The 57,671-nt window shown below is 46.8% G+C and carries 42 protein-coding genes (2 of these 42 cut by a window edge); 32 read left to right on the top strand and 10 right to left on the bottom strand.

All coding sequences use genetic code 11. The features are described 5' to 3' along the window. The 5 genes in view from AC58PV_RS25410 to AC58PV_RS25390 are tightly spaced (at most 40 nt apart) and all read left to right on the top strand, a layout consistent with a single transcriptional unit that may run on beyond the window. Positions 1-116, top strand: partial view of an ABC transporter permease gene (locus tag AC58PV_RS25410; protein WP_497435491.1) — the 3' portion only. It extends 799 nt beyond the left edge of the window; only the last 116 of its 915 coding nucleotides appear in the window; its start codon lies off the left edge, out of view; its stop codon occupies positions 114-116. A gap of 17 nt (positions 117-133) precedes the next feature. Beyond that, entirely contained in the window at positions 134-1,018 is an 885-nt protein-coding gene (locus AC58PV_RS25405) for an ABC transporter permease (RefSeq protein WP_497435384.1), read from the top strand. Positions 1,019-1,035: 17 nt separating this feature from the next. Continuing rightward, complete coding sequence (locus AC58PV_RS25400; protein ID WP_497435383.1) at positions 1,036-3,060, top strand: ABC transporter ATP-binding protein; 2,025 nt, start codon at positions 1,036-1,038, stop codon at positions 3,058-3,060. 40 nt (positions 3,061-3,100) lie between these two features. Further along, positions 3,101-4,435, top strand: a complete 1,335-nt coding sequence (locus AC58PV_RS25395) for an LLM class flavin-dependent oxidoreductase (protein ID WP_497435381.1) — start codon at positions 3,101-3,103, stop codon at positions 4,433-4,435. Then, entirely contained in the window at positions 4,432-5,640 is a 1,209-nt protein-coding gene (locus AC58PV_RS25390) for a M20 metallopeptidase family protein (RefSeq protein ID WP_497435380.1), read from the top strand. Before AC58PV_RS25395 ends, AC58PV_RS25390 begins: the two co-directional genes overlap by 4 nt. A gap of 61 nt (positions 5,641-5,701) precedes the next feature. Here AC58PV_RS25390 and AC58PV_RS25385 read toward each other — a convergent pair whose 3' ends face one another. Next, a complete protein-coding gene (locus tag AC58PV_RS25385) occupies positions 5,702-6,136 on the bottom strand; it encodes an Lrp/AsnC family transcriptional regulator (protein ID WP_497435379.1) in 435 nt (144 codons plus the stop codon). Positions 6,137-6,300: 164 nt separating this feature from the next. On the opposite strand from AC58PV_RS25385, the gene AC58PV_RS25380 reads away from it, so the two are divergent. The 6 genes from AC58PV_RS25380 (at position 6,301) to AC58PV_RS25355 (ending at position 10,958) form a co-directional block, all read left to right on the top strand. Then, on the top strand, positions 6,301-7,302 hold the full coding sequence (locus AC58PV_RS25380) for an oxidoreductase (protein WP_497435378.1): 1,002 nt from the start codon (positions 6,301-6,303) through the stop codon (positions 7,300-7,302). A 288-nt stretch (positions 7,303-7,590) separates the two neighbouring features. Continuing rightward, a complete protein-coding gene (locus tag AC58PV_RS25375) occupies positions 7,591-8,514 on the top strand; it encodes an NAD(P)/FAD-dependent oxidoreductase (protein ID WP_497435376.1) in 924 nt (307 codons plus the stop codon). A 26-nt stretch (positions 8,515-8,540) separates the two neighbouring features. After that, positions 8,541-8,780, top strand: a complete 240-nt coding sequence (locus AC58PV_RS25370; RefSeq protein WP_497435375.1) for a glutaredoxin family protein — start codon at positions 8,541-8,543, stop codon at positions 8,778-8,780. A gap of 30 nt (positions 8,781-8,810) precedes the next feature. Next, a complete protein-coding gene (locus AC58PV_RS25365) occupies positions 8,811-9,383 on the top strand; it encodes a peroxiredoxin (protein ID WP_497435374.1) in 573 nt (190 codons plus the stop codon). 511 nt (positions 9,384-9,894) lie between these two features. Then, the gene (locus tag AC58PV_RS25360) at positions 9,895-10,569 is read left to right on the top strand and encodes a putative endonuclease domain-containing protein (protein WP_497435373.1); all 675 of its coding nucleotides are present in this window, start codon (positions 9,895-9,897) and stop codon (positions 10,567-10,569) included. 119 nt (positions 10,570-10,688) lie between these two features. Beyond that, complete coding sequence (locus AC58PV_RS25355) at positions 10,689-10,958, top strand: hypothetical protein (RefSeq protein WP_057315318.1); 270 nt, start codon at positions 10,689-10,691, stop codon at positions 10,956-10,958. Between the two features lie 585 nt (positions 10,959-11,543). Here AC58PV_RS25355 and AC58PV_RS25350 read toward each other — a convergent pair. Beyond that, positions 11,544-12,617: a LacI family DNA-binding transcriptional regulator gene (locus AC58PV_RS25350; protein WP_497435371.1), complete on the bottom strand. Its 1,074-nt coding sequence runs from the start codon at positions 12,615-12,617 to the stop codon at positions 11,544-11,546. A gap of 242 nt (positions 12,618-12,859) precedes the next feature. On the opposite strand from AC58PV_RS25350, the gene AC58PV_RS25345 reads away from it, so the two are divergent. Further along, the gene (locus AC58PV_RS25345; RefSeq protein ID WP_497435370.1) at positions 12,860-15,976 is read left to right on the top strand and encodes a beta-galactosidase; all 3,117 of its coding nucleotides are present in this window, start codon (positions 12,860-12,862) and stop codon (positions 15,974-15,976) included. Positions 15,977-16,423: 447 nt separating this feature from the next. On the opposite strand, the gene AC58PV_RS25340 is transcribed toward AC58PV_RS25345, so the two are convergent. Next, the gene (locus AC58PV_RS25340) at positions 16,424-16,660 is read right to left on the bottom strand and encodes an AbrB/MazE/SpoVT family DNA-binding domain-containing protein (protein WP_497435369.1); all 237 of its coding nucleotides are present in this window, start codon (positions 16,658-16,660) and stop codon (positions 16,424-16,426) included. A gap of 257 nt (positions 16,661-16,917) precedes the next feature. Between AC58PV_RS25340 and AC58PV_RS25335 the strand changes: the two genes are divergently transcribed. From AC58PV_RS25335 to AC58PV_RS25300, 8 genes are all read left to right on the top strand, one after another. Further along, positions 16,918-17,772 (top strand): sugar phosphate isomerase/epimerase family protein, encoded by an 855-nt coding sequence (locus AC58PV_RS25335; protein WP_497435367.1) that lies wholly within the window; start codon positions 16,918-16,920, stop codon positions 17,770-17,772. A gap of 2 nt (positions 17,773-17,774) precedes the next feature. Beyond that, positions 17,775-18,791: a Gfo/Idh/MocA family protein gene (locus AC58PV_RS25330; protein ID WP_497435366.1), complete on the top strand. Its 1,017-nt coding sequence runs from the start codon at positions 17,775-17,777 to the stop codon at positions 18,789-18,791. Positions 18,792-18,813: 22 nt separating this feature from the next. Beyond that, positions 18,814-19,596: a glucosamine-6-phosphate deaminase gene (locus AC58PV_RS25325; protein WP_497435365.1), complete on the top strand. Its 783-nt coding sequence runs from the start codon at positions 18,814-18,816 to the stop codon at positions 19,594-19,596. Then, on the top strand, positions 19,586-20,767 hold the full coding sequence (locus AC58PV_RS25320) for an N-acetylglucosamine-6-phosphate deacetylase (protein ID WP_497435364.1): 1,182 nt from the start codon (positions 19,586-19,588) through the stop codon (positions 20,765-20,767). Before AC58PV_RS25325 ends, AC58PV_RS25320 begins: the two co-directional genes overlap by 11 nt. 75 nt (positions 20,768-20,842) lie before the next feature. After that, on the top strand, positions 20,843-21,748 hold the full coding sequence (locus AC58PV_RS25315; RefSeq protein ID WP_497435362.1) for a helix-turn-helix domain-containing protein: 906 nt from the start codon (positions 20,843-20,845) through the stop codon (positions 21,746-21,748). A 26-nt stretch (positions 21,749-21,774) separates the two neighbouring features. Then, positions 21,775-22,860 carry a Gfo/Idh/MocA family protein gene (locus AC58PV_RS25310; RefSeq protein ID WP_497435361.1) on the top strand — a complete coding sequence of 362 codons (1,086 nt, stop codon included), beginning with the start codon at positions 21,775-21,777 and terminating at the stop codon, positions 22,858-22,860. 179 nt (positions 22,861-23,039) lie between these two features. After that, positions 23,040-24,008: a GNAT family N-acetyltransferase gene (locus AC58PV_RS25305; RefSeq protein ID WP_497435360.1), complete on the top strand. Its 969-nt coding sequence runs from the start codon at positions 23,040-23,042 to the stop codon at positions 24,006-24,008. Further along, positions 23,983-24,426 (top strand): hypothetical protein, encoded by a 444-nt coding sequence (locus AC58PV_RS25300; protein WP_497435494.1) that lies wholly within the window; start codon positions 23,983-23,985, stop codon positions 24,424-24,426. Before AC58PV_RS25305 ends, AC58PV_RS25300 begins: the two co-directional genes overlap by 26 nt. A 319-nt stretch (positions 24,427-24,745) precedes the next feature. On the opposite strand, the gene AC58PV_RS25295 is transcribed toward AC58PV_RS25300, so the two are convergent. After that, positions 24,746-27,019: a helix-turn-helix domain-containing protein gene (locus AC58PV_RS25295; protein ID WP_497435358.1), complete on the bottom strand. Its 2,274-nt coding sequence runs from the start codon at positions 27,017-27,019 to the stop codon at positions 24,746-24,748. A gap of 342 nt (positions 27,020-27,361) precedes the next feature. Between AC58PV_RS25295 and AC58PV_RS25290 the strand changes: the two genes are divergently transcribed. From AC58PV_RS25290 to AC58PV_RS25275, 4 genes are all read left to right on the top strand, one after another. Then, positions 27,362-28,267 (top strand): ABC transporter permease, encoded by a 906-nt coding sequence (locus AC58PV_RS25290; RefSeq protein ID WP_497435357.1) that lies wholly within the window; start codon positions 27,362-27,364, stop codon positions 28,265-28,267. A gap of 16 nt (positions 28,268-28,283) precedes the next feature. Next, positions 28,284-29,144 carry a carbohydrate ABC transporter permease gene (locus AC58PV_RS25285; protein WP_497435356.1) on the top strand — a complete coding sequence of 287 codons (861 nt, stop codon included), beginning with the start codon at positions 28,284-28,286 and terminating at the stop codon, positions 29,142-29,144. A gap of 82 nt (positions 29,145-29,226) precedes the next feature. Next, positions 29,227-30,783 carry an extracellular solute-binding protein gene (locus AC58PV_RS25280; RefSeq protein WP_497435354.1) on the top strand — a complete coding sequence of 519 codons (1,557 nt, stop codon included), beginning with the start codon at positions 29,227-29,229 and terminating at the stop codon, positions 30,781-30,783. A gap of 74 nt (positions 30,784-30,857) precedes the next feature. After that, positions 30,858-37,010 (top strand): S-layer homology domain-containing protein, encoded by a 6,153-nt coding sequence (locus tag AC58PV_RS25275; protein ID WP_497435353.1) that lies wholly within the window; start codon positions 30,858-30,860, stop codon positions 37,008-37,010. Between the two features lie 917 nt (positions 37,011-37,927). On the opposite strand, the gene AC58PV_RS25270 is transcribed toward AC58PV_RS25275, so the two are convergent. After that, positions 37,928-39,175 (bottom strand): carbohydrate-binding protein, encoded by a 1,248-nt coding sequence (locus AC58PV_RS25270; RefSeq protein ID WP_497435352.1) that lies wholly within the window; start codon positions 39,173-39,175, stop codon positions 37,928-37,930. Between the two features lie 378 nt (positions 39,176-39,553). On the opposite strand from AC58PV_RS25270, the gene AC58PV_RS25265 reads away from it, so the two are divergent. Further along, on the top strand, positions 39,554-40,747 hold the full coding sequence (locus tag AC58PV_RS25265) for a GNAT family N-acetyltransferase (protein ID WP_497435351.1): 1,194 nt from the start codon (positions 39,554-39,556) through the stop codon (positions 40,745-40,747). Positions 40,748-40,960: 213 nt separating this feature from the next. Here the strand turns inward: AC58PV_RS25265 and AC58PV_RS25260 are convergent, their stop codons facing one another. The 3 genes from AC58PV_RS25260 to AC58PV_RS25250 are packed head-to-tail and all read right to left on the bottom strand — an operon-like array spanning position 40,961 to position 44,275. Next, a complete protein-coding gene (locus AC58PV_RS25260; RefSeq protein ID WP_497435349.1) occupies positions 40,961-41,824 on the bottom strand; it encodes a transglutaminase family protein in 864 nt (287 codons plus the stop codon). After that, positions 41,821-42,780: an alpha-E domain-containing protein gene (locus AC58PV_RS25255; RefSeq protein ID WP_497435348.1), complete on the bottom strand. Its 960-nt coding sequence runs from the start codon at positions 42,778-42,780 to the stop codon at positions 41,821-41,823. Before AC58PV_RS25255 ends, AC58PV_RS25260 begins: the two co-directional genes overlap by 4 nt. A 40-nt stretch (positions 42,781-42,820) precedes the next feature. After that, positions 42,821-44,275, bottom strand: coding sequence for a circularly permuted type 2 ATP-grasp protein (locus tag AC58PV_RS25250; protein WP_497435347.1), 1,455 nt, complete (start codon positions 44,273-44,275; stop codon positions 42,821-42,823). Between the two features lie 349 nt (positions 44,276-44,624). Between AC58PV_RS25250 and AC58PV_RS25245 the strand changes: the two genes are divergently transcribed. Next, complete coding sequence (locus AC58PV_RS25245; protein WP_497435346.1) at positions 44,625-46,835, top strand: methyl-accepting chemotaxis protein; 2,211 nt, start codon at positions 44,625-44,627, stop codon at positions 46,833-46,835. A 243-nt stretch (positions 46,836-47,078) separates the two neighbouring features. Next, positions 47,079-47,621, top strand: a complete 543-nt coding sequence (locus tag AC58PV_RS25240) for a hemerythrin domain-containing protein (RefSeq protein WP_497435344.1) — start codon at positions 47,079-47,081, stop codon at positions 47,619-47,621. Between the two features lie 556 nt (positions 47,622-48,177). Here AC58PV_RS25240 and trhO read toward each other — a convergent pair. Then, positions 48,178-49,083, bottom strand: coding sequence for an oxygen-dependent tRNA uridine(34) hydroxylase TrhO (gene trhO / locus AC58PV_RS25235; protein WP_497435343.1), 906 nt, complete (start codon positions 49,081-49,083; stop codon positions 48,178-48,180). Between the two features lie 84 nt (positions 49,084-49,167). Beyond that, on the bottom strand, positions 49,168-52,959 hold the full coding sequence (locus AC58PV_RS25230; protein ID WP_497435342.1) for a response regulator: 3,792 nt from the start codon (positions 52,957-52,959) through the stop codon (positions 49,168-49,170). Positions 52,960-53,118: 159 nt separating this feature from the next. Here AC58PV_RS25230 and AC58PV_RS25225 point away from each other — a divergent pair, with 159 nt between their 5' ends. The 5 genes from AC58PV_RS25225 to AC58PV_RS25205 form a co-directional block, all read left to right on the top strand. Then, positions 53,119-54,825, top strand: a complete 1,707-nt coding sequence (locus AC58PV_RS25225) for a methyl-accepting chemotaxis protein (RefSeq protein WP_497435341.1) — start codon at positions 53,119-53,121, stop codon at positions 54,823-54,825. A gap of 115 nt (positions 54,826-54,940) precedes the next feature. Beyond that, the gene (locus AC58PV_RS25220) at positions 54,941-56,059 is read left to right on the top strand and encodes a stalk domain-containing protein (protein WP_497435340.1); all 1,119 of its coding nucleotides are present in this window, start codon (positions 54,941-54,943) and stop codon (positions 56,057-56,059) included. Between the two features lie 138 nt (positions 56,060-56,197). Next, the gene (locus tag AC58PV_RS25215; protein ID WP_497435338.1) at positions 56,198-56,518 is read left to right on the top strand and encodes an SPW repeat domain-containing protein; all 321 of its coding nucleotides are present in this window, start codon (positions 56,198-56,200) and stop codon (positions 56,516-56,518) included. Positions 56,519-56,700: 182 nt separating this feature from the next. Further along, the gene (locus AC58PV_RS25210; protein ID WP_497435337.1) at positions 56,701-57,249 is read left to right on the top strand and encodes a cysteine hydrolase family protein; all 549 of its coding nucleotides are present in this window, start codon (positions 56,701-56,703) and stop codon (positions 57,247-57,249) included. 70 nt (positions 57,250-57,319) lie between these two features. Beyond that, a protein-coding gene (locus AC58PV_RS25205; protein ID WP_497435490.1) for a nicotinate phosphoribosyltransferase crosses the window boundary here: on the top strand, positions 57,320-57,671 show its 5' end (the start). 1,094 nt of this gene lie beyond the right edge of the window; only the first 352 of its 1,446 coding nucleotides appear in the window; it begins with the start codon at positions 57,320-57,322; its stop codon lies beyond the right edge, outside the window.

The raw sequence follows: 57,671 nt of genomic DNA, 5'->3' as shown, positions 1-57,671 counted from the left end.
ATCTACCTGTCGTGCAAGGTGTTGTATTCTTCACGGCAATCATCTATGTGGGCGTGAATCTGTTAGTCGACCTTTCATATCTCTTCATAGATCCTCGCCTTAGGCGACTGCAATAAGAAAGGGGAATATAACAATGAGGGCTGGACTCGAAGTCAAGCCGCTGTTGACAATTGAACGTAGACAACCGAAGCGAAGATGGCGTCTTGGAAGTGTTCACCTATTCCTTTTCGCATCAGCACTCATCATTCCGTTCATGTTGCTGTGTGCTATTGCGCCTCAATGGGTAACCGTACATTCACCGACCCAAATTGATCCGTCTAGTGTGATGCGGCCGCCAGGAGGAACCCATTGGCTTGGGACTGACTACTTTGGACGCGATATTTTCAGTCTGATTGTATACGGCAGCCGTGATTCGCTGTGGATCGGGTTTGTCTCCGTCCTGGTTGGTGGAGTTGCAGGCGGAACGTTGGGTACCGTATCTGGTTACATTGGAGGATGGGTGGACCTAATTGTGATGCGGTTCATCGAAACACTGATGACCATTCCTGGAATTTTGCTTGCACTCGCAATTGCTGCAGCAACCGGACCGAGTTTGACCAACGTTGTGTTGGCGATTGGGACTTCAGCGATTCCGCGCTATGCGAGGGTCATGCGCAGCCAAGTACTTAGTGTCAAGAACCAGCAATTTGTGCTCGCCTCACGCTCAATCGGAAGTTCGGGTATCCGAACATTCTTTAAGCATGTGATGCCAGGGTCAACGGCTCCCTTTCTGGTGATGTCCACAATAGGGATTGGAACTTCGATACTGGCGGGTTCCGCACTCAGCTTTCTCGGGCTAGGCGTTGTCAAAGAAATTCCAGATTGGGGAACATTGCTTGCACAGGGAAGAGGTTATCAGACAGTAGCGTGGTGGATTTGCACATTCCCAGGGTTGGCAATTGCGTTATTTGTACTAGCGGTCAACATCATCGGGGATTACATTCAAGACATACTGGACCCTAGGAATAGCAAAAGGTAAGAGCAAGGAGGTTTCTTATGATCAACCCTTTACTGACAGTTGAGAGGATGACGGTGGAATTTGAGACTTCAGGCCGTATCCTCACACCGGTATCCGATATATCCTTTCAAATTGAACGAGGAGAGACGGTTTGTCTAGTCGGGGAATCCGGCAGCGGCAAGACCATCACCTCCAAAGCTATTATGCGCTTGACGGATTTCAATCAGGGTCACATTTCCGCAGGAAGCGTTTCGCTTGATGGGCAAGAGCTGACTATGCTCCCTAATAGTGTGCTTAGAGCAATTCGTGGAAAAAAAATGTCGATGATTTTTCAGGAGCCCATGGCCGCGTTTGATCCTGTCTTCACTATAGGGAGTCAACTGGTCGAGACGATTCGTCGGCATGATAAGCGGTCTACCAAAGAAGCACGTGCTCATGCGGCAGAGCTGCTGCGACGAGTCGGATTTTCTGATCCTAATCTTCGATTGACACAATATCCAAGTGAGTTGTCGGGTGGCATGCTCCAACGGGCGATGATCGCGATGGCACTGGCCTGCGGACCCGAGTTGCTTATTGCCGATGAACCGACCACCGCGCTGGATGTGACGATTCAAGCGCAAATTCTAAGATTGCTTAACGACTTGAAGACTGAATTCGGCATGTCTATTTTGCTCATTACACATGATCTGGGTATCGCTGCCGAAATGGCCGATCGGATGATTGTGATGTATGCCGGGCGAATCGTGGAGCAGGCGACGGTAGGTGACTTGTTCGCACAACCCAAACATCCGTATACCGCAGGCTTGCTGCGCTCTATCACTACGATGGACAGCGCCCGTGGGGCTCCGTTATACACGATTTCTGGCACCCCGCCAAGCGTCAATGAGTTTCCTTCTGGCTGCCGATTTCATCCTCGGTGTCCTTATGTGACTGATCAATGCCGCACCGAGATTCCAAGCCTGATGGGGAAGGGCACTCATAAGATCGCTTGCTGGCATACCGACAAACTGTTGCAGGAAGCCGCACTAACTAAGCAGGAAGCTGGTCCGAGATGGGAGATTCTGTCTGCCTCAGGTTCTCCGCAGGATTCAGCGGACGTAGTGGAGAGTCTTTTTGAAATCAAGGGACTCACTAAGCATTATCCGGTGAAAGGGTCATTTGGACGGACGAAGGCGAAGATTTATGCGGTGGATGATGTGACTTTCTCCATTCATTCTGGAGAAACCTTTGGGTTAGTCGGGGAGTCTGGCAGTGGCAAATCGACCTTGGGCCGTGTTCTGATCCAGCTGGAGAAAGCGACAGCCGGGCAGGTACTTTTTCAGGGGAAAGATCTGGCTGCGATGGACAGTGAAAGTCGCCGATTGGCTCGTCGCGACATGCAAATGATTTTTCAGGACCCTTACGGGTCTGTTAACCCACGTTGGACAATCGGCCAAACGATTGGGGAACCATTCGATGTTCATGACCGTCTCAGCTCGGAAGAGCGTAGAAGTCGGGTAGAAGATCTGCTGCAAATGGTCGGATTAAATCCGAAATGGTCTGATCGGTATCCGCACGAATTCTCTGGCGGACAGCGTCAGCGGATCGGCATAGCCCGAGCAATTGCACTAAATCCGCATTTCGTACTTGCGGATGAGGCAGTTTCTGCACTGGACGTGTCGGTTCAGGCCCAAATTGTGAATCTCATGCAGGAACTGCAGCAGAATCTTGGTATAACCTATATGTTTATCGCCCATGGTCTCAATATTGTCCGTCATATCTCCACGCGAATCGGGGTCATGTATTTGGGCAATCTGGTGGAGATCGCACCAGCTGAGGAGTTGTTCCGACACCCCGCACATCCGTACACGGCTGGGCTGCTAAGCTCCATACCGGTACCTGATCCTTCTCGCAAAAGGAAATACGATACCATTCAAGGAGAAATTCCATCGCCGACATCCCCTCCGATCGGATGCCGCTTTCATACACGCTGCCCTGTAGCTGTAGCCCGATGCCGGGAAGAGGCTCCGAAGATGAACGAGATAGGATCTCAGCATATGGTGGCTTGTCATTACCCACTTTAAATTTAATCATACTGAAATTTCTACTAGGAGCGTGTTGCCAATGTCCATGAAAAAAGAAATCAAATTCGGTGCGATTATACAAGGGGTCGGTGCCCATACAGGTTTATGGAGACATCCAGACCTACCCGTTGACGCAAGTGTCAGCTTGGATTTCTACAAGCGTCAAGCTCAAGTGGCCGAAGCAGGGAAATTCGATCTTGTCTTTATTGCGGATGGGTTGTATATCACGGAGCAGTCGCTTCCTCATTTTCTAAATCGTTTCGAGCCAATCACGATTCTTTCAGCTCTGGCCGCTGTGACAAGTCATATCGGTTTGGTTGGTACACTTTCTACCTCTTACAGTGAGCCTTTCAATGCAGCCAGGCAGTTTGCTTCACTAGATCATATTAGTGCCGGGAGAGCTGGTTGGAATGTCGTTACGTCTCCCCTTGAAGGTTCAGCACGTAACTTCAGCAAGGATGCCCACCCTTCCCATTCTGAACGCTATCGGATGGCGGAGGAGTATATTGAAGTCGTACGAGGGTTGTGGGATTCGTGGGAAGACGATGCATTTATACGCAACAAAAAAACGGGCGTGTTCTTTGACAAGAAGAAGATGCACACCCTCCATCATAAGGGCGAGTTTTTTAACGTCCAGGGGCCGCTTAATATCGCACGCTCAAAGCAAGGCCAGCCTGTAGTCTTCCAGGCAGGCTCGTCTGAATCGGGCAGGGATCTGGCTGCCAAATCAGCAGATGCGGTCTTAACAGAGCATGAAAATATCGAGCAAGCGAAAGCTTTCTATCGAGACGTAAAAAACCGTGTCAAGGCATATGGACGCTCCGAGAATGACCTTGTCATTATGCATGGTATCGGAGTCATTATTGGCCGTTCCGAGGAGGAGGCCAAAGCTAAATATGATGAGATTGCTAATTTGGTTACCATTGAAAGCGCAATTGCGCATCTAGGAAGATTTTATGAGCACCATGATTTCTCGCAATATCCACTGGATGAACCATTCCCTGATCTTGGCGATTTAGGGAGCAACAGCTATAAGAGCAGCACAGATCGTATTAAGCGAATTGCGTTGAAGGAAAATCTAACACTGCGCCAAGTCGCCCTTCGTACCGTCATGCCACCTGGAGAGTTCGTAGGCACACCGGAGCACATTGCAGACCTGATTCAGCTTTGGATCGAGGAAGAAGCGGCGGATGGTTTCTTTATTCAATCTGTTACACCGAGGGCGTTGGAGGAATTCGTTGAACTCGTCATCCCCATTTTACAAGAGAGAGGGCTCTCCCGGACCACATATGAGGAAAATACACTACGCGGGAATCTGAGGCTCCCTATTCCAGCCAATCGCTATGCTGTCAAGACAGCGGAAGCGTTCTCATGAGTCTCTGTCAGAGACTGAAAGCGCATCTAGAAGCGTATGAGGACGAGATGCTAGCGGTGCGCCGTGAGTTGCATCGTTATCCGGAGATCATGTTTGATGTAGAGCGAACCGCAACGATTGTTGCCAGACATTTGGAAACTTGGGGAATTACAGTAAAACGAGGCGTAGGGAAGCGGTTTAAAGCCGGAGTTATTGGCACCCTTCACGGCGGACATCCTGGCCGCACGATTATGCTTCGTGCAGATATGGATGCTTTGCTTATTCATGAACAATCGGTAAAGCCGTATCGCTCGCAACGGGATGGCTTCATGCATGCATGCGGGCATGACGCTCATGTAGCGATGCTGCTAGGGGCTGCCTATGCGCTTAGCAAGGAGAGACATTGTGTGAGAGGCACAGTGCTTTTCGTGTTCCAACCTGCCGAGGAAGGAGCATTGCCCTGTCCCGAAGATGGCAGCCTTATAAGTGGAAGCAGAGATCTTATTGACGATGGTGCGTTGGAAGATGTCGATATTGGCTTCGCCTTGCATGTGTGGCCAGATCTGCCAACAGGGGAAATCGGCTTGCGCGAAGGCTATATCATGGCGGCCTCCTCGCATTTCACCTATGAGTTCAGAGGGGTGACAGGACATCATGCCACTCCTCATCTCGCAGCTGACGCCCTCATGATGACAGCTCAATTCGTAATAGAAGCCAAGACTGCGGTAGCATCGCAGTGGAATCCGTTAGTGCCAGCGGTACTTTCTTTCGGCGTGATGCATGCGGGAGAAGTTCAGAATGTGATCGCAGACCAAGGCATAGTGAAGGGTACTTACCGTACCTTTGGCAAAGATGCCGTTAAAAGCTTACAAGGCTTGCTTGAGCAACGAGCAGAATCCGTCGCCAAATCGTTTGGCGGCACTTATTCCTCTCGCTATAGGCTGGGGAGGGCATTGCTGAATGATGCCAGAATCACACGTATAGCGGCCAAAGCGGCGACAGACAGCGGTGCTGAAGTGCAATGGCTGGAAACGCCAAGTCTTGCGGGGGAGGATTTTGCTCTCTATGCGGAACAGATCCCTTGTGCCTTCGCCTTCCTCGGTATACGGAATGAAGCGTTGGGAATCGTTCATCCGCTTCATCATCCGAGCTTTGAAGTCGACGAAGAGGCGCTCAAGATAGGCGCCGCTTTGCATGTATCTTTTGTGGTGGAAGCGCTTGGTTAGGCGGACGAAAGCTGAACTAGCCGAACAATCGACTTCCACCTACCTACTGACATGGTCATTATTATATTTTACTTGTTACAAGACTTTTATCTTCAAATGCTGTCGAGAGTACAATTAAAGTCGTTGAATATCCGTAAGGGTTGCAAGCGTCAAGAAATTGTGCCAGTGATTCTGTTGTTTCGGTTAACACTTTTAATAAAAAGTTATAATCCCCGCTAATTCTGTATAGATCGACAATCTCAGGAGATGCTTCGCAGAATTTAATGAAGTCCGGACAGCAACTGGTTTTAAACATGACAAAAGCGGAAGTGTGTTTGCCAAGTTTTTGTGGGGATAATTGCGCACGATAACCCGTGACAATTCCTTGATCCTCCAACTTCCGAAGTCTTTCCGTTACAGCGGGCTGTGACATCACAATCAATTTGCTCATTTCAGAGATAGAAATCCTGGCATTTTCATGCATCAATGATAAGATTTTGGAATCAATTTGGTCCACTGTAAATCCACCTCTCATCAACTTAAATATATAAGGTAATAGTAAATAAATTAATTAATAAATAAGAAATTACATGTTATTCACCTTAATCATACTATGTATTTTTCATGTCATCAATAGGATAATGAGGTCGAAATCAACTTGCAAAGGAGAATGAATAGATAATGACATGGACCTTGGATGATCCTATCAATTTAGGTCGACTACGTTTGAGAAATCGATTGATCATGGCACCTTTGCAGCAATATAAAGGTACGCTTGATGCGTTTCCCATCGACCACCACATTGAACATTATGGCCGAAGGGCTAAGCATGTGGGGCTAGTTATTTTGGAATCAACGGCGATCTCCTCCAATGGAAGATTGTGGAGTAATGATATTGGTATTTTTTCAGATCAGCATATAGAGCCATTAAGCAAAATTGCTGATGCCATCCATGCCCAGCACACGCCTGCTTTTATCCAATTGTCTCATGGAGGCAGGAAATCTTCGCCAGAAGTTACAAATGCATTAGTTGCGCCGAGCGCTATTGCGTTCGACGAGCATTACGGCACCCCTAAAACGCTGTCTCTGACAGGTGTTCAAACAATCGTAGAGGAATACCGACTTGCAGCAAAAAGAAGTGTCAAAGCGGGGTTCGATGGCATCGAAGTACACGCCGCCCATGGCTTTCTTATTCATCAATTTCTTTCCCCTCTAACCAATGTGAGGTCGGATAACTATGGTGGCAGTTCGGAGAACAGAGCAAGATTTTTGAAAGAAGTTCTGACAGCCATTAGAGAAGAAGTTGGGCGAGAATATCCAGTTACCCTACGGGTTTCTGCTACTGATTATTGCATAGGGGGGTTAACTCCTGAGATGTTGGTCCAAATGTTAAAGCCGCTTGAGAGTGATTTGGATGCGATCCATGTCTCTACAGGCGGACTTCTCCCTATACAGCCTAGTGACATACACCCCGGGTATCAAGTTCCGCATGCTGCTGCAATCAAGCAACATTTTAGTATCCCGATCATTGCAGTTGGAAAGATTTATACTCGCAGTCTCGCCAACCGGATTCTTGAGGATCAATTAGCCGATTGTATTGCCATCGGGAGCCCGCTCTTGGAAGACCCGGATTATGCGGAAGGCTTATTAATGCAACAAGAGCAAGCGAGAATCCGTGGATAATTTGATTAAGCCCGAAAAGGGAATTCAATCCTAAGAGAGACTTCCTAGATTCAATGTAAATAAGCGATTGTAGAGTAGAAGGTAGTAATTCTTCGACTCTAATGGTCGCTTTGTTTGCATTTGTATCCGGTCCGGTATTATTTGAGCCGCCCCGCACTGGTTGTTTTAATTAGAATCATTATAAATAATCTTGACTTTGTCTCTATTTTATTTATAATAATTATTATCTGATATCCATTATCAATGAAAAACAAGCATAAAGATCCCCATGAAAGGAGTGCATCACCGATGTACGATGTCATTATTGTTGGAGCTGGCCCAGCTGGAGCTTCTGCGGCGATTTATACAGCACGAGGGAATTTGAAGACGTTAGTTATTGATAAAGCACCGAATACTGGCGCACTAGCGATTACCCATAAAATTGCGAATTATCCCGGTGTCATAGGAGAAATGTCAGGTAAAGATCTGTTGGATACGATGCGCGATCAAGCCAAAGGCTTCGGAGCTGAATTCATCCAGACGACGATTACGGATGTGGATGTGGAAGGCGAAACGAAGTATGTGTTTACCGCTGACGGGATGTTTGAAGGCAAGTCAATCATTATTGCAACAGGTTCTAAGGGACGTAACCGCATGCTGCCTGGTGAAGAGAATTTGATGGGACGCGGCGTGAGTACGTGTGCGACGTGTGATGGTGCTTTTTTCGAAGGGAAGTCAGTCGCAGTGATTGGGGATTCGGAAGAAGCGCTTGAAGAAGCACAGGCGTTAAGCAAGTTCACGAAATCCATTCATTTCGTCGTTCCTCGGCCGGAATTACAAGGTGTTCACCATGTTCCAGAGTTGAAAGGCACGAACATTCTCTACAAAACGAAGCCGCTCGAAGTTCTTGGCGATAAGCAGGTTCAAGGTCTTAGAATTCGTACAAGCGCTGGCGGTGAGGAAGTGCTGGATGTGGATGGTGTCTTCGTTTTCCTATCTGGCAGTAAGCCGGGTACAGACTTCTTGCAGGGGCAAGTTCCTCTCGATGAAGATGGTTTTATGATCTTGGACAGCTCGATGCAGTCATCGGTTGCCGGGGTATTCGGAGCTGGTGAAGTTAGACGTACGCCAGTTAAACAAGCGGTTGTTGCCGCTGCGGATGGTGCGATTGCTGCTATGGCCGTCGACAAATTCATTAATAAACGGGCTCAACTGATCCCGCAATACAAATAATCTAACCCTTTAGGAGTTGACCAACTATGTCTAATGTAATCGTATATTCCAGCACCAACTGCCCTTATTGTGTCCAATTGAAAAAATATTTAACAGAGCAGGAAGTCGCTTTCGAAGAAAGAAACATTGATCTGAATGATCAATTCGGACAAGAGCTTCACGATATGGGCTTAATGTCACTGCCCGTCACCGTCATCAGTGAGCACAAAATTCTAGGTCTCAACGTCACCAAACTCAAAAAAGCACTAGCCGAAATCGCTAGCTAATCTAATTCAACCAACAAAGGAGATCACATCATGACACAACAATTAACCGTTCAATCTCAAACTGCTACATTTGCTAAAATAGGGCTGCCAGCACCGAGCTTCTCCCTGCTCTCCACGAAAAATATGGACACACTCGAAGAAAAAATCTCGCTCGAGGACTACCGCGGCAGATGGCTCGTATTCTTCTTCTGGCCTTTCGACTTCACTTTCGTGTGTCCGACGGAAATCACCGCGTTCAGCGACCATTACGAGCAGTTCCTGGACCTCGATTGTGACATCGTAGGCGCATCCGTAGATAGTGTCTACACGCATCGTGCCTGGACCCAAACACCGCGCGATCAAAGCGGCATCGGCCCTGTGAAGTTCCCGCTGGTCAGTGACTTCTCCAAAGAAACAGCACGTGCCTATGGCGTCTTAGATGATGAGACAGGCGCGGCACACCGTGGTTTGTTCATCATTGATCCAGATGGCGTGCTTCGCTACCAAGTGGTCACGGATATGAATGTTGGCCGTTCGGTTGACGAGACGCTTCGTGTGCTTCAGGCATTGCAAGCTGGCGGTCTGTGCCCAGCGAACTGGAAACCAGGCGATCGCACATTGTAAGCTACTCGGCAAGAGCCTCAGCGCAGCCGGTTGCGGGGAGCTAGCGCACAAATAAAGTGCGCAAGAGCCTCAGCGGCGCCGGACGCGGGGAGTTAGCGCACAAAAAAAGTGCGCAAGGGTCTCAGCGGCGCCGGACGCGGGGGAGCTAGCGCACAAAAAAGTTGCGCAAGAGCCTCAGCGCCGCCGGTTGCGGCGGCTAGCGCACAAAAAAAGTGCGCAACAGCCTCAGCGCAGCCGGTTGCGGCAAGCTAGCGCACAAAAAAAGTGCGCAAAGGCTTTGGTGCCCCGGACGCGGCAAGCTAGCGCACAAAAAATGTGCGCAAGAGCCTCGCCCCCCGCCAGTCGCAAGCTAGCGCTAACGGAAGTGCAAATAACTATTGTAATTTTTCGTAACTTGAAGTAAATTATGTATATTAAAATTAGGTCGTGAAGAACACGCCGCTTGCACGGGAACTCGTTTCCGGTGCAAGCGGCTATTTTATTTTCTTGACGTAGATAAGGAGATACGAAAATGAATGATGAGATGAATTTGCAGCTTCGTGAAGCGTATGAAAAGTGGATAGAATTACAAATTAAGTCATCTACAGGAGAGAGACGGCTGCGACTGCAGAAGGGGCTGAGTTTCTCACTAAAAAAATTTATTATCAATGTGCTCTGGTTGGCAGTCGGAAGTTTTGAGGGTTGGTATGCTGAGTACGAAGTGATGGATTATAAAGATGGGTACAGATATCTTGATTTGGCCAAGCCATCGGCTGGTATCAAAATTTGTGTCGAAGTGGACGATAAGGGAACGCATGGTCATAAAGCGGATTCATATAAATTTTCTGATGATCGATTCCGTCAGAATGATCTTATAATCGACGATTGGAAGGTTCTGCGCTTTTCATTGCAAAGCATCCTGGAGCAGCCACGCCGTTGCCAACAACAGTTGATGCATGCGTTAGCAAAGTGGGGGATTGAATGCAATATTGCCCAACCAGCGTTGTCCCCAACGGAACTTGCAATATTAAAATTTATTGAAAATAAGACGAAGCCCTACTCACCTATTTCAATAGCTCAAGCAGTTGGAATCCACAGAAATACGGCTGTAAAATATCTGAAGTCTTTAGTTGAAAAAGGTAAAGTGATACCCGATGTCAAAACTAGTGGTCCAATCAGGAGATATCGCAGCAGCAACATGGGTTAATGACAACAGAATTTTGATTTCTCAAAATGTGAACGTTATCAAGGTGGCGTAGTTCGTATCGCACTCTCATTTGAAGTATAATGGGTACACTACAGGTAGATAGTGAGGTTGAATGCAGCATGGCGTCCATTGCGGACAAGGTATTTATGGGTTCTTTAATTTTGATGATGGTTGCTGTTGTCGTTAGCGGAATTGGCTTTCAATTCGTGAATTGGAAATCACAGGTGAGCAATGAGCTTGAGGAAGAAACGAACACGAGCAGCAATCGTAAGAAATCGGCGATGGATCGACAAGATAAAAGTTTGAAACGCATCGGGCGCTCTTATTTATTTTGGATTGCGCTTGCGGGCATGCTGGTCTCGATCGGGTTGAGTTATTTATCGAAATAAGGAAAAACGTAGAGCTGCTCAACTACATGATGGGTGCGCTGTACGCTTGTTGGGTAATTATCGGGGCGATATGACGAAAAACTACAAATTATGAGATACAAGATTCTCCAACATTCGCAATCGTTGTGCGTTATAAAGAATATATAGATTCTTTATAAAGGAAGTGAATGTTGATTTATGACAACTTATACACAATTGAAAACCGAGATTCAGATGATCTCTAGTGAAATAGCCAAGTTATATAAGAGGCAAGATGAACTAAATAAACAATTACAGGAAATTTGTCTCCATGAAGAAAAACTTACTCTCAACAATGTAGAATATTCAGGAATGTTGCAAACGATTGATTACTGTATGGATTGCAGAAAAACATTATCTCCCGATAGTTATGCAACAAGGTGTTTAGATGAACTTCATTAGTTGTATGCAGAACAGCGAATAAGAACGCCTAACTGGCGTGCTTATTCGCTGTTTTTTTACGGAATGACGTTGGCTTGAAGGAAGAGACGTGTGCGACTTAATTGGCATGATGGTTGAGAGTGTTTTTTCCAGTTATTACAAATATGTAAGGGAGAGATCACTTGATTAGCCAGTATCCCGCGCAATAAACCGAGCCGATAACACCACTTTCTCCACTTGTCGGCCTGGATGCTGGAGGCGGTAGAGGAGTGTTTCGACAGCTCGAATGCCCAAGGATTCCTTGCCGAGCTCAATTGTACTTAATGCAGGAGCTGCATAGGCGGCGGCTTCAATGTTGTCCAGTCCAATAACTTTAACTTGCGTGGGGACATCGAGTCCATGACGTTTCAGGATTGGCAACAGCGCAAGCGCGAGGTGATCATTGGCGCAAACAAAACCATCTGGCATGGTTTCCGGCGTTAATGCCGCTACTTTGCGGTCTATTTGATGGAGCATGTGCGGCTCAGCGTAGGCGACGTGCCATTTCTTCAAATGGTAGTGCTCAGCAGGCCCGGCCATATCTTCGAGTGCCATGCGGCAGCCCCACCATCGCTCTTTGAAACTGACGGCGAATTGATCATCGCCGATGAATATCACACGCTTCGCGCCAGCGGAGAGCAAGCGTTGACAGGCCATTTTGCCAGCATCCAAATTGTTATTAAGCACGCAATCGACTTCGATGAGCGGTTCATGATGGTCGATGAGGACGAGTGGAATCCCGCTCTGCTTCAACGATATGACGGACTGGGCAGGAAAGGTGCCAGCTAACAACTGCCCTATGCAATGCGACGGATCGAGATAGGAAGGCATCTGCAACTGGGGTTGATGATGTGGTGCGATGGGAACGATGAGATGCTCGTAACCGAGCTCTTTGCTGGCAGCGGCAATGCCGGCGAGAACCTTTCCCCAGAAAGGGTTGTCCTCCAAGTAGGAAGACTGAATCCAGACCAGGATATAGGGGGAGATTTCGGTTTTGGCGTGAGGATCCCCATCCGATAGATGACTGGAAGCGGGTTGATTAGTTGACATGCGTTGCGGATTCTTCTGCTGGAGCGTATAGCCCATCGCTTTCGCAGTCTCTTGAATACGAAGACGGTTCTCTTCACTGACGCCTGACTTACCAGATAAGGCTTGAGAAACGGTGAATTTGGACATGCCTAGTCGGTCGGCAATTTGCTGCATAGATACTTTAGGGCTCATGAGTGACATCCTTCTATATACTACATACGTTAATTTTTTAATTAGGCTAACAAAACTATTGTTCATGATTAAAGTGCTAATGTCAATCAGCTTTAAGATATTGGTTATATGTAAAATAAAGATTGACCGCAACTCAGAAAGTGAGTAAATTATGTTCATATTTACGAGTTGTTAGCCTAACAAAAATAACAAAATGAAGTAGCGGGTGATTGAGTCCGCTTACCTATTTGGAGGATGAGAGCATGTGTACAACGATCATATTTTACGATCCCACATTTCCATATGAAGGCATTCGGCCGGGTGAGAAGGCAGTTGCAGAACTTGGAGAAATAGGAGAGGTAGTTGGTGCAGACGGACTAGCGGCGGCACTGGAGCATGGGGCAGATAATTTCATCCATCTTCATGGACGATATTTTCCGAAGTCAGCATGGCAAGCTATCCTAACTCATGCGCAACAGGGCAAAGGATTCGTACACGTTGGCAGCGCTCCTTTCCGGGTACCGGCTTACCAAGGCGCGGAGGGATGGGAGCTGGAAATCGAGCAGACGGCGTACCATCAACAGCTTCAAATTCATGAAATCCTTTCCGTTGACGACGCTCCCATCGCTAGGTATGCTGCGAATGCCGAGTTGCCTTTGCTGGCAGGTAAGGAAGATCTAATCGCGATTCAACCAACGGTAGGATTCGCATTGCATGTAACTAGAACTGATGATCACCCTGGTCAAGTTGGTTCGAGTGGGCCGATGGATGCACATTTCACGCCACTTCTGAAGGGGATTTCCAAAGAGGGACGCGAAGTGGCAGCGCCGATCGTGCTTCTTGAGAATACGAAGGGAGCGTTCGCGGGTGGCCGGTGGATTTTCGCCAATGTAGTCACGGATGAAGGGTTCTGGCATAACGGAGGAGCCGCACTAGTCGGGGAGTTAGCAGCCTATACAAAACGTGGCGTTACGGAAATTTGGTTCAAACCGAACTATGCTTGTTATGACCCGGGCGATCGTGCCGCCTTAACGGTTCAATTGCAGTCGCTTGCGAATCGCACGGGGGCTGTATCGGAGAATGCGACTTGGACATTCCATGTCCAAGTATCCAAAGACGGAGCAACATCACCAGTCTGGACGACCGAATTCGAGATGAATGCGTCACGTGAGCTCTCTTTTAAAAAGGTAAACATCCCTGTTGATATCGTAGCGGGTTACTATACCGCGGTGTGTAAAGCGGTTGCGAATACGGGGGAGACGCGCACGTTTAACCAAGGTTTCTGGGGTTATGATGCTGATTTGCTTCGCGAAGGAACGCCGATGTCCTGTGATCGCGACTACTTCTGGAAGGACGGGCGTCCGCTCCCGATTGTGGGGATGACGTATATGACGAGTGATGTGGCGAGGAAGTTTTTGTTCTTGCCGAATGTTGCGGTGTGGGATCGGGATATTGCGCAAATGGTCAAAGCGGGTATCAACCTGCTGCGTACGGGCGTGTGGTCGGCGTGGCGTCAAATTATGTTCGTAGACGGACATCCGTATGAGGAAGTGCTGCGCAGTATCGATGCTTTTATTTTGACTTGCAAAAGACACGAAATCGAAGTCACGTTCAATTTCTTCTCTTTTACACCAGAGTTGTGGGAGGGCGTCAATCCGTATTTGGATCCTCGCAGCGTGGAGGCGCAGAAGCGGTTTATTTCTTCGGTGGTGTCCAGACATAAGGAAACGACGAATGTGCATTGGGATTTGATCAATGAGCCGTCGATGTTCAATCCGAGCAAACCTTTTGCTGGGCCGCAGTCGGCACATGATGCTTTCGAGCACGAGGCATATGTGGCTTGGCTGGAGGAGCGTCACGGGGATATTCGCAAGCTGCAAGAGCGGTGGAATATGTCTCCGGCGGAGCTGCCAAGCTTTGCTAGCGTGCGTTTGCTCGATCCTTCTGAAGTGAACATGAGCACGACGGAAACGTTGGAGAAGAAGGGATCCCCATGGCTGGATTACACGCTATTCACCATGGACATGCACAATCGGTGGGCGAAGGAGCTCATCGCGACGATTCGCAGTATTAACCCTGCACAGCTGGCGACTGTGGGACAGGATGAGGGATTGGGCGCTCAGCGGCCATCGCCATTCTTTTACGCAGAAGCCGTGGATTATACGACGGTGCATACCTGGTGGTTGATGGATCAGCTGGTGTGGGACGGAATATTCTCCAAGGCACCGACGAAACCGAGTTTGATTCAAGAAACGGGCATTATGTATGTGGAGACGGCGGATGGGCGAGCGAAGCGGTCGGAGGTTGAGTTGCGTAATATTTTGGAGCGCAAATATGCCTATGCTTTCTCAACGGGTGGAGCTGGCGCTGTGCAGTGGATTTGGAATATTAACTTCTATATGAACAACATTAATGAATCGCATATCGGTGCGCTGCGGGCAGATGGTACAGAGAAGCCGGAGGCGGATGTTTCGTACGATTTCGGGGCATTCATGGGCGAGATTCGCGATCTCTTCGTGGGCCGTCAATTAGAGGATGTCGTGGCTGTTTTCCCGTATTCAAATGATTTCTCCACACGCAAACTAGCTGGTGACGCAACGGCGAAGCTGACACGCACGCTTGCTTATGGGATGAATGTACCGTTTCGCGGGTTGGGCGAATATCACCTCGAAGCCTTAGCATCGGATCAGCCGAAGCTGATTATCGTACCGAGTGCACATAACTTCAGCGATGCCGGGCTCGAGAAGTTGACGACGCATATACGTGAGAATGGTGGCACGCTGCTCTTTACAGGGCCGCTTGGCTTGAATGAGTACTGGGCGCCTGTCGCTCGGTTGACGGATATCGTAGGTGAAACGGTGCTGGGCAACATTGTGCGCGAAGAGGCAATGGTGTTGGACGGCGAGATGGTTCCTGTGTCCTTCGGTGGTGCACGGATCGCTCAGTTGAACAAGGAAACCGCGCTCTCCGATGACGGTGGCTGGAACTCGCAACATGGTGTCGTTCGCAGCTATGAGCTGGGTAAAGGCCAGCTCATATGGTGTCCACTCCCAGTGGAACTAGGTGAGCGCAGTGATGTGCTAGAGAAGCTGTACACGTATGCGTTGAATGCAGCTGGTGTTGAGCGGGAACTGACGTGGGTAAAAGGCGGGCAGCTGCCAGGCGTGTATGGGCGGAAGCTCAGCTTCGATAGCGGATCCCTGTTCATCTTCGTCTCGGAGTTCAGCGTGGATACGCCGATTGAAGTGATCGATCCGGCAACGGGCCGGAGCTATGCGTTCGAGCTGGAAGCCGAACGTACGGTGATGTTCGCTGCGAATTCTGCGGGCGAGCTGTTGGCGGTGTATCGACCTGAGCAGGTGCAGGTTGAGGTGAAGTAAGTTAGAGAATGCCCCCGAATGAGAAGTGGTTCTCATTTGGGGGTATTTTTGGTTATGGCGGGTGATGGGAGGAGGCGGATGGCGCAAGGATGGGAAGGTAGAAGTAGGAGGGTCAGTTGGGTAGCTAGATTTAAATAGATGGAAAAAATACAGTTAGATTAGTCATATTTCGTGGTTTTTACAGAATAAATGGAAAATATACAGCTATTATGAACAGGATTGGTGGTTTATGTGATTATGAAGGAAATTAACTGTATGAAATCCATCTATTAGATGGGAATGGAGCAAATCAGCAAAAATAGCTGCATAAAATCCATTTAACTTCGTTTCGAGCGGCGGAGGGGTGGCTGTCGGCCGATTGGCTTTCGAGTGTTTGTGCTCCTTCTCTACAAAAAAGCCCACTCAGGGTGACCCCTGGAAGGGCTTTGTCAAAACTAGCTTTTCCGATCAAGCTATCTCATCAATACAGTTGCTGCAAACGAGCTTCCCTTTGAAATAGGTCATATCCTCGAAGTTACCACAGAACACACAAGCAGGCATATACTTCTTGAGCGTAATTCGCTCAGGGTCCACATAGACCTCGATGGCGTCGCCAATTTCAATATGAAGTGTCCGACGCAATTCAATAGGCAAAACAATCCGTCCCAACTCGTCTACTTTTCTTACAATTCCCGTTGATTTCATACTATGACCTCCCTATTTCGTGAATGAAGGAACTACTTGAACTAGTTACAAAGTCTCATATTCTGTGTATAGATCTATTCCACATATGCACTCAAATTCCTTTTATTTACTGGCTGAGACTTTCAACTAGAAGTAAATGTGCATGCAAGTGCGTGAAAGCGAAAAAAATGTAAACTTACTTCAATAGAAACGTCAACTTTCCACCAGACAATCTTGGTATAGTTAGGAAAATGACAAGCGAAGGTGGAGGATATTCATTGATTTGGGATCGATTGGGCGTACTGACGGATGAAGTATCTCCGGATTTCGAGAAAGCGTTGAATTGGATTGCTGAGCAAGGTTTGAAACATGTTGAAGTAAGAGTCGTGAATGGTGTCAATGTCTCAGCGTTAGCTGACGATCTCATCGTAGATATCCGCAAAATGGTTGAGGAGCGTGGACTATATGTCTCAGCCATTGCATCTCCTTTGTTCAAATGTGCGCTTGATCCGAAGCGATTAGTTGAATCCGGGGACACGTTTGGGCAGAAGGAACAAGGTGTAGAGGAACATTTTGAGAAGCTGGATAGGGTTATCGAATTGGCAAAAGGGCTGGGGACAACGCGCATCCGAATTTTCTCGTTTTGGCGAGAGTTGGATCCGCAGCAGCATCGTGATGAGATTGTTCATCATTTAAAAAGGGCAGGGGACATCGCAGCCAAGGCAGGTATGGTACTGCTTCTAGAGAATGAACCTTCCTGTAACGGGGGCTTTGCAGAAGAAGTGGCGGCACTTGTAACTGCCATCGATTCTCCAGCTGTACGGGGGCTTTGGGACCCCGGCAATGAAGCGTATGGCGCAAGAGAGGCTTTCCCGAGCGGGTATGCGTATATGAAAAATGCTTTGGCCCATGTCCATCTGAAAGATGCCTACATTCAGCAAGATGGAACACCGAAATGTGTCCCTCTTGGATCAGGGAATGCGGCAATAACCGCTCAAATTAAAGCGCTTGAAGCGGATGGGTATGCGGGTTTGTATACGATTGAAACGCATTTTGTTCCAGAAGGTGGCAGTCAGCTAACGGGTACACGAATGACTCTGGATGCGCTTCGAGCTCTGCTTGAGGAGGTATAGGTTTGGCTAACTGGAGGTTCGGAATTATCGGCTGCGGGTCAGTCGCTGATTTTCATATCGAGGCTATCCGTCAAATCGAAGAGGCGAGTCTAGTCATTGTATCGAGTCGAGTGGAGGCGAAGGCGCAAGCGGTTGCTGAGCGAGAAGGCTGCTCGTGGACGACGGACTATCGTGAGCTCTTGACCAGATCGGATGTGGATATCGTCTGTGTTACGACTTCAAGCGGCAGCCACGCGGCCATTGGTTTGGAGGTCGTGAAGGCGGGCAAGCATTTGATTATTGAGAAGCCAATCAGTATGAATGTGAACGATGGGGAGCGGCTTGTGCAAGCGGCCAAAGCGAACAATGTTACACTCTCTGTCATCTCACAGCGACGATTTGAAGCTCAGAATCAAGCGATTAAACGGGTGTTGGATGAAGGAGCACTCGGTAAGCTTTTGCTGGTCGAGGTGTCACTCCCGTTTCATCGATCCCAGTCTTATTATGATAGTGCAGAATGGCGAGGCACGGTTGCTGAGGATGGCGGTGCCTTGATGAACCAAGGGATTCATTGCTTGGATCTGCTGTTATGGTTCGCGGGTGACGTTCACACCGTCTTTGGTAAAGTGGCCACGCAGACGCATATGATGGAAGCTGAGGATTTGGGTTTGGCTATTTTGCAATTTACAAATGGGGCGTTCGGTACAATCATGGCTTCGACTAGCATCGCTCCAGGCTTTGCAGCAACGATTAACTTGTACGGGGAAAAAGGTGCGATCAAGCTGGAAGGCTCGACGATTGTCCATTGGACGGTGCCAGGGCGAAGCGAACCAACTTGGGCCCAGGCAGGTGCCTATGGCGGCGTTAGGGATCCCCGCAGCATTGTGTCGGATTTTCATCAGAGCCAACTGCTCGACGTTATGGCTTCCATCGAAGCCGGCGATGAACCGCTGGTTACGGGGGAAGCTGGGCTGCGCGCGGTGCAGCTCGTGGAACAAATTTATAAGAGCGCTGCTGAAGGGCGGCAACTGACTCTATGATGATAATTGGAGGAACGATTCTATGAGCGAGTCGCAAGTGCAAGTACAACCTGTTTGGCAGGCACGAATTGATGCGTTGAAAGTTAACGTGTATCCGCATCGAATAGCATTGGGGCAAGCAGCAGGGCAAGATGCAGCCAATCAAATCAAGTCGTTGCTTGCTGAGAAAGCAGCTATCCGTATGATTTTCGCAGCAGCTCCCTCGCAAAATGAAATGCTCGAAACGCTGGCTCAAGATGAAGACATCGATTGGTCGCGGATCACTGTGTTTCACATGGATGAGTATATCGGGCTTAGTGAGGATGCACCACAGCGGTTTGGGCGCTTTCTGAATGAGCGACTGTTCGATCAAGTGAAGCCTGGCATTGTGCATCTAATTAATAGCATGAATCAGGCAGAGGACGAGTGCAGACGGTATAGCGCACTCCTCGAAGAAGCGCCGATTGATATCGTCTGCCTCGGCATTGGCGAGAATGGTCACATTGCTTTCAATGACCCGCCCGTTGCTGATTTCACAGATCCGGTGTTGATTAAACGTGTGGAGTTGGATGAAATATGTCGGCAGCAGCAGGTGAATGACGGGTGTTTCAACAGTTTGGCTAACGTGCCGACCCATGCGTTAACGCTGACGATTCCTGCGCTCATGTCGGGGAGTCATCTATTCTGCTCTGTTCCTGGTGTAACGAAGCATGAGGCCGTCAAGCGTACATTGAACGGAGCAATCTCGACCGAGTGCCCATCGACGATTCTCCGGAGGCATTCGGACTGCACGATGTATCTGGATCGCGATTCCTATGGCCGCTAAAATGAGTGCCATTCGCGCACGCCATTATGCAACGGGAGCACCTGTTGCGATTACCGTCAGCGATGGACGTATCGGTGAGGTGGTGCAGTTGGATGCTGCCCACTCCGAAGAACTGCCGATCATCGCCCCCGGCTTAGTCGATCTGCAAATCAATGGCTATGCGGGATTAGACTTCAACCAACTTCCGCTGCAAGCGGAAACGGTTAGTCAAATCATCCGCAAGCTATGGCGGGAAGGGGTGACTTCCAGTTACCCCACCGTCATTACGAACTCGCCCGAAGCGATCGCAAGCGCGCTCGGCAGTATTGCGAGCGCCTGCGCAGCGGATCCGGCGACAGAACAAGGCATTGCGGGCATTCATCTCGAAGGCCCGTTCATTTCGCCGGATGATGGAGCGCGCGGCGCTCATCGCCTGGATGCCGTAAGGCCGCCGGATTGGGACCTCTTCTGCCGCTGGCAGGAAGCGGCTGGCGGCCGCATCAAGATTGTGACGTTGTCGCCGGAATGGCCGGACAGTGCCGATTTCATCAAGCGCTGCGTCGATAGTGGGGTGGTCGTGTCCATCGGACACACCGCTGCGGACGCAGCACAGATTGTGGAAGCCGTCGCGGCAGGCGCTCGGATGTCGACGCATCTAGGGAACGGGGCTCACCTGATGCTGCCGCGCCATCCGAACTATCTGTGGGAGCAATTGGCACAGGAGGCATTATGGAGCTGTGTGATCGCGGATGGGTTTCATTTGCCGGACCAAGTGTTGAAGGTTGTGCTGAAGGTGAAGGGGGAGCAAGCGCTGCTAGTTAGCGACGCCGTGGCCATCAGCGGTCTTGCACCAGGCGTCTACAAGACGCATATTGGTGGAGAAGTTGTACTTACCACAGAAGGCAAGCTTCACTTAGCTGCTGACCCCCGGCTGCTGGCAGGCTCGGCCCAGATGTTGCTGTGGGGCATCGCACATCTGAATCGACGCGGTCTTGTTGAGTTCTCATCAGCGTGGGACATGGCATCGACACGACCGGCTCGATTGATGGGATTACCTGTCTCAGAGGGCTTGTCGGCAGGAGCTCCGGCTGATTTCGTGCTCCTTGACCCTGTGCGAGATGACGGTCACATCCCCTTGCGGCAGACGTACAAAGCCGGCAAGCTCGTGTACGATAGAAGTAGTGGGATTTAAATAGAAGCGGGTTGTTCTATTCTGCCAATTGGCATATGCTTGAAGGAAATATGGCTTCGGACAGGTGGTAATCGTATGAGCATGGAGAAGGGAATGCCCTATTTTCAAACGAAATCTACATTGAAAAAGGAGTTTCCTTTTAAAATATTCCGCTACTCCAGCCTTGCGCTGAAGCAGCCCTTGCATATCCACGAATATACGCAGATTGCTTACGTGCTCAAGGGCGTATGCAACCACCAACTTCGCGGTAAGTCGCTGAATGTTAGCAGAGGGGATATGTTCATCATCACCCCAGGCGTGGAACACAGTTTGAGCGCAATCCAGGATCATGAATTCGAAGTGGTGCTGATTGATTTTCTCCCCTATTTGGTGAGGGAGCAGTTGAAACCTTTCTCGGATACCCTGCATCCTTTACTTCAAAATGCTGACGAATTGCCCGAGCTATCCTCTTTACCGCAGCCATGGCTGCATATCGCCAAGTCGAAGCAACTGCTCGTTGAGCAGCTGCTGCAAGATATTCAGGATGAATTCGAGCATCGTGAAGCGGGGTATGAATATGCCATATGTACGAGCCTCATTAAGCTGCTCATCATTATGGATCGCGAGTACCGCAGTGCTAGGCGAAAGCAACGTGTACAATCAACATCAACGAGCCAACATCCCATCGAGGAAGTAAAACGATATATACACGATAATTACAGTCAAGATATTCCGTTGGAGCAAGGAGCTTTCTTAGCGAATATGGCGCCAGCTTACTTTAGTACGGTTTTTAAAAAAGAAACAGGTCAGAACTTCGTCGATTATGTGAATGAAGTACGCATTGAAAGGGCTATGGAATTGATTCAGCGCAATATGCATACGATTACACAAATTGGCTTCCAGGTCGGATTTCATCATCTCAGCCACTTCATCCGAACTTTCAAGAAACGAACAGGCATTACGCCTACGGAATATAAGAAAACGTTTGGCAAGGCCACCTAAACCTACGAAAGAAAGAGGTAATTGCGATGACCAAGAAAATTGTGAAGGTTGGTATTATTGGACAGGGGCGCAGCGGGCGCGATATTCACGGGAATTTACTTGTTCAATTGCCAGAGCATTACAAGATTACAGCGGTTGCAGATTCTATTCCTGAGCGGCAAGAGTTGGCGAAGCAAGAATATGGTTGCAAAGCCTACGCCTCTTGGGAAGATATGGTAGCTCAAGAGGAGCTAGATTTGATCGTGAATGCTTCTCCGAGCCATCAGCATTTTCCAATTACGCTGGATTTGCTTAACCGCGGCTTACATGTCTTATGTGAAAAACCGTTGGCTAAAACAACGGAGGAAGTCGATCAGCTTATCGAGGCTTCTGAGCGGAACGGTGCTATTTTGGCCGTATTCCAGCAATCCCGTTATCAACCAGCCTTCGTTCAGGTGCGTAAAGTGATCGAATCTGGTGTGCTAGGACGCATCGTACAGATCGATTTCACCCATAACGGGTTTGCTCGTCGTTGGGATTGGCAAACGCTGCAGGGCAATAATGGCGGCAGTTTGATGAACACGGGGCCGCATCCGCTGGATCAGGCTCTGCAACTGTTCGGAGCAGACGCACAGCCGGAAGTCATGTGTATTATGGATAGAACGAATACCTTTGGTGATGCGGAGGATTATGTGAAACTCCTGTTGCGTGGAAAAGGTAGACCTACAATTGATTTGGAAATTTCATCCAGTTCCGCTTTTCCACATGAACTGTTCAACATTCAAGGAACGAACGGCGGACTTCGTGGAACAGGGGATAAGCTGGAGTGGAAATATTTCAAACCGGAGGAAGCGCCTGAGCAGAAGCTGATTCGAGAGCCGTTATTTACAGCGGATGGAAAGCCTGCCTATTGCAGCGAGAAGTTGCCTTGGCAAACGGAAAGCTGGGAGGTTGCGATTCCAGGAGGAAAGTCCTCTTTTGAGCATATGACAGAGAGGCTGTACCTGATGTTGTATGACACCCTTACCGAGGGGAAAGAGTTGGAGATTACACCTCAGCAAGTGCGTAGACAGTTGTGGGTTATCGAGGAGTGTCAACGCCAGAATCCTCACATTTATGCAGATAAGCAATAAGATGTTATGCCCTGAACTCGCTTTTTGGCGGGGGAGGGGCTTTTTGAGATAGATCTACCAACAAGTGAAAGATTTGCTTATATGCGAGAGCGTCACGATGTCCTATATTTCTCAGTAAGGCTATGCCAATTGCCATTAGTTATGTATGTGAGAACAGGGGTACCTAGAGGAGGAGCAGCATGAACTGGATTTTAGAACGGATGGAAGCGTCGCATCTGAGCGATATGGTGGCAGTTTGGAATAAGGAGTTGTCGGACACATTTCCGATGAGGCTTCGACTGCTGGAGCAGAACATTGTTGGCGATCGTCTTTGGCTAAGGGAAGGATCCTTGGTGGCGCTAGAGCAATCGTCCGGGCGCGTTATTGGATTCGTCATCGGCAAGATGGCTAGTGATGTTACTATGCGTTATGGCATTCGACGGGACATGGGGTGGGTCCAGGCACTGATGGTGGATCCACAACATAGAAACAAGGGAATCGGCAGTTACTTGCTGCGCAAAGCCGAAGAAGCCCTGCAGAATGCCGGAGCGCAGCGGATCATGCTAGGTAATGATCTGCACGGCCGTCTATTTCCGGGGATTCCGGATGGGCTCGAGGAAACGAAAGCTTGGTTTGAGAAGCGTAACTACGCCTTCTTGGAGAAATCTTTCGATCTGCTGAACGCATACGAAGACGATGCCAACGTATCGTTGCCCCCTGTCCATGAGGCGACATTCCGAGTTGCCAATCAGGGGGACCGAGAAGCTTTAACCGCGTTCATGAGCCGCTGCTTTCCTGGCGCCTGGGATTATCAGCATCGCGACTATTGGGAACGCGGGGGTACAGGCAGGGAATTCGTGATACTGGAGAAAGAAGGCTCGATTATTGGGTTTTGCAGGATGAACGATGCGCAGTCACCGTTGTTAGCTCAGAACATCTACTGGTCGCCGCTCTTCGAGGGGGAATTGGGCGGAATTGGCCCTCTAGGCATCGATGAGAGCTTCCGAGGATACAAGTACGGGATCTCGATTGTGCAAGCAGCAATTCATTACCTGCTACAGCGTAACGTTCGTCACGTGGTTATCGATACGACACCTTACGTAGACTTCTACGGGAAGCTGGGTTATCAGAGCTGGAAGTGCTATGCGAGATACGCGAAGGATCTATAAGATAGAAGCTAAAGAGGGAGCAGTTGCGCTGACTAGGCGTAGTTGCTCCCTTTGTTCGTATATGTTTGTTTTGGGGTTAGGCGTTATTGTTACTGGGGATGTGGCAGGAGTAGCAGGAGTAACAGGAGTATTAGAAGTAGCAATAGTAGCAAGAATAACAGGAGTAGCAGGATTAGCAGAAGTAGCAGGAGTAGTAGAAGTAGCAGGAGTAGTAGAAGTAACAGGAGTAGTAGAAGTAACTATTGTTGTTCATGATGCCCACGTAGCACACTCATCGGCGCCAACCCCAGGCCGCCTGCCCATGCGAATAACTGGATTTTCTACAGCTAATTCAAGCGAAATCACCGCATTTTTCATAATAACTGGATTTTCTCCAGTTAAATTAAGCCATTTTCCTCAAACGGAACACTTTGAGTGAAATTAGATGTAGAAAATACAGCTAAACGCCAAAAAGGCTAGTTTTACTCGGAAATAGATGTAGAAAATCCAGTTATTTCCCCTAAGGCTGCCCAAATAAGGGACTGCCAAAGCAATCCAGCATAGCCAGACCAGCACGCAATTGCTACCGTCCTTTCCTATTCGGTTCACCAGAAATCAAGTCTTGCGAAACCAAAACGGAACCACGTTCCGCTATTTCGCGATTTCAACCTCCTTATCTCAACTAACGGAACTACGTTCCGTATCTCTCCCACGCTTGAGAGATAGCCCACCTCCAAGTGGGCATATCTCTATCATTCTCAGTTCTTATTATTCAACCTCCGGAATTCACTAGGAGTAATTCCCGTATGTCTTTTGAATACGCGGTTGAATGAAGCGGCCGTGAAGTAGCCGACGAGCGAAGCAATTTCTTGCACCTTCAGGTCGGTATCCCGCAGCATTTCGATCGATTTATTCATACGGACGGTAAAAATATAGTCGCTGAAGTTCGTTCCTGTCTTTTCTTTGAAATACGTCGATAAATACGGACCGGTAATGCCCAGTTTCGCTGAGATGGCTTCCAGGGACAGATCGTCACCGAAATTGGACTCCACATATTCCATGACGAATTTGGTCATGACATCGGTTTCTGATTTCTTCTCTTTAATGGCTGCTGCGGACCGTGACAGGAACCAGTGCAAGAAATCCTTGTACTGCTCCAAGGTATGGCAGGCTTTCAAGAGATCGTAAGGTGAACCCCTGTCGGAGAACGTGTGGATGGAGATATTTTGGGCGTACATACTCTTCATCGCTTTGTTCACGATATCTTTGGTGAAGTCTTGGAACTGATAAGCGAGTGCACCAGCCTTCGCAAGCTGATCAAGCAGCTTATCGGCTAATGGAATCGTGACAGTATCAGAGCCTGCTTGCAGATTAGCTGTCAGTTCATTGTCCTCGGAAGGTGTAGGGATGAGTAGAGCGGGCTGTGGATGCCATTCCGTAATAACTTGAACATCTTCGCCTAGCCGTCTCTGTTTAATGAGATCTAACGCGTTCTGATAGGTTTCTACGAAGTCAGACGAGCTCTTGTGAACAGGACTTGGTGCAATGGTGAAGTTGCAATACAAGGAGTCCATTTCCAGCATGCTAACAAGATGATCTAGATTGTCTGAATGCGCAGCTTCTTCCTCATTTTCGATAAATAGAATGGATAGGATCTGATCTTTTTCCAATTGAAAGGTTAATGAATCCGTGTAAATTCGCGAGAAATGCGTTTCGATCAGTTCTTTATACGTGTTGAAAATGCGCTGTTGTCCATTCGTAATCTCCGCAAGGAACGTATCCTTGAAGTCAATTTGAAAAAGGACGAGCTTATATGGCTTATTCGCATCAATGGAAGTGGGCAATTGCGAGCCTTTGCCTTCCAGTTTCCTCAATCGTGTCATGTAGGCAAACTGCTGCAATAAGGTGTTCTTGGAACGAATATCCTTATGAAATTCCTGATTGGATCGAGATAAATCATGAAGCGTATTGTGAAGCAAGTTGAATTCCTTAATTCGACTATTCTTATTTCCCTGCAAGCCTGTAGGGTGAAATGATTCCAGTGAGCGAATCATGTTCGCAAGCGGGTTATGGAATCTCCGAGCAATCAGATACGAAACTGCCAATGAGATGAATAAGGAAAGCAGGATGAGCGCCAGCATATTCAGGTTAAGCCGGTGAATTTGTTGCGTGAGACCTTTGTCAGAAACGATCTCGATATACGTTAATCCGGTTTCTGCACTGGTTTGATAGAAATAATAAGTATTTTTGATGCGCGTATAGCCGTTTCCCGTTATCGCTTTGACCTCTTCAGGCAGTTTAGCTTCCTCCGAAGAGAAAATCACATTGCGACTGCCGTCTACAATTAATAAGCTGCTTTCCGGTTGAGACTGATGAAATGCTTCAAATATTTTAGAGCTCTTCATAAAGACGATAAAAGCGAAATTCGTGTCGTAAGCGCTTTTAATCATAATGGGCATCAGGCTGCTGATGGGTTTGTGTTCAAAAGCAGTGACAGAGTTGAAAACGGCTGAAGGGTAGACTTTGAAGCTCTGTGAGCTTGCCAACTCCTTGTTCCAGAAATCGACCGTATAAGCGGACTGGGCATAAAACTTGTTGAACATAGTCTCGGCATCCCGAGTGCCGTCCTTTTCAATAACGAACCGACTATCTTTGAAGTAATACAGGATGTTGTCCAAATACAGCAAGGAATTATTAAGGGAGTACTGTAAGTTAGTTTGCGTCTTAATGACAATATCGTAGTGGGATAAAGGATTCCCATTCTTTAGGATTTCTGTTTCATTGCTGAACAGATAGCCGACCATGATACTGCGAATCAGCTTGATATGTTTCTCATAATTAGCGAACGTTGTATTCAAATTCAGACCGCTATTCACGATAATCTCGTCCTTGATCCGATCGCGGAAGAAGGAATAAGACCACGTATTAATGGAAACGAGCAATAGAATAATCGCGATGAAGCTGAAGAACAGGGTGTAGAACAGTGATACTTGATTTTGGATTTTTGCCGACAATCGTGCTATCCACTTCATCGTGTCATTCCTTTCCTTAGCTCTTAGTAAGAGTTAACCATATTGAGTATAGCATGGAGCAATGGGTGGGGTTCAATACTCGGAGCTTTAAAAAGTTCTCCATTTTCATGATTTAGGCATCAATAAGCATAGCTGGCGTGCGAAATAGTGACAAATCGTGGATACACAGAAGAGATTTTCCATTGAGGCGGATTGGAGGGAAATTGACTTATCTTAAGAACCTATGTCGATTTCGGGAATGCAGAAAATAGTGAGGAATCGAAATTATGCCTCATTGTCCGGATAACCTGCTTACTTTAAAGTTTGATGCATAGACAGGATATTCAGACTGGAGGTCAAGGCATGGGGCAATACCAAAAGAGATGGCATAACAGCAAGTATTTAATGCTATTGTTTTTGCCGGCGCTTATTTATTACCTATTATTTAAATATGTGCCGATGTTCGGGATTTTGATTTCATTTAAGGATTACAACACCTTCAAGGGTGTGTGGGCAAGTGAATGGGTGGGGTTGAAATACTACTCCCTATTCTTCAATAGTCCCGACTTTCTGAAGTTGCTGAAAAACACAGTGCTCCTAGGGGTTTCCAAAGTTATTTTCGGATTTCCGGCACCAATCATTCTAGCTCTACTATTAAATGAAGTGCGCAGGGCTGCACTAAAGCGATTTGTGCAATCCATTAGTTATTTGCCTCACTTTATATCGAATGTCGTTGTGGTGAGCATGATGTTCTTATTTCTCTCGCCAACGAGTGGTTTGGTCAATAAAGTGATCCAGTGGTTCGGTTATGACGCTGTGAACTTCATGCAGAATGAAAGTTATTTCCGGGCCATTTATATTTTGTCTGAAATTTGGCAGCATGTCGGTTGGGAAACGATTATTTATCTAGCTGCTCTTAGTGCAATTGATCCTCAATTATATGAGGCGGCACGCGTAGATGGCGCGAATCGCAGGCACCAATTGCTGCATATTACGATTCCGGGCATTCGGCCGGCGATTATTATTCTGTTTATTTTGAACATCGGACATGTCTTGGATATCGGTTTTGAAAAGGTGCTTCTGATGCTGAATCCATCCATTTATTCGACGGCCGACGTTCTATCCACTTATGTGTATCGGACAGGTATTCAGTCCATGAACTATAGCTATGCGACAGCCATTGATTTATTCAGCAGCATCATTAACCTCATCTTCATTCTGACTGCCAACTGGATTAGCCGCAGAACGAGCGAGACAAGCTTATGGTAGGGAAGGGAGTACGCGTATGAAAAGAAAATTCGGTCTCTTTGATATTGTTTTATTCGTGAGTTTGCTGGGCGTGGTCGTATCGGCGCTGTATCCCTTCGTTTATATGATAGCGGTTTCGTTCAGTGGGGTCGTTCCGGTCTTGAAGGGGCAAGTCTTCTTATGGCCCAAAGATTTTAATTTAAACACCTATGCATCCGTATTTGAAAAGCCAGAAATTGGAAGGGCTTACCTCAATACGATCTTCTATACCTTGCTAGGCACGACACTGTCCTTGATCGTTAGTGCAGCAGCTGCTTATGCCCTTTCTAAGAAACATATGCTATTTCACCGTGGCTTCATGGTCATGATTGTCATTACGCTCTTCTTCAGTGGTGGCATGATACCGACGTTCCTGGTTGTCAAAAGCTACCATCTTATCGATACGATCTGGGCGATGATTCTACCAACATTGGTTAGTTCCTGGAACATCATCGTGATGCGTACGTTCTTTGCTGGCATGCCGCAGGAAGTTGAGGAGTCTGGCAAAATGGATGGACTCACGGATATCGGTATTTTCTTTCGGCTCGTTTTACCGTTATCCAAAGCGATTCTGGCGACCATTGGTTTATTCTACGGCGTTGCGATCTGGAACAACTTCTTCTCAGCCCTCTTATATTTGCGAGATGCTGACTTGTTCCCGCTGCAGATTATTGTTCGCAACATGGTGCTGCAAGGTCAGGGCACTGGTGCTGGTAATATCGGCGGCGACAGTATGATCGTAGATGAATCCATTAAATATGCAACCATCATTATTACAACGGTTCCCATCCTGATGATCTACCCGTTCCTACAGAAGTATTTTGCTAAAGGAGCACTAATTGGGTCGATCAAAGGTTAAAATAGAGCTACAAGAACAATGGGGAGCAAGGAAGGCAAGGACGAAAGCAAATTCGAGGATAACAGGGAGAGTGGGGCAACGTATGAAGAAGAAGTCGGTCGTTATGTTAGCAACAATTATGAGTTTGAGTTTCGTTGTGGGTGCATGTTCCAAAGATAGCAGTGTAGCAACGCCATCCGCAGCATCGACAGCAGCAGCCTCGTCATCAGCGTCATCAGCACCGAAAGCACAAACCTTCAAGTTCCTAGACTACAGTAACCCAAGCTGGCCTTATGATGCGAATTGGAAAGTGTGGAGCTATTTGACGGAGAAAACGGGTGTGAAGCTAGACATTCAATTGCCGCCAGGAAATCTGCTAGAGGATGCCCTTAGTATGACTGTTGCTTCTGGGGATATGCCGGATCTCATGTGGACGCAAACGAAAGCAATCGCCGATAAATTTGGGCAGCAAGGTGCCTTGGTCAACATTCTTGACTATGTGAAGGACATGCCGAACTTGAAGGCTTGGATGGAGAAGTACCCAACAGAAGCGCAGAACGTTCTATCCTCTGATGGCAAAATGTATGTGTTCCCGAACCAAGGTTTAGGTGAGTCCAACCGTCGTACATGGATGTATCGGGAAGATGTATTCAAGAAGCTCGGTTTAGCAGCGCCAACGAACTGGGATGAACTCTATGAGACGTTGAAGAAATTGAAAGCCGCATACCCAGATAGCTATCCATTGACGTTCCGTAACGGTCTGCGTTATATGTATGATTTCGGAGCGGGCTTCAACGTCCCTGCAGAAGTAGAGAAACGGAAAGCTTCCGTGTTCTTTGACAGCGCATCCAAAGATTGGAAATATGCGCCGATTCAGAACGAATACAAAACATTGTTGACGTATATGAACAAGTTCTACAAAGAAAGCTTGATTCCGAAAGATTTCTTAACAATTGATACGAAAATGTGGCAGGATATCGTTTCCACGAATCGTGCATTCGTGACGCTTGACTACATGGGACGCATTGACTTCTATAACAGTGCACTGCGCAAAGACAATCCACAATTCACGATGAACTATATGGCCCCACCAGCAGGTTGGGCAGGTGGACCGCGTAAGACGGCCTTTACAGCAGTGACAGAAGAAGGATTCATGGTCTCTTCCAAGTCGAAACAAATTAAAGAAGTAATGAAGTATCTGGATTTCTTCTACTCTGAAGAAGGGAAGAAACTTGTTAGCTGGGGGAAAGAAGGAGAGACAGCGAGTGGAACATCCTTTACTACGAAGTATGCTGACATCGCAGATTTGAGAAAGAAAACGGGCTTGTCCACAGACGGAGCTTATACATGGTTTGATTTCAATGCGCATATTTCTGTCTCTTCACCTGAGCTGCAAGCCGCTTACAAAGAGGCACCTAAGTATGATGGTGAGAAAAATAGTACGCTTGCTTTCACGCTGGAAGAGCAACAAATTTTGGATACGAAAGGTGATTCCTTGAACGCTAATCGTGATGAGAATTTCTCCAAATTCATCATGGGCTCACGTAACTTCAGCGAGTGGGATAAATTTATTGAAGAGCAGAAGAAGCTTGGCTATGAGGAAATCGTGAATATTTACAGAAATGCTGACAAACGTGCGAAAGCAGCCGTGAAAAAGTAAGTTTACAGAGGAAAGATTCACTGACTACAGCCCCGCCTTAGATAGCGGGGCTTTGTATGATCTAGAGGAGAGGGATGAAGATTATGGTGCTTCGTCGGTTTATGAAAAGGCTCTCAGTTTTACAAGCAGTGCTGTTACTCTTAAGCCTGCTGCAAGTGTTTCTTCCACATCAAGCCGCACGTGCGGCGGTTCAGGAGTTTCCAATTTCTTTGCAGTTGAACAATATGGATTCGACGACGAATCTAACTGGTGATATCAAAGGAACAGCTGATCTTGCAGTCGTCAATAATTCCGATCCTCAGTATATCAAGGAGGGTACGGGATCCAAGAAGTGGTTACTAGCCTTTAATAATGGCGCAGATGTTGCAGGTTCTGCTCTTATTTATCCTAAATTAGCACCGAATGTTGATTTGAACGGATATAGCACCATGAAAATATGGGCGTATTCCATAAAAGCGAGAACCGGCGATCAAGCAGATAAGCCGATTCAACTTCGATTTTATATGAAGGGTGACACTAGTAATTATTATTACTACAGAGTCCTTCTCGATTGGACAGGATGGAAGGAAATTGAGGTTCCGCTCAGTGTTGTCAAAACGCAGAAGAGCATAGCAACATTGAATAATTGGGGTTCATTAGATTACGTGCGTTTCGATCAGGCTGCTATTGCCAATACGACGCTTGACCTAGGCTTGCAAATTTACTTGGATGATTTCAGATTAACCAATACGGCATCTGTTCAACCTGTTACGGCAGATAAAGCCTCTGGCGAATATACAAATAAAGTAACCGTTAGCCTATCCAGCTTATCGACGCCGGCTATTCTCACGAAGATATACTATAAACGCGTGGGCATTGATAGTACATTCCAACTTTACACAAGTCCACTCACATTCACATCGAATGGTGAACAGACAGCGAATGTGACGTTAGTTACCAAATCAGCCATAAACGCGACAGAAAGCGAAGAAACGACCTATCAGTACTCGATTGTTTATCGAGATTACGTTGAGACGGTCAATGTGAACCCGCCAGCGAGCTTGTATGCGGAAGCGAAAACGGTTGCCTTATCATCACCGACAGCTGGGGCTGCGATCTATTATAAAATTGAAGGTGTAGATGCCACTTACAAGCTGTATAGCACGCCAATTCTAATTGATCATACACAGACAGTGACGACGAAAGCTGAATTCGAAGGCAAGGTCAGTGAAGTGAAGAGTTACACCTATAACATTGATTTGTCTGGAAGTTCCAGCACGCCAATTGGTAACATGGAAACTTTCGGTGGTTGGACGAACACGGCAGCAACGTCTGAAATTCCTGCAGTCCTCGGTACGAAGTCGGGGAAATGGGCAGATCCAACGACGGCTATCAACGTCACAGGGATGACAGGACCTTGGAAACAAAATGACCAGATTGAATTCTGGATGTATTCGGAGAAGGCTTCGAATAAAAAGGTGTATTTCATTTTGGAGTGCAACGTGCCAACACCAGGGTTTGATTATTTTATGACGACGTTTTATGTGGATTGGGCGGGATGGAAGAAAGTTGAAATCCCCTTCAATAAAATGTTGAATTCAACGGGATTAGCTGACTTGGCGAATTTCAACCAAGTGATTATACATCCCAATTGGTACAATTTAGATGTATCTGATCCGACAGATAAGATATATTTCGATGGTTTTGCTCTTGCGAAGAATGCAGTCGAATCATCCATTAAACAAATTGACAAGAGCACCTTGCCAGATAGCACGCTGAACTACACATTTTCGCTCAAAAATATCAGTGACGTCGATACGGCATATCAAATTTCGCCGAAAACCGCATTTGGACCTGGCTATGATGTAACCGTGTCTTCGACAACCGCTGTCGTTGCCAAAGGCGCAGAAACAGATGTGAACCTTCAGGTTAAAGTACCTGCATCCGCTCAGGTTGGCGATGTGCAGAAAGCCATTTATACAGTGAAGCCAATTCAAGGCGGTAAGGAAATTACGATTGAATTGAATGTGAAGGTTGGCGCCCCAAGGGTTGCGACAAAGCAGCATCCTTACATTATGACCTCGCAAACACAGTTGAATGAGGCGAAAGCGAAGATTCAGAATTTTGGCTGGGCCGAGGATTACCTGGAAGCGATTAAAGTGAAAGCAGACAGTTGGTTGAATAAAACGATTTATTACCCGTCCAAACCAGCGGGAGAGAGTGGTAAATTCGTCTGCGGAGATACACCGCTTGTTTTCAATTATGACAGTCCGCATGCGCATGTTTGTCCGACTGACAATCAGGTGTACACAGGGGCGGATGTGGATGGTGGATGGCGGTTTACAGCTCACACCGTGAATATTGAAGCGGTACGCAATCTTGCCATTACCTATGCACTGAGCGGTGAAACGAAATATGCGCAGAAAGCCAAAGAAATGCTGCTCGGCTATGCAGAACTGTATCCGAGCTATGCGATGCAGGCGCTTAACGGCAGACTGTACTATCAGTCATTAGATGAAGCGGTTCAGATGATCGAACTTGTTCAAGCTTATGACTTGATTGAACCGAGCGGTCTATTGAATGCCGCTGATAAGTACAATGTGGAACAGAATTTGTTTGCTCCTTCTGCTAAAACCTTGCAAGGCTATGACGTAGGGAAGTCGAATTGGCAGACATGGCACAATGCGGCAATCGGTGCGGTTGGTGCAGCATTGGAAGATAAGACACTGATGGATTTCTCTGTGACAGGGAAGAGCGGATTTAATTTCCAAATGGCCAACAGCGTACTATCCGATGGTTTCTGGTATGAGGGTGCGATTGGTTATCATTTCTACGCACAATCTGCCCTATTCTTCCATGCACAAGCCCTGAAAAATATGGGTTATGATTTATTTGCGAGTCCGAACTTCAAGAAAACGTTCGATGTTACGCTCCAGTATGCCTTCCCTGATCTTGGCATTATTAATAGTAACGATTCTGGTAAGTATCCAACGAATTTAGGAGCGCCAGGCAGAGTAGTACCCATGGATTACGAAGGCGTATATGCGGAGTATAACGACGCTGATTATGGAACGCTGCTAAGCATTCTTTATAATGACAGAGCGCGGGCAAGAGGCGGTTTTATTATACCTGGCAACACAAGCTCAGGTATTGTTGGCGAACAAGCGGTATTTTACGGGAAAACTGCAATTCCAACTGGAGGCATATTACCTTCTGAGAGTATGAATTTCACGGGACTTGGCCATTCGGTTTTGCGTGCAGGTACGGGGAATGAACAGCTTTACGCATTGGTTGATTACGGAGTACATGGCGGCTATCACGGTCATCCGGATAAGCTTCATCTCGAAGTATTCGGGAAAGGTGAGCGGTTAGCTCCGGATCTGGGTATCCCTCCTTACAGTAATTCTATGTACACGTCTTATTACAAAACGACATTTTCACATAACACCGTCATGGTTGACGGCGATACACAGGCCATTCCAACTGTGAACAATGTGGAAGTGTATGAACCTACGAAATTATTCATGCAATCGGAACCATTCAATATTATGACGAACACATCCAGTAAAGCCTATGCGGGCATGAGTCGTTATGAGCGAACGGTGGCTGTGACGAAAGATTACATGATCGATTTATTCTCATTAGAATCGGCAACGAGTCATCAGTATGATTGGTTATTGCATGGCATTGGCACATTCACACCAGGCACAACCATGGACACTTTCGCAGGTCCACTGGGTACGAAGGACTCAACGCCTTTCTTCCGAAATGGTACGTCCAAGGAGCTATCCGGTAAGTGGGAAGGTGCATGGAATACCGTCAATGGAAATGGGTTGAAGTTATTTAGTTTAACTAGCTCGCCGAGCGCGACTTCTACGATGATCGTAGGCGAAGCCCCAGGGCCAGGCAACGATACAGCTGCTTATACACCAACTGTGGTTAATCGGGTCTATGGCAACAATGCACAATTCGTTAGCGTACTTGAACCGTTCTCAGGTGCAAGCAAAATCGAGAACGTGCGCAGAACCGACTCCACACACATTGTAGTGGACATGAAAGATGGTCGTAAGCAATTATTCTATTCGAATAGCGAGAAGGAAGTAGCTGGACAGTTGCAATATTATTTTGTAGATGGCAAGCAACAAACAGCAGAGAATGTGGCCATCACAACGAGTGTGAATGCGAACGAACTGCAGTTGTCTATGAATGAGCTATCAGGCGTTAGCTCTGTGACTACGGTGATTTACGCACCAGACACGACGAAAGTGTTATGGAACGGTACGGAAGTACCATTCACCAAAGATAATGGTTTTGTAATGGTAAGTGTGAAGACGTCAGCTGCCCCAGTGTTATCAGCAGATGTAACTGCGAACGATACACTTAGCGCAATCGATCTGACATTTACCGAGGATGCGGCCTGGAGATCGGCAATCACGGCAGTGAAGGATGGCGCAGTGACATTGTCACCGGCAGATTACACAATTGGAGCAGGAAAGATCACGATACGCGCTGGCGCGTTAAGCGAAGGCAGCCATACCCTAACGGTTACGGCGACGAATTATGATCACGCTATGGTTACCCAAGTTGTTGTACTAGGTGTTCCAGTTGTGATAAGCAACGACGCTCTGTTGTCGAGTTTGGGTGTAGATCAAGGCTCGTTAACCTTCGATACTGCGCAGCTGTCTTACAGTGTGGACGTTCCGAACAGTGTAAGTAGCCTTATTTTGACAATTGGAAAAGGTCATCCCCATCAATCCTTGGCAGTGACTGGTGCAACATATAGTTCAGTGACAGGTGACGTGTACACGTATACGGTGAACGATTTGCAAGTCGGAGCTAACGTAATTTATGTAAACGTAACAGCGGAAGATGGCATTGCCACGAATCCATATCAAATTAGTGTGAACCGAGCAGATGTGCCTGTAGTGAGTAGTAATGCTGACTTGAGCGGACTAACATTGTCTATTGGCGACATTTCGCCTGTTTTTGCAGCAGGTACCACAGGCTATAGTTCGACTGTTTCTAATTCAGTTTCGCGTCTATCGGTGACGGCAAATGTGTATGACAGTCATTCGACGATGACCGTAAATGGCGTGGCAACGGTTAGCGGTGGAGCTAGTGAGTTGGTTAATTTACAAGTAGGTACGAATGCCATCAAGATCGTCGTGACTGCACAGAATGGCAGCAGTAAGACCTATACGGTAACGGTGACACGTGGAGCAGATAACAGTAGTTCTTCTTCGTCATCTTCACCTTCAATTTCAAGTAACGCACCCGTTGTCTCTACTAATGGTACGTTGACATTGCCGCAAGGTAAAACGGGTGAAGTTAGTTTGAACAATGAAGTGAAGATTACGATTCCGGCGGATGCTTCGGCCAAAGACTTGAAAGTCACGATAGACAAAGTACTTGATACCCAAAAACTAATCACAAGTAAAGAGGTTCTCGCTAGTCCGATTTTTGAGATATTGAAAAACTTCACTGAGAACTTCAGTAAACCGATTACTTTAACGTTTGCTTTTGACAAAAATAGCTTGAAAGCTGACCAAAAAGCAGCGGTATTCTATTTTGATGAAGCTAAAAAGGTGTGGGTGGAAGTTCCAGGCGGCAAGGTGAATGGGGATCAAATCACTGTCGATGTGGACCATTTTACGAAATATGCCGTATTCGCTGTTAACCAAACGCCGACTGTTCCAGGGAAACCACCGGTAGTTTCCAAGCTAAGTGATGTAGCGGGGCATTGGGCCGAGGTAGATATCCAAGCAGCGTTGAAAACAGGCATCGTCCAAGGCTATGAGGATGGTTCATTTAAGCCGGATCAGTTCGTATCGCGTGCAGAATTCATCGTCATGCTGATGAATGGGTTGCATCCTAACGCAGGGGCAGAGAAGCTGCCGAATTACTCGGATGCTGGATCCATCGGCGATTGGGCGAAACAGGCGATTGCGCTGGCAGCCAATTCGAACCTGGTTCAAGGCTACGAGGACGGCACCTTCCGTCCGGGCAATCCATTGACAAGAGCACAACTGGCTGTTGTGCTGGCAAATGCAGCTGGACCGCAAGACACAGCGGCCAAAGCCGTGCCATTCGCGGATGTCTCCGACATCCCTGCGTGGGCCTTAGACGCTGTAGGCATCGTCCAAGAAGCCGGGCTGATGCAAGGATACGCGGAGAACCGCTTCGGACCTCTTGGTACAGTGACGCGTGCAGAGGCAATCACGGTGATTACTCGCTTGTTGCAGAAGTAAAAAGCAAAAAACACCCCCAAAAGATACGCGCTTGCAATGCAAGTGCGTATCTTTTGGGGGTTCGTTTGCGTGGCGGCGGTCGTCGCTTGTTCATGTGTGCTGTCCACCAAAATGTCAATCGTCCGTGTGACGCCAGTCGGTGACCCACGCTGCAAATCCTAGCTGTAGCCCCACCTCCGCCGTCTACCTGGCCGCCGACACCAACAATATAAGTAGTTAAAAGTAATGAGGGGTAATGAGTGAAATGTGATTGATTGACTTGTTGTGAGGAGGAGGGAAGAATGTGGGAAAAGTGGAGTGATGGGAAGTGAAGAATTCCTAGCCCTTGTCAAAAGTGCAAAAGAGCACTTTTGACAGGGGCTTTCCCCTCAAATATTGGAAATTAATGCAAATAGGCATCAATTTGAAACCAATTCATGAAATTCTGAAGAAAAACGCTAAAAAGGTTGCCTATTTGCACGCATTTCCCAATATTGACGATAAATTAGTAGGAAAGGTTGTATATTTGCATTTTTGAGTGAGGGGGAGTTAAGGAAAGAAATATAAGTGGAGTGTGGAAGTAGAAGAGAAGAGTGAGAGTGAGAGTGAGAGTGAGAGTGAGAGTGAGAGTGAGTAGATTTGGTATAGTAGCGGCAATGGTAATGGTAGAAGTAGTTTGGATCGCTCGAAGAGAAAATAAAGGTTACCCCGCATGACCGCAACACCAATAGTCCGAAAATACCCAAATAATCTCAGTATTAGCACCAACAAATCCGAATTAGTCCGAAAACGCCACTCCGTCTAGAAAATGATGCTAATAGTTCGGCAAAGTCGGACTATTGCTGGTTCCGGGGGCCGAGATGAGGGTGGGGAGAACAAGCGAAAGCAGAATAAGCCAATTGCCTCAGCAATTGACTTATCCATTCTTTCACTTCAGATTAATACAGTTTGGTGATTTTCCACCAATTGATATCGAAACCGCCGGTTGCGGCATAGAGGCCGAACTGATGTGTGCCGGCTGGGATTTGAACCTGATGTGAGACGGTACGATAGCTAGACCAGCTGCCGGTATTGGGGACATCAATTTGCCCTAAAACGGTGCCACCGGCATTGATATCCAGCGAGATCTTGCCGTTATTATTCGGAGTTGCGATCCGATATTCGACCAAATACGTGCCTGCGGTGGGGATATTCACATTGCTGAAAGCGATCCAGTCTTGGCTGTCGATGGCGCCGACATTTTGGCCGCCGCCTGTATCAGGTGTGGTTTCCGTGATGACGCCACTCATCGAAGTGTAACTTTCGGCTTGGAAGGTACGGTTATAACAGCCGCCAACGGCGAGTTCGCAGATTTCTGCCCTACTTGTAGAAACTTTGAGATCGTCGTACCAGATATAGGAATCATTCTGAGGTGCGAAGGCAGAGGTAGCTCCGCCGAAGAACGAAGAGAAGTACGCCTTATCAACCTTATCGGTGTTGCGAACAAAGCGCAATCCTGTAATGTTAGCTGCTGAGGTACCGTTATACCAAATTTGAATCTCACCATCTGGATTGGCATTTCCATTCGTAACGGTATTAACTTTGAGGCGCTGAACGATGTTCACCCATGAGCCCTTCGGATAGTAGATGTCGGCACCGTTGTTCTTCAGAACCGCATAGTCGCCGTATTGCCCCGCATTGCCCATGTGGTAGTAATAAATAGCGGCTTGACCGCCCGAGCGCCAGATCATCCGTGAGCTAAAACCATTGTACCCCGTACACTCCTGCCCACCTGAACAAGCGGCACCGCCGGCTAATCCAAGCCCTAATTTACCTGCATTTTCGGTCGATCCCCAACTGAAATCACTGCTAAATCGTACCCAATACGATAGATAATATTCTTGCCCTGGTGTGATGCTAAAAGGTGCTTGAGCGCCTGAATTTTGTGGATCAATTTGACCTTGGGGATAGAACACACGAAGTGACTGACCGCCAGAGTGGTTAAAATTGTAGCCATCGATCCATGTGCGAGTGCTCATGCCAAGATCCCAAGGGGCACTCCAGCCGTCAACGCCCCACTCAGACAAACTGTAAGCGTTTCCTCTTGTGGGCCGCTCAAAGGTATTCACTTTAGGTGCGGCATACGCAACGATTGATCCCATCATCATAAAGCATACAAGTACGAGCAGTAATACTTTCTTTTTCATAAAAAACCTCCTGTTAATAATAGTAACGCCTTGTTTCGGTATGAATAATAAGCTCCTGCCAAATTCATGCTGATCATTGGTCGTTCTTGCCTTGCAACTTTCAACTATCACCTTCTTTCTTCGTCTAGGGAATTCTCTCCACTACGCAGAACTTCGAACACTTGCTAATCCCAAAACTCGAAAGTTATCTGCGCTTCTTTATTGTAGACGTGAAGGGGGAGGTGAACTATCGTCAGATTTTTGGAAAATAGCCATAAATACGTCTACACAGGCATGTTGGGTTATCACTTCTTAAGAATATTGATCATAATGAGGAGAGATGGATTGTATTCAATTCTACATGTTAAAATAGAAAAAAATGGACAACTAGGAGGCACTATGGATCCCATTAGATTGTTGAAAAAGGATGAACTACCTGACAGTCTTACCTTGTCGGAGTTTGCTTTTCAGTACACAGCTTCGCCTGCGGAGCGTGAGGAACGTCTGGCTGTCATGGCCTCCCAACAGATTTGGGGATATTTTGACCAAGAGCAGTTAGCGGCCCAGCTAGTCATTTTGGACATAAAAACGTGGGTAAACAACAAAGCCTTTGACATGGGCGGAATTGCTGCCGTAGCAACATGGCCAGAACATCGCCGACAAGGCATGGTTGGTCAGTTGTTGTCTCACGCGCTGAAAGTGATGAAAGAATCCGGGAAGACCTTATCTTTCTTAGCCCCGTTCTCTTTTGCGTTTTATCGGAAGTACGGATGGGAAGGCTATGTTGAATACATGCGATATGAAATCGCAACCCACCAACTACCGAAGCCGGAAGTGGCGGCTGGGGGCAAGTTCCAACGAATTGAACCGGACTCAGCCTTGCTGAATCCAATTTATGAGGCGTATGCGAAGCGTTTTAACGGGATGCTCGTGCGGACAGAAGATTGGTGGCGTAAGCGGGTTTTCCACAGGAAAAAAGGAATCGTAACCCTGTATCTGAACGCTGCTGGAGAGCCGGAGGGATACATCATTTATCAAGTGAAGGAGAAAGTGCTCACTGTACATGAACTGATTACATTAACGGAGGACGCGAATCGCGGGCTATGGCGATTGATTTCCAATCATGACTCGATGATTGAGAAAGTGGTATGTCAGGCGCCGATCGGCGACCCGCTGCCTTTTGTGTTGGCGGATCCTCGGATTAAACAAGAGGTGGTTCCCTATTTTATGGCGCGAATCGTTGATGCTGCGGCGTTTCTTAGGGAGTATTCGTTTAACGCGGATGCGGAAGGGGCAAGCTTGGGCAAGCCGTTGTATCTGAAGGTTAAAGACGATCATGCCGAGTGGAACAACGGGATATTCCACATTCAGCCCGTGCATGGTGGCGAGAATGGTGTCGTTAAATCAGACTCGGAACATACGTTCGTTGACGTTATCTCGTGTGATATCCAGACTTTATCCGCGCTGTTAATGGGGTATAAACGAGCATCCTTGCTGCATCGCATTGGCCGTCTACACGGTGACGCAGGCGAGATCGCCAGACTGGAACGATTGATTCCGGAACGCACAACGTATCTGACAGATTTCTTCTAATAAATGAAGGCACGGATCATCGATCCGTGCCTTCTTGTGGTAATGATGCGTGACATGCTGGATGTGAGTAGAGCGGACTTAAAGAATAAATGGATTTTCTCGAGCTCTAGAGAGAATTTTCGCCAAATAGATGTATATTTTCCATTTAAACATTTAATCCAACAAGGAAAGCGAGTCGCGAACGCATACAGCAGCTTATCCCCACCCGCAGGTCTATTCCACTAACTTCACATCCACAATAACCTCCAAATCCTGTGTACCTGAGCCGCGATAGACGCCTTTGACAGGAACGATATCATTGTAGTCCCGTCCATGCCCAAGCTTGATATAACGCCAATTGACTTCGCAATTGTTCGTTGGGTCATAGCCGAACCAGCCTGCGCCTGGAATCAGACATTCGACCCATGCGTGGGAGGCTTGCGTGAAGTCAGCACTGCCGCCCTGTAAATCACCAACGAAGTGGTAGCCACTCACGTAGCGGGCGGGGATGCCTTTTTCGCGGCAAATCGTGATCATGAAATGTGCGTAGTCCTGACAAACACCACGTCGCAGCTTCAGCATCTCGCTGACGGTTGTCTGCACAGAGGTGGCAGATACATCATAAGTGAAATCACGGTGAATCGTTGTGTATATACTTGTAAGCAAATCATATATGGCGATACCATCATCGAGAATAGCGTCAGAGTAAGCCTTCAACTCAGGGGTTAGGCCTGTATAGCCAGTAGGTAATAAATATTCGGCATATTCATTCTGAAAGTCATCTCCGTATCTAGCAGATTTATCCTCGTAGGGAGATCTAACCGACACAGGATGGTTATCCTTGTCTTGGGTCACGACGGTGGAAACCATTTTGATCGTGAGCTCCTGATGAAGCTTATTGACGGTAAAAGCGTGTACGCGATTATGAAAATAATCTGAATACGTAAACAGTGCCGATACTGGCTCTGTTGTTATCTCATGATAATAACAGGACTGCCGACTGTCCGTTAACGGAGTTAGCCGAATTTCATTGACACTGTCCTGAGCGGAATGGGTGTAAGAATAGCGAGTAATGTGCGTGATTTCCAGCTTCTTCATGCGATAACCTCCTCCCGGGAGGGAAAAAAGATTTTCGACATTCTAGCGCCCATCCCATTGCAGGAATCAAGTAGTGTTTGTAGTGTCATTTCTATTTTCCCGGATCTCAAATCTTCCTCATCCATGCAAGCCAGATTCGATTTCATTTTCCCTGCAAGTTTCGCTAGCTTATGAACGGCGTTGTTGAGCTCCGGATCATCCAATTGAATGCCCTTGAACGATCGCTCCAGCGATTGAATGGAGAAGGCGACCGAACGTGGGAATGTCTCATGTAATAGCAGAAATTTGATGATACTATTCAAACTGACCCCGTCCGCATATTCTTTGCGATACGATTCGTATCCGCTGACGGATTTTAAAACCGCAAGCATGAGCGGGTAGGAGGAGAAATCTTCCTTCGCATATTCCGAGCAGAGCGATTGAATTAAGCGAAGCAGATTTTCGGCACGTTCGAGATAACGCCCAGCTTCAACGAAATGCCATTCATTCTGACGGGGCATGACAGAAGTAGCGGCGCCTTGAAACATAGATAGCGTATCTCGGATAAAACGATAAAATAAATGAGGCGAATCACTGGTGATATCGCGGACTTCTTTTTCTTTTAACCATAAATAGAGTCCGTTCAAAATATCCCAAAGCTCGGAAGGCATTTTCTCCCGAATATTTCGAAGATTAGCACGTGCGTGGTTTGTGCAGGCAAGTAGGGAGTTCGCATTATTTTTATCCAGCGTAATGTATTGAAGTACATGTTGTTCGGTGAAACTGCCGTATTGCTCCATGAAAACAGCCCGATCCCCAATCGTATCGATGAGCCTGCTCCAAGATTGGCCTCCGCTACCCTCTCTGTCCTCACGGATATGATAATACACGTCGATCAGCCTAGCGTGATTCTCAGTTCTTTCCGAATATCGCCCGATCCAGAATAAAGCTTCCGCTGTTCGTCCCATCATCACCATAACAATCAGCCTCCTATCGAAATCGAATTGCGGGTCGCCATTAACGTATGACCCACGTATCCTTACATCCGCCGCCTTGCGAAGAATTCACTACAAGGGAGCCTTCTTTCAAAGCAACACGCGTAAGTCCGCCAGGAATCACTTGAATGTCTTCACCCGCGATGACAAAAGCTCGCAAATCAATATGCCTAGCCGCCATTTGACCATCCATCATAACAGGAGCTCTAGATAGTTGAATGGTGGGTTGTGCGATATAGCGATCAGGGTTAGCGAGGATTTTGAGGCGGAAATCAGCAATTTCACTCTCCGAAGCCGAAGGCCCAATTAGCATCCCGTAGCCGCCGGATAAAGAAGTTTCTTTCACAACCATTTCGTGCAAATGTTTCAGGACATGCTCTCGCTCATCAGGCCTTGAAAGGATATACGTCGGTACATTGTTGAGAATAGGCTCCTCATTTAAATAGTAGCGAATCATGTCAGGCACGTAGGCATAAATAGCCTTGTCGTCGGCGACACCCGTACCTGGAGCATTCACAATGTTGATATTCCCTGCCCGATAGGCGTTCATAATGCCGGCGACACCTAGCATGGAGTTCGGATCGAAAGCAAGCGGATCCAAGAAATCATCATCTATCCGACGATAGAGAACATCGATTTGGCGAAGTCCCTTGATCCCGCGAATATATACTTTATGATCAATGACGACAAGATCGTGTCCTTCAACAAGCTCAAGCCCCATCTGCTGAGCGAGGAACGTATGCTCAAAATAAGCTGAGTTATAACAGCCAGGCGTTAATAAGCCAATAACTGGATTGGATTTACCAGAAGGGCTCAGCTTACGGAGGGCAGTCAAAAATACATTTAAGCTATGCTCAATATCTTGAATGGCATGGCTGAACACGAGTTCAGGGAACAAATGCGTCATAATCGATCTGCTTTTATATAAGTAAGAAAAGCCAGAAGGGGAACGAAGATTATCCTCTAGAACGAAATATTTACCCTGTTCATCTCGAATTAAATCAATGCCAGAAGCCGTCACGTATACATCATTAGGGATGGATAAGCGCATCATTTCAGGTCGGAAATAACAATTGGACAGCACCATTTTCCTGGGAATAATGCCATCTTTGAGGATGGATTGTTCATGGTAAATGTCTTTGAGAAACAGATTAAGTGCCTTTACACGCTGTTTGAGCCCTCGCTCGAGTTGGATCCACTCATCTTGTGGAATAATCCGGGGAATCGGATCAAAGGGAAGTGTTCGCTCTAGAGCTTCCGTCTGATCGGGGCTATAGAGTGTGAAGGTAATGCCTTCTTCCATCATCCGTTTCATCGTCGCGGTTTGGCGCTTGTTTAAGTTGCCTCTCTTCATCGACATGAATTGAAGAAACGTACTTTGATAATGAGGGCGAACCGAGTAGGCGTTCATAAACATCTCATCAAAAAAAGGACGAGGATCATAAGGAGTCGTGATCAGATTCTCAGGTTTGGACATCGCAGCTCCTGGTTTCATCTTTACGCATTCGGAAGTTACTTGAAGCTATGGACCCGAAGCAGAAACCAGGCCTCCTTTCTGATCTAAGTTATTGAAATGTTAGATAAAATAACACTTTCTTATGGAACAGGATATGGTTTTTCTTATATTGTAGATTTATCAGAAAATTATGTCAATATAACTTACACATAAAAATACCGACATTAAGCATGAATTTTTTGTGAATGTTCGGAATTTCGGAGGTAATTCTATATATAGTCTTGATTTACATTGAAAATCACTATAATATTGTCGAATAAGGGAGTGTTAAACAAAGTCACATTGAATGTGATAAAAGGGGTGTAGCGGTATGTTTGATTGGCTGGGATTTAGAAAAGGTCTGCCTTTGTGGTGGTCTTACCGCCTGAATCGTCATATCAAGGAAGATGTAGAGCACATTTTCGAAGGAATTGCGCACACTAGGACGGAGATTTTGCGCAGCTGGGCTGTTGCTTATTGGTCCCATTTGGATCGGTTGTTGCAACAGTTCATCAGTACAGAAATGTTGAAGGCGTCGAACGAGTCGAAAGACGCATCAGAGGTAGGCAAGCTGCTAGCAGCCACGATGAAGAGCGGAGCTGATTTCTCGGAAGTATTCATTTTGAATGAGAAGGCATCTGTCGTATACTCCACACACAACGCTCATGTGGGAAGATCCTACGCGGCGGGAAGCGTGCTGGGGAGAGGATTGGAAGAATCGCGCAAAGGCGTAAAATGCTTATTCGGACCTTTCTCGGATCCGCTCACACTTCAAATCGGCCCAAGTACTTCGCCTTTTCATGACGCGATGACGATTGTTTTTATTGTGCCTATTATGATAAAGGGGCAATGGAACGGAGTTATTTGCGGACGTGTGCCGAACGATGTGCTGGGAGATCTGATTCAGCGGGAGTCAGGACATGTGTATCCCGATTCTGGTGATAACTATTTATTTATGGCGAAGCCGGGGCTAAATAAGCACATCGTTCCTGGAACCGCATTATCACGAAGCCGATTCGAAGATTTAACTTTTACCCATGGAGATAATTTAAAAGATGGTGTTCGCACCGATTATGGGATCGTTGGGGTCAAGGAGCATACGGAGTTGGAGCTTGTTTTCACAGATCCTGCGACAGGACAACTGCATCCAGGTGTAGCAGGAACCATTGCCAAGGGGAATAATTTATTCGTGGAATACCCGGGATATTCTGATTATCGTCATATTGCTGTTATTGGAAAAGGTGTGACCTTCCAGCTGCCGCATTGCCCGGACGTATGGGGGATGATGTGTGAAGGGGATTTGGAAGAGGTCTACCGCATTCGTTCGATTGATTGGAAAATATTCAGTCTGCAAATGCGGTTCATTGTTCTCATGCTGCTTGTTTCCGCGAGTAGCTTCTGGCTGCTCAATGGACATGTGTCAAATGGTGCCGGCGCTGCGATTATGGTAGGTGTCAATCTCCTCTTCGGCGGAGTTGGTGCAAGTTTAATTCGACGTCAAGGAAGTAAGCCAATTGCTAGACAGCTTGCTCAAATTAATAAATTTATCCGCATTAATGCAGAAGGTAAAGGGGATTTGACACAACGTCTGAAGGTTGATGAGTTCGCTGGTGATGAGACGCGGGACTTGGCCAAATGGATCAATAATATGATAGATTCCTTGGAAGGCATCATGCTGCAGGTGAAGCAAGCGGCTGCTGAAGTACAAGTGAGCCAAGAACGAATGAATGACTCAACAGGGTCTACGGAGCAATCAACAGGACGCATGAGTACGAAGATCCATGATATGATCCGTTCGTTACGCGGACAGTTGAAGGATATTGATGTCGCGAAGGATGTTACGCAAAATATGAGCGGAACGTTACGCGAGTTGGAGGAGAAAGCTTCTGGACAAATCGCAATCGCACAGGATGAGGTTGAACGTATTGGTCAGAAGATGACGGATATTTCGGCGAAGGTGGAAGAAACGAATCAAACCATTCAAACCTTCCTGCACACGACGCAAGAAATTCCGAAACTGCTCAAAGTCATTGAAGAAATCTCAGCGCAGACAAATCTGTTATCGTTGAACGCGTCTATTGAAGCAGCCCGAGTAGGTGAACATGGCAAAGGCTTCGCTGTCGTTGCTGGGGAGATTCGTAAGCTAGCGGATTTGACCAAGAAATCAACGACAGAAATTAATGCGACAATCGAGGATATTGAACGCCATGCGAATGAAGCTTTCATCTCCATGGAAGAAGGCACGAAGGTCGTTCTAGAAGGAACGCAGATTGTTGCTGCAGCGTCTGAGATTCTGAGCAGTGCGAACGCCCACGACACGATGAAAACGCAGGTCGTAGAGGAAGTAGTAGCGCTCATGGAGAAAATTGCAGCGGTGAGCAAAGAGAACCGTCAGATCTCAGCGCAAGTGGAGCACACCGTGCAAGAGCTGCTGCAGGACATGCATCATGTGCGTCAGACGACAGGTGATGTTGGTGCGATAACGCAGTCTATGTTATTGCTCGTGAATCAGTTTCATTTGACAGAAAGCCGCATTCGTTAACAAGGTATTATTCGTCATTCTTTCGCATGTTAATAGCCCCATGCCGCATACAATGATAATGCGGTATGGGGTTTTTCTGCCAGTTCAGTACGATGAGGCTTAATGAAACTCGTCTCCCTCGGACGCTGCGGCATGGCGTAGCTGGGAAGTGGTTTTGTTACATAAGAACCAAGGGATTATTGAAACTTGAAGTGGAAGCTTGCCAAGAAAATTTTCTTAGGAAAACTCGGAGGAGGATGTCGAATGAGTGACCGTTTGAGCATTCAAACGAATCGGGCAGAGAATGTGAATCCTAGTGAATTTAGAATGCTAGCCCAGCGTTTGAAGGAGGAGCATGTGCAAATGCGTGAGCAGCTCTCCGACATTCGTACGCTTGCTGCAGCTTTGTACACCCTTGAAGATTGCTCAATTGGGATGTGTCGTCTGATCGAACTTCAGGACGGCATTCTATCCTTGGTGGAAGAGTTGGAGCAGCATTCGGAATGGGAAGAACAGGTCTTATTCCCGAGTCTGCAAACCTATTTACATCCGACGATGGCTATCTCGGTATCACGTTCTATGCATGTATTGGAGCAGGATCATGATTTGGCCAAAAGAGTCGTACAGTCATACGTTAACGGTGTCAACGCGATGAGCGTGCCCATCGACATGGACTTCGTCCATGTGATGGCCTCTGAGCTGCTAACTGCCTGCCTCATCCTGCTCAAGCACTTCACGCTGGAAGAGGAGCTTGTCTACCCGCTAATCGATCGGATCATGAGCCAGATTGAGGACCAGATTAGTTAGAATACGCCTATGGAGTATGAGTACTAGGACGTGGAGCGAGACAGTGCAACTGACGTGGATCAGCGGGTAGGTCGGTCAAAGTAGTAGGAGAGATTATCTAGGTTGAAGTGAGTGGAAAAGGTGGCAAGTATGGTGAAAGTAGCTAGAGTAGTTGGAGTAGCAGAAGTGGCAATTGTAGCAATAGTCGCAGGAGTAGCGGGAGTTTAAAGTAGCCAAAATGTGTGCCCGAAAAGCCCCCTCACAAGCAATTTGACTTGTGAGGGGGCTTTTTAGTTGACGTGAAGCTCCACTCAACTCCATGCACTATTGCGCTCCGTCTGAGCCGCAATGGCAGAATAACTGGAAAACCTACATCTATTTCAGGCCATTTTGTCTGATTTGAGTGAATAACTGGAAAAACTCCAGCTATTTTCAGCCATCTGCCCACTTATCGCGACAAAGGTGAAATTTAACTGGAGTTTTTCCATCTAAATGGAAGAATCAGCCAAATCCAGCGAATTTAGATGGAGTTTTTCCATCTATTCGCGCTAGAGGCTGCGAGGAGTGTGATGCGCCCCTACGCCTCCAACGTGCTCAACGTTTTCTCTTCGCATTCTTTGGAACAGAAGCTGTCATGCTCTTCTTCACAAGCTTCGCAGCAAATGTGCTTTAAGTGGCATAGATCGTTCGCACAGTTAATATAGCGATCCTCTGCGGTTCCGCAGTGGTAGCATTTGCCTACAACGATATCTTCATCGGTACGGTTAATCGGTACGGAGATGCGCTCATCGAACACATAGCATTTCCCGTCAAAAAGACGACCTTGTACCTCTTCATCTTTACCGTAGGTGACGATTCCGCCGTCCAACTGATACACGTCGGTGAAGCCTTCGTTGATCAAGAAACCGGATAGTTTCTCACAACGGATGCCTCCCGTGCAGTAAGTGAGAATGGGTTTGTTTTTAAACTCTTGCAGATTGTTGCGAATCCATTCAGGGAATTCCTTGGTTGTCTCGACTTCAGGACGAATAGCGCCACGGAAATGACCAATATCATACTCATAGTGATTACGGCCATCTAGCACGATGACATCTTCACTTTGCAGCTTCTCATACCATTCCTTAGGCTTCAGATGCGTACCAGTCAACTCATTCGGATTCACATCTTCTTCCAGACGGAAGGTGACGAGCTCCTTTTTCGGACGAACAAACAGCTTCTTGAAGGCATGTCCTTCATGCTCATCAATTTTGTAAACCATATCTGAAAACAATGGCATGAGATTCATCATCGCCATGTAGGCTTCCGTCTGTTCTACGGTCCCAGACAGGGTGCCGTTAATGCCCTCGGGCGCAATCAGAATGCGTCCTTTTACTCCGAGCTTTTTACAATAAGCCAAATGTTCTCGCGCCAATGCTTCATGATCAGCTACAGCGACGAATTTATAGTACAACAAGATGCGGTATGGAGCGCCATGTTCAGTCATAACAATTAACCACCTATACGTATAAAATGACACACGCCATCAAGATGGCGTATACGCATATAGTGACATAAATTCGTGTTTTTTTCAATCAAGTAGCAATTTTTGGATCGTATGATACACAAACTGCAACTCAAACTCTAAGATTTCAAACAAATGGAACAAGTTAGATAGGTCCCACTCGGCTGCAGGCAGCTTCTTTTGCTCATTCACAGCATCCTCCAACTCGCTTGCCGCGGCAAATACGCGATTAGCTGACAGGTTGCTGGAGGAACCGCGAATACTATGAAGTAAACGAGCCCCTTCCTCCAAGTTACCTTCGTCGATGCGTACTTTCAATTGAGCCATCAGCGGGTCGGTTTGGTCTTGGAATTTACGAAGCATATCCCGGTAAATGTCCATTCTGCCGCCTATACGTGGCAGTGCTTCTGCGATGTCGAGTCCAGGTGTTGTCTGCGTCTCTGCTTGTAGATGAAGCGTGGTTTCGATCGCAGTCTTCAGTCGTTCTGGGATAATGGGCTTGGAGATCATCTCACTCATACCCGCCTCCATGCAGGCCAACCGATTGTCGAGCGTCGAATCCGCCGTTAAAGCAATGATTGGAATATGTGCCCATTTCGGCTCAAGACGGATGCGCTTGGTCGTTTCGATCCCATCGAGCTCTGGCAAGTGGATATCCATTAGAATCAAATCATACGTATGAATCGCCAGGTCATCTAGGGCTTCAAACCCAGTACCAGCTACTTGTATGCGACAGTTCATCATACTTTCCAACAGAGAGCGAGCAACGGTTTGGTTAATTTCGTTGTCCTCTACAATCAATATGCGGAGTGGAGCCTTGCTCAAACTATTTGAAGGGAAGTGTGCAAAGTCCTTCTCCTTATCGTTCGCGATAGTGTCTGCCCATGGTGTAACAGTCTCGCTTTCAGCTTGCAGAGCCTTTAACGTTCGGTATAAGGGACTACGAGAGATTGGCTTGACCAGAATGGCATCGGGTGATGCGTCAGGTGGTAATTGTTCAAGTGCATCTCTTCCTGATAACGAAGTGTAAATGATGGTTCTAATCCCCTGCTGCTTGCAAGCAGCCAACATGGTTAGCCAGACTTCCTCCCCATACATGTCTTCTGCTTCCATATCCAACAGAATGAAGTCAAGAGGGATATGATCAATAACTTGAAGAGCTTCCTTCCATGTATATACACCGGCAGCATCGTTGCACATGGACGCTAGATTTTGGACGAGCACCTTATTGAATGTCGGGTGATCTTCTACGACGAGCATCGTGAGTGGCAAGGCAACGCAAGCTTGATGGGTTGGCAGGTAGAGCGTGAAGGTAAGAATGACAAGGAATTCACTCCCTACACCTTGCGTACTAGAAACAGAGATGGAGCCGTCCATATTTTCAATAATATTTTTGGAAATAACTAGTCCGAGCCCTGTTCCGCCATATTTACGGCTCGTCACCTCGTCACCTTGGATAAAGGGTTGGAATAAATTAGCCAATTGCTTCTCATCCATGCCGATCCCCGTATCCTTGACGCTGAATCGAAGCGTAACCTCGCTATTATGCATCTGATGGATGGAAACATGAAGTGTGACGGTCCCTTGCTCCGTGAATTTAATCGCATTACTGGAGAGATTCAGTAGGACTTGATAGAGCCGCAGAGAATCACCGATCAGTTCAGCTGGAACATCTTCAGCTATATCACAAATGAAATCAACAGGCTTATGACCAAGCAGTACACTCAGCGTTTCACATACACGTTCGACGGTCTCATCTAACTGGAATGGATGATGTTCAATCACGAGCTTATCTACTTCCAGTTTAGAAAAGTCCAGAATATCGTTGATAATATGGGCAAGCGACTGGGAAGAACGAGAAATTTTGCGTGTGTAGTCCATTTGTAATTCGGTCATTGTTGTTCGCTCAAGCAGGTAAGATAGTCCAACAATCCCATTCAAAGGCGTACGTATTTCGTGGCTCATGCGAGCAAGGAAAACGCCTTTGGCCAAATTAGCCTCATCCGCCTCCTGTTTAGCTAAGATAAGTTGCTCCTTAGCTTGGACTTGCTCCGTAATATCCCTCGTTATCGCTGAGAAGTAGAGATCGCCATTATCGAGAGGGAAGTGGGGAACGATGATCAGCGATGCGATAATACGTTGATGTTGCTTAGTCATGACTTCCGCTTCGAATTCCCAGAAGCCCTCTCGGATCGCAGTTTGAAGCCCTTCATCGAAGTTAAAGTCATTCAAGATCTCCACAAACTCATGAAAATGTGAATGGATATAATCCGCCCCAGCAAGTCCCATAGATTGAATACCGGCTGGATTAATATAGAAGATGTAACCATCTTGATCAAAGGTGAGTATGGCATCCCGTGCGCTTTCAATAATCGTGAGCAGCCGTTCTTTCGTTTCATTACTCGCCTTGATGTCACTGATATCACGGGCAATAAGGACGTATCCTTTTAAATCGCCGTTTGGATGCGTGATGCAGCTCACACTCGTTTGCACATAGATCCGGGTGCCGTCCTTGTGATACCAGGTCCATTCCAAATCCTCTTTCAGATGACGCAAGGAACGTATGACGAGTGTTGTACAGTCCGGGGGAATCGTCTCGCCTAGTTCTGCCGAATATTGTGCGGCTCTTTCATTAAGTTGTTTTTGATCTAGCCAGATTAACGGAGAAGCGATTTTATGTACGTCTGCAAAAGTGTACCCAAGCATCTGCGTAGCTCTGCCATTGAGATGGTTGATCGTAAAGTTAGGGTCCAACACGATCATGGCATATTGATTATGTCGTATGAAAGCTTCAAACGGCTCGAAGAGCTCGCGTATATTCTCCATCATGCCATTGACAGATATGGCGAGTGCACCTAATTCATCTGTACTTTTAAACACAATAGGTTTCATGTGGAAATCACCAGCGGCAACGGCCTCCGTCACTTGGAGGATTTGTTTAATCCTTTTGATAATGAGATGGTTCGTTGTGAAATAGATAAGGAAAAAAATGACGAACACGGTCATCAAAATAATCCCCACAGTTGACCATAGAAGTAGACTTGTTGGTGCTTCGATGGCACTGATGGGTATGGAATAGCTGAGATACCAGTTTAATTGAGGGATTCTCGCATAGAACCACCTTGTCTTTCGGCCCGTAATAATCGATTCGTCAAGATAGCCGTTGTCTTCTTTTAATGCTTTTTCAAAAGCAGGGACAAGTTCGGGATATTCCGTGAAGATATTTAACCTTAGAATGGTAGGCGAATCGGTAGCGTAGAGGGCGAGACCTTCACGATTAGTGATCAATAATTCTCCATTTTCTAATGGAGCAAGCAAATGTTGCTCAAACATGGGTGCAGCTTCGAGTGAAGCGTTGACAATACTAATGACTTTATGTTGCTCATCGAAAATCGGAGCTGTAATCGAAATCACATAGAAGCCCTTCATTCTGCTTGTATAAGGTTCAGATATGTAACTTTTCCCTTTCAGTGCCTGTTGGAATCTGGGCTCGTTAGAGATGGAAAGTGAGTTTCCTGTTGTAAACTGGAGTGTGCCTGATATATCAATAATCCCCATACTGTAATATTGATTGCCCTCCGATTCTAATTCATGGGCTAGGAAATTCAAACGATCGGCTTGTGTGCCTTGTTTCATAATGCTCATGCGACTAATGAGCTCAATCTCTGCTAGGCGAATGGACAAATAGTCATACATATTCCGCGCAGAATTCGATACGGAGGCCAAAGATTGCTCGTTCATTTGCTGCAACAGCTTGTTACGCGAAAGCTTGTAATTGGTAATTCCAACGACGGCGAGGGAGATGGATGTGATTAGAACTAACCAGGCGACGAGTTTAAAACGCAAGGATGATGACATTTTTTTCCTCCAAAAACCATGTAATTGTTAGAAAACTTCATAATTTCATCATGATTAGAACAGAACAAATTTAATGATTTCCATTTATGATATATCCAACAGATCAGTTACGTATACACACTGTTCAAAATTGGTAAATTGAAAATTGGGGGATTCGGTATGCAGATGACAGTACGGACGAAATTTATTGCGGTATTTGCAATTATCTTTTTGATGGTTGTGGGAATGAGCTGGACAGCGATGAATCGCATGGGTGCGCTAAAAGACATGAATAATAGTCTGGCAAACAACTGGATGATGGGTATTCAAAATATTGAGGAAGTTCATTATCATGCGGAGCATTTACTAACCTTGTACTATCAGAAGAAATTAGAACCAGACGTGAAAAAGCATGAAGCGATTGATAATGGTATTCTAGCCACGATTACTGAGATCGACAATTTGTTAGGAAAATATAAGGAATCTGTGTCAGGTGAAGAAGAAGGGACACGGTTGCAAGAGCTAACCCAGAACTGGGAAGGATTTAAAACATCATTCGCAGCCAATAAACAGTTATCAGGTGATCCAAGTAAAGTGAAGGAAGCAGCTGAGAGCCTTCAAGTCATGTCAGCAGCCTTCGGCAAAGCACAGAAATCGATGGCGGATTTGGTTACCTTTAACCAAGAAGGCGGCCAGCAAGGTGTAGTGGCGAGTGCAGCGGAATACAAGAGAAGTGTACTAACAACTTTTATCGCCTTAGGTGTGATGCTTGTATTTATGATTGCGGCTTGTTATTTCCTTGTCAGCAACATTTCCAACCCTGTTCGCAAAGCATCACAAGCGTTAAATCGAATCTCCAAAGGAGATCTTACCGTTGAAGCGATTGTTGTGAAAAATAAGGATGAAATTGGTCAGCTCATCGGGGATGTGAACCAAATGGTGGGCCATCTTCGCCATTCCGTAGAGCAAATGCTGCATGCTTCAACGAGTGTGGCGGCATCCTCTCAGCAATTGTTTGCGAGTTCGGAGCAGAATAGCTCAGCTTCCCAACATGTTGCTGCATCTGTACAAGATTTCGCAACTGGCGCGGATACACAAGCTCAAAGCTCTGTTGAGTGTGGAAGAGCGATGGAAGAAATGGCAGCAGGTATTTCCCGTATTGCTGAAACCACAGCTGATGTATCTGATCTATCCATGACGGCAACGAACATTGCAGAGCAAGGCACATATGCCATGGAGCGTGTCGTGAATAAAATACAGGCAGTCTCTACATCCGTTGATGCAGCGAATCAGGTCATTCAGGATCTAGAGAAGCATTCCCAAAGCATTGGTCAGATTACAACGTTAATCGGGAATATTGCTTCGCAAACGAATCTGCTTGCCTTGAATGCAGCGATTGAAGCTGCGCGTGCTGGTGAGAGCGGCAAGGGCTTTGCCGTTGTAGCTGGTGAAGTTCGTAAGCTGTCTTCCCAAACAGATGATTCTGTTCGTGAGATTTCAGAGCTTATTACATCGATCCAACGGGATTCCGCTCGGGCAGTAGATGTCATGAATAATGGAAGAACCGAAGTGCAGGAAGGTCTGCTTGAGGTGAGTGTTGCTGAGAAAGCATTCAGTCAAATTGTACAAGCTTCGCAAGAAGTAGCTAGTAAAATTCAAGAAACAGCGGCAGCTGCAGAGCAGATGGCAGCAAGTTCGGAAGAAGTAGCAGCTACCGTTGCTCAAGTTGGTTTTGTAGCGCAGCAAACATCAGGTACAGCGCAATCTGTTGCTGCAGTCACGCAGGAACAGCTAGCTTCAGCTGAAGAAATTACGTCTTCCGCCAAAAGTCTAGCTGGAATTGCCACGGATTTAAATCAAGTAGTAGGTACTTTCCGACTATCATAAATTTTTTTGAAAAAAAGTGTAGAAAATCAGACTTTTCCGAAAGCTGGTACGTCTAGTTATCGTGAGGGTAAAACAAACGACACAAGCACGATAACTCAGAAGGAGTGAATAGGAAATGAAAAAGAATCCTTGGAACATGTTGAAAATGGGTGTTGTTGGTTGCGCAGTACTCGTAGGTGTGAGTGCTTCCGTAGGCCCAGTTGCGAATATGGCTTCCGCAGATACTGCCGTTGTTGCTGTCTCCACAACGACATCGACAGTGCCTGTTGTCGTTAAAGAAGTGGTGCTTACATCCAAAAGTAAAGACTTAACAACGAATATCAAAGTACCGCAACTGAGCGGAATGCTCGATATCAAATACCAAGACGAACTAAATAACACGATCCTGGCACATGCGAACGAAGATTTAGCAAGTTGGGAGAAGCAAGCTGCAGAGGCGGCAGCAGCTGCCAAAGATAAAGGGTATACATACCGTCCCTACGGCCTTACGATCGTCTACACATTGAAATCGGATGGGTCTGGCTATCCTTCAGGCGTAGTTTCCCTTACGGTCACTTCGTATGGAGAAACAGGTGGCACTGGCATGCCGAGAGTGGATACGTATAATGTGCTTAATGCAGGGACAGCTCAACGTGTAACGCTGCAGGATCTGCTTGGTGCGGGCTACAAAGCAACTGTTGATGCAGGTGTCACTACCAAGATGAAAGAGGAACCGCAATATTTCTTTCCGGATCAATTCAAAGGAATTGATGCAGATCAAGGTTTCTTTGTAGAAAAAGGGGCAGCGGTTGTTGTATTTCCCAAATATGCCATTGCAGCTGGTGTGGCGGGAAGTCCAGAATTCCGTTTCAACTTGCCTTCTAATCTGACCATTCAACCGAATCCTACTCCATTACCTGGTACCGACAAATTGAAAGTGGAGTTGTCAACGAGCGATGTCGAACAGAATGCGGATGGTGTTTCACTTGTTCCTTTCCGCAAAGTAGCTGAAGGTTTGGGTTATACCGTGAAATGGAATCAGGATACGTATGGGGCTGAACTATCGAAAGGTGCCCAGTGGACAAGTGTGAGCGTGGGGAAAGATAGCTATTTCTATGCCAAAATGGCGCCAGTAGCGCTAGGAGCGGCTCCGGTTATTCTAAACGATACGCTCTTTGTGCCTACTAAATTTGTGACAGATATTCTAAAAGCTGAAGTGACAATTGATTCGAAAGGGATTCATATTGCACAATAATTGAGTGAAAAACATGAGGAATGAGTAAAAATAAGCCTTCAAATGCCGATTCAGGTGGTTTGAAGGCTTTTCAACTAACACGTTTGTGAAAGCGTTTGCATATACTGTAACATCCCGCATGTAGGAGGTGTGATCGGTATGTATCTCAAAAATAGTTTATCAGCACTTATGGGTCTATGGTTTCTGATGACTCCTTGGGTGTTTGGATTTGGGGATGTAACCAATGCGCTTTTCACCTGTGCGCTGTTCGGAAGTCTACAATTCGTAAGTTCGATGCTAGCGCTAGGAAAAACAGGCAAGCACATGTGGCAGAACTGGGTTTGTGTCGGCTGTGGAGTCGTATTCATCGTGTTCCCGAATGTATATCACCTAACTTTCTTAGCGTTTTTCTCTTTCGTTGCGCTAGGATTTATGACAATTCTCATTAATTACGCCAATTTGTACCCAGATTCGCAATAATTTCTTCAACCGCCTATTGAAAAGAAAATTTAATTATGTCATAATGAGATTATCGAAATGAAGTTATGAAGTAAATGAATGTTTACTTGCCTTAGCTGTCGATTTACAGTGAGGCTTCTCTTTTTACTCGTTGATAAAGTCGTTATAATAATATTAAGTATACAATATAAGGAGTGGTGAATATGAAAGCCTTCATAATAATCGATTATACGTTGGATTTTGTCGTGGGTAAGCTGCCTTGTGGGGATCCTGCTATTGCGATAGAAACTCGGGTGTGTGAGCTAACCCAAAGCTTTGTTAGGGAGCGAGATTTTGTTGTGATGGCTGTTGATTTGCATGAGGAAGGGGATCCCTTCCATCCAGAGACGGCTTTGTTTCCACCCCATAATTTACGTGATACGGACGGAAGAGAGCTATATGGATGTCTAAAAGAAGTGCATGAAGCTAATCGTACTGAAATCTATTGGATGGACAAAACGAGATACAGCGCATTCTGCGGCACGGATTTGGAATTGCAGCTTAGAGCAAGAGGAATTCAGGAAATTCATCTTGCTGGTGTGTGTACAGATATCTGTGTCCTACATACAGCGGTGGACGCTTATAATAAAGGTTTTTCCCTCGTTATCCATGAGGATGCGGTTGCTAGCTTTGATGCGGATGGTCATGCGTGGGCATTGCGGCATTTTGAAAAGACATTAGGGGCTAAAGTTGTCCATGGGTGGAAAAATTAAGTAAAATGATGATAGGGAAAATGAAAGTATATGCAGGATGGGGAGGATGGACGTAATGAATTGGCAAACGATGAATGCGATGAATAACTTGACGCTGCACACGGATAAATACCAAATTAACATGATGTATGCTCACTGGCTGCAGGGAACACATACGGAGAGAGCAGTGTTTGAGGTGTATTTCCGCAAGTTGCCTTTTGATGGCGGATATGCGGTATTTGCTGGGTTGGAACGGGTGATTCATTATGTACAAAACTTGCATTTCGGAGAAGAAGAAATTGCTTATTTGCGAGAGCAAGAGGAGAACTACAAGGAAGAGTTCCTTGATGCGCTTCGTGCTTTTTCGTTCAAAGGCGATATTCAAGCTGTGCCTGAGGGGACGCTTGTTTTCCCTAATGTGCCGCTTGTGCGGGTGATTGGCA

The sequence above is a fragment of the Paenibacillus sp. J22FR83 genome (assembly GCF_059691955.1).
Note: the sequence above shows the minus strand (reverse complement) of the source record. Positions and strands in the feature narration are given on the sequence as shown.

Excerpts from the sequence above, each read along its gene's own strand:
- AC58PV_RS25270 (WP_497435352.1), bottom strand. The coding sequence starts at position 39,175 with ATGAAAAAGAAAGTATTACTGCTCGTACTTGTATGCTTTATGATGATG.
- AC58PV_RS25220 (WP_497435340.1), top strand. The coding sequence starts at position 54,941 with ATGAAAAAGAATCCTTGGAACATGTTGAAAATGGGTGTTGTTGGTTGC.
- AC58PV_RS25320 (WP_497435364.1), top strand. The coding sequence starts at position 19,586 with ATGGCCGCTAAAATGAGTGCCATTCGCGCACGCCATTATGCAACGGGA.
- AC58PV_RS25275 (WP_497435353.1), top strand. The coding sequence starts at position 30,858 with ATGAAGATTATGGTGCTTCGTCGGTTTATGAAAAGGCTCTCAGTTTTA.
- AC58PV_RS25255 (WP_497435348.1), bottom strand. The coding sequence starts at position 42,780 with ATGGTGATGATGGGACGAACAGCGGAAGCTTTATTCTGGATCGGGCGA.
- AC58PV_RS25355 (WP_057315318.1), top strand. The coding sequence starts at position 10,689 with ATGGCGTCCATTGCGGACAAGGTATTTATGGGTTCTTTAATTTTGATG.
- AC58PV_RS25325 (WP_497435365.1), top strand. The coding sequence starts at position 18,814 with ATGAGCGAGTCGCAAGTGCAAGTACAACCTGTTTGGCAGGCACGAATT.
- AC58PV_RS25240 (WP_497435344.1), top strand. The coding sequence starts at position 47,079 with ATGAGTGACCGTTTGAGCATTCAAACGAATCGGGCAGAGAATGTGAAT.
- AC58PV_RS25215 (WP_497435338.1), top strand. The coding sequence starts at position 56,198 with ATGTATCTCAAAAATAGTTTATCAGCACTTATGGGTCTATGGTTTCTG.
- AC58PV_RS25370 (WP_497435375.1), top strand. The coding sequence starts at position 8,541 with ATGTCTAATGTAATCGTATATTCCAGCACCAACTGCCCTTATTGTGTC.
- AC58PV_RS25305 (WP_497435360.1), top strand. The coding sequence starts at position 23,040 with ATGAACTGGATTTTAGAACGGATGGAAGCGTCGCATCTGAGCGATATG.
- AC58PV_RS25405 (WP_497435384.1), top strand. The coding sequence starts at position 134 with ATGAGGGCTGGACTCGAAGTCAAGCCGCTGTTGACAATTGAACGTAGA.
- AC58PV_RS25395 (WP_497435381.1), top strand. The coding sequence starts at position 3,101 with ATGTCCATGAAAAAAGAAATCAAATTCGGTGCGATTATACAAGGGGTC.
- AC58PV_RS25210 (WP_497435337.1), top strand. The coding sequence starts at position 56,701 with ATGAAAGCCTTCATAATAATCGATTATACGTTGGATTTTGTCGTGGGT.
- AC58PV_RS25315 (WP_497435362.1), top strand. The coding sequence starts at position 20,843 with ATGAGCATGGAGAAGGGAATGCCCTATTTTCAAACGAAATCTACATTG.
- AC58PV_RS25350 (WP_497435371.1), bottom strand. The coding sequence starts at position 12,617 with ATGAGCCCTAAAGTATCTATGCAGCAAATTGCCGACCGACTAGGCATG.
- AC58PV_RS25360 (WP_497435373.1), top strand. The coding sequence starts at position 9,895 with ATGAATGATGAGATGAATTTGCAGCTTCGTGAAGCGTATGAAAAGTGG.
- AC58PV_RS25265 (WP_497435351.1), top strand. The coding sequence starts at position 39,554 with ATGGATCCCATTAGATTGTTGAAAAAGGATGAACTACCTGACAGTCTT.
- AC58PV_RS25310 (WP_497435361.1), top strand. The coding sequence starts at position 21,775 with ATGACCAAGAAAATTGTGAAGGTTGGTATTATTGGACAGGGGCGCAGC.
- AC58PV_RS25340 (WP_497435369.1), bottom strand. The coding sequence starts at position 16,660 with ATGAAATCAACGGGAATTGTAAGAAAAGTAGACGAGTTGGGACGGATT.
- AC58PV_RS25345 (WP_497435370.1), top strand. The coding sequence starts at position 12,860 with ATGTGTACAACGATCATATTTTACGATCCCACATTTCCATATGAAGGC.
- trhO (WP_497435343.1), bottom strand. The coding sequence starts at position 49,083 with ATGACTGAACATGGCGCTCCATACCGCATCTTGTTGTACTATAAATTC.
- AC58PV_RS25230 (WP_497435342.1), bottom strand. The coding sequence starts at position 52,959 with ATGTCATCATCCTTGCGTTTTAAACTCGTCGCCTGGTTAGTTCTAATC.
- AC58PV_RS25225 (WP_497435341.1), top strand. The coding sequence starts at position 53,119 with ATGCAGATGACAGTACGGACGAAATTTATTGCGGTATTTGCAATTATC.
- AC58PV_RS25280 (WP_497435354.1), top strand. The coding sequence starts at position 29,227 with ATGAAGAAGAAGTCGGTCGTTATGTTAGCAACAATTATGAGTTTGAGT.
- AC58PV_RS25245 (WP_497435346.1), top strand. The coding sequence starts at position 44,625 with ATGTTTGATTGGCTGGGATTTAGAAAAGGTCTGCCTTTGTGGTGGTCT.
- AC58PV_RS25400 (WP_497435383.1), top strand. The coding sequence starts at position 1,036 with ATGATCAACCCTTTACTGACAGTTGAGAGGATGACGGTGGAATTTGAG.
- AC58PV_RS25250 (WP_497435347.1), bottom strand. The coding sequence starts at position 44,275 with ATGTCCAAACCTGAGAATCTGATCACGACTCCTTATGATCCTCGTCCT.
- AC58PV_RS25295 (WP_497435358.1), bottom strand. The coding sequence starts at position 27,019 with ATGAAGTGGATAGCACGATTGTCGGCAAAAATCCAAAATCAAGTATCA.
- AC58PV_RS25365 (WP_497435374.1), top strand. The coding sequence starts at position 8,811 with ATGACACAACAATTAACCGTTCAATCTCAAACTGCTACATTTGCTAAA.
- AC58PV_RS25300 (WP_497435494.1), top strand. The coding sequence starts at position 23,983 with ATGCGAGATACGCGAAGGATCTATAAGATAGAAGCTAAAGAGGGAGCA.
- AC58PV_RS25380 (WP_497435378.1), top strand. The coding sequence starts at position 6,301 with ATGACATGGACCTTGGATGATCCTATCAATTTAGGTCGACTACGTTTG.
- AC58PV_RS25375 (WP_497435376.1), top strand. The coding sequence starts at position 7,591 with ATGTACGATGTCATTATTGTTGGAGCTGGCCCAGCTGGAGCTTCTGCG.
- AC58PV_RS25390 (WP_497435380.1), top strand. The coding sequence starts at position 4,432 with ATGAGTCTCTGTCAGAGACTGAAAGCGCATCTAGAAGCGTATGAGGAC.
- AC58PV_RS25285 (WP_497435356.1), top strand. The coding sequence starts at position 28,284 with ATGAAAAGAAAATTCGGTCTCTTTGATATTGTTTTATTCGTGAGTTTG.
- AC58PV_RS25290 (WP_497435357.1), top strand. The coding sequence starts at position 27,362 with ATGGGGCAATACCAAAAGAGATGGCATAACAGCAAGTATTTAATGCTA.
- AC58PV_RS25260 (WP_497435349.1), bottom strand. The coding sequence starts at position 41,824 with ATGAAGAAGCTGGAAATCACGCACATTACTCGCTATTCTTACACCCAT.